This window comes from Roseospira navarrensis, assembly GCF_009601025.1.
Classification (GTDB): Bacteria; Pseudomonadota; Alphaproteobacteria; order Rhodospirillales; family Rhodospirillaceae; genus Rhodospira; species Rhodospira navarrensis.
Map to the genome: position 1 here is coordinate 57,328 of NZ_WIVE01000003.1, position 57,671 is coordinate 114,998.

49 protein-coding genes (2 of these 49 only partly in view) are annotated in these 57,671 nt (G+C 69.4%); 29 read left to right on the plus strand and 20 right to left on the minus strand.

Annotated elements, in window-relative coordinates; genetic code table 11:
• The 12 genes from GHC57_RS02345 to xrtD all read left to right on the plus strand — a co-directional run.
• Positions 1 to 71, plus strand: partial view of an ABC transporter ATP-binding protein gene (locus GHC57_RS02345; RefSeq protein WP_153340754.1) — the 3' end only. Its footprint begins 1,045 nt before the window's first position; only the last 71 of its 1,116 coding nucleotides appear in the window; its start codon lies off the left edge, out of view; the stop codon is at positions 69 to 71.
• On the plus strand, positions 68 to 931 hold the full coding sequence (locus tag GHC57_RS02350; RefSeq protein ID WP_153340756.1) for a carbohydrate ABC transporter permease: 864 nt from the start codon (positions 68 to 70) through the stop codon (positions 929 to 931). Before GHC57_RS02345 ends, GHC57_RS02350 begins: the two co-directional genes overlap by 4 nt.
• Positions 932 to 944: 13 nt before the next feature.
• Entirely contained in the window at positions 945 to 1,745 is an 801-nt protein-coding gene (locus GHC57_RS02355; RefSeq protein ID WP_153340758.1) for a carbohydrate ABC transporter permease, read from the plus strand.
• A gap of 31 nt (positions 1,746 to 1,776) precedes the next feature.
• On the plus strand, positions 1,777 to 2,058 hold the full coding sequence (locus tag GHC57_RS02360; RefSeq protein ID WP_153340761.1) for a DUF2160 domain-containing protein: 282 nt from the start codon (positions 1,777 to 1,779) through the stop codon (positions 2,056 to 2,058).
• An 87-nt stretch (positions 2,059 to 2,145) separates the two neighbouring features.
• On the plus strand, positions 2,146 to 3,570 hold the full coding sequence (gene gltX, locus GHC57_RS02365) for a glutamate--tRNA ligase (RefSeq protein ID WP_153340763.1): 1,425 nt from the start codon (positions 2,146 to 2,148) through the stop codon (positions 3,568 to 3,570).
• A 16-nt stretch (positions 3,571 to 3,586) separates the two neighbouring features.
• Positions 3,587 to 4,240 (plus strand): uracil phosphoribosyltransferase, encoded by a 654-nt coding sequence (gene upp / locus GHC57_RS02370; RefSeq protein ID WP_153340765.1) that lies wholly within the window; start codon positions 3,587 to 3,589, stop codon positions 4,238 to 4,240.
• A complete protein-coding gene (locus GHC57_RS02375; RefSeq protein ID WP_153340767.1) occupies positions 4,237 to 4,602 on the plus strand; it encodes a cupin domain-containing protein in 366 nt (121 codons plus the stop codon). The genes upp and GHC57_RS02375 overlap by 4 nt, the downstream gene beginning before the upstream one ends.
• 397 nt (positions 4,603 to 4,999) lie before the next feature.
• Entirely contained in the window at positions 5,000 to 5,239 is a 240-nt protein-coding gene (locus GHC57_RS02380) for a hypothetical protein (RefSeq protein ID WP_153340769.1), read from the plus strand.
• 148 nt (positions 5,240 to 5,387) lie between these two features.
• Positions 5,388 to 6,782 carry a cysteine--tRNA ligase gene (gene cysS / locus GHC57_RS02385; RefSeq protein WP_153340771.1) on the plus strand — a complete coding sequence of 465 codons (1,395 nt, stop codon included), beginning with the start codon at positions 5,388 to 5,390 and terminating at the stop codon, positions 6,780 to 6,782.
• Between the two features lie 227 nt (positions 6,783 to 7,009).
• Positions 7,010 to 7,624: an XrtA/PEP-CTERM system exopolysaccharide export protein gene (locus tag GHC57_RS02390; protein WP_153340773.1), complete on the plus strand. Its 615-nt coding sequence runs from the start codon at positions 7,010 to 7,012 to the stop codon at positions 7,622 to 7,624.
• Positions 7,625 to 7,727: 103 nt separating this feature from the next.
• Entirely contained in the window at positions 7,728 to 9,161 is a 1,434-nt protein-coding gene (locus GHC57_RS02395; protein ID WP_153340775.1) for a porin family protein, read from the plus strand.
• A gap of 169 nt (positions 9,162 to 9,330) precedes the next feature.
• Complete coding sequence (xrtD, locus tag GHC57_RS02400) at positions 9,331 to 10,923, plus strand: VPLPA-CTERM-specific exosortase XrtD (RefSeq protein ID WP_153340777.1); 1,593 nt, start codon at positions 9,331 to 9,333, stop codon at positions 10,921 to 10,923.
• A gap of 60 nt (positions 10,924 to 10,983) precedes the next feature.
• Here xrtD and GHC57_RS02405 read toward each other — a convergent pair whose 3' ends face one another.
• From GHC57_RS02405 to GHC57_RS02415, 3 genes are all read right to left on the minus strand, one after another.
• The gene (locus tag GHC57_RS02405; RefSeq protein WP_153340779.1) at positions 10,984 to 12,972 is read right to left on the minus strand and encodes a methyl-accepting chemotaxis protein; all 1,989 of its coding nucleotides are present in this window, start codon (positions 12,970 to 12,972) and stop codon (positions 10,984 to 10,986) included.
• Between the two features lie 250 nt (positions 12,973 to 13,222).
• Positions 13,223 to 15,496, minus strand: coding sequence for a DNA topoisomerase IV subunit A (gene parC, locus GHC57_RS02410; protein ID WP_153340781.1), 2,274 nt, complete (start codon positions 15,494 to 15,496; stop codon positions 13,223 to 13,225).
• Between the two features lie 110 nt (positions 15,497 to 15,606).
• The gene (locus tag GHC57_RS02415) at positions 15,607 to 16,095 is read right to left on the minus strand and encodes an Lrp/AsnC family transcriptional regulator (protein ID WP_153340783.1); all 489 of its coding nucleotides are present in this window, start codon (positions 16,093 to 16,095) and stop codon (positions 15,607 to 15,609) included.
• 197 nt (positions 16,096 to 16,292) lie between these two features.
• Between GHC57_RS02415 and GHC57_RS02420 the strand changes: the two genes are divergently transcribed.
• Positions 16,293 to 16,916 (plus strand): LysE family translocator, encoded by a 624-nt coding sequence (locus GHC57_RS02420; RefSeq protein WP_153340786.1) that lies wholly within the window; start codon positions 16,293 to 16,295, stop codon positions 16,914 to 16,916.
• A gap of 94 nt (positions 16,917 to 17,010) precedes the next feature.
• On the opposite strand, the gene glgX is transcribed toward GHC57_RS02420, so the two are convergent.
• The 3 genes from glgX to GHC57_RS02435 form a co-directional block, all read right to left on the minus strand.
• Positions 17,011 to 18,936 carry a glycogen debranching protein GlgX gene (gene glgX, locus GHC57_RS02425; protein WP_153340789.1) on the minus strand — a complete coding sequence of 642 codons (1,926 nt, stop codon included), beginning with the start codon at positions 18,934 to 18,936 and terminating at the stop codon, positions 17,011 to 17,013.
• A gap of 4 nt (positions 18,937 to 18,940) precedes the next feature.
• On the minus strand, positions 18,941 to 21,175 hold the full coding sequence (gene glgB, locus GHC57_RS02430) for a 1,4-alpha-glucan branching protein GlgB (RefSeq protein ID WP_153340791.1): 2,235 nt from the start codon (positions 21,173 to 21,175) through the stop codon (positions 18,941 to 18,943).
• Between the two features lie 459 nt (positions 21,176 to 21,634).
• On the minus strand, positions 21,635 to 21,979 hold the full coding sequence (locus tag GHC57_RS02435) for a DUF2934 domain-containing protein (RefSeq protein WP_153340793.1): 345 nt from the start codon (positions 21,977 to 21,979) through the stop codon (positions 21,635 to 21,637).
• A 553-nt stretch (positions 21,980 to 22,532) separates the two neighbouring features.
• Here GHC57_RS02435 and GHC57_RS02440 point away from each other — a divergent pair.
• The 9 genes from GHC57_RS02440 (at position 22,533) to GHC57_RS02475 (ending at position 31,402) form a co-directional block, all read left to right on the plus strand.
• A complete protein-coding gene (locus GHC57_RS02440; protein ID WP_153340795.1) occupies positions 22,533 to 23,030 on the plus strand; it encodes an SUF system Fe-S cluster assembly regulator in 498 nt (165 codons plus the stop codon).
• A 71-nt stretch (positions 23,031 to 23,101) separates the two neighbouring features.
• A complete protein-coding gene (gene sufB, locus GHC57_RS02445) occupies positions 23,102 to 24,556 on the plus strand; it encodes a Fe-S cluster assembly protein SufB (RefSeq protein WP_153340797.1) in 1,455 nt (484 codons plus the stop codon).
• A gap of 73 nt (positions 24,557 to 24,629) precedes the next feature.
• Entirely contained in the window at positions 24,630 to 25,400 is a 771-nt protein-coding gene (gene sufC, locus GHC57_RS02450) for a Fe-S cluster assembly ATPase SufC (RefSeq protein WP_153340799.1), read from the plus strand.
• A 35-nt stretch (positions 25,401 to 25,435) separates the two neighbouring features.
• Positions 25,436 to 26,767, plus strand: coding sequence for a Fe-S cluster assembly protein SufD (gene sufD / locus GHC57_RS19765; RefSeq protein WP_246152084.1), 1,332 nt, complete (start codon positions 25,436 to 25,438; stop codon positions 26,765 to 26,767).
• A gap of 2 nt (positions 26,768 to 26,769) precedes the next feature.
• Complete coding sequence (locus tag GHC57_RS19770) at positions 26,770 to 28,044, plus strand: aminotransferase class V-fold PLP-dependent enzyme (protein WP_246152090.1); 1,275 nt, start codon at positions 26,770 to 26,772, stop codon at positions 28,042 to 28,044.
• A gap of 68 nt (positions 28,045 to 28,112) precedes the next feature.
• Entirely contained in the window at positions 28,113 to 28,511 is a 399-nt protein-coding gene (locus GHC57_RS02460) for a DUF59 domain-containing protein (protein ID WP_153340801.1), read from the plus strand.
• Between the two features lie 281 nt (positions 28,512 to 28,792).
• On the plus strand, positions 28,793 to 29,167 hold the full coding sequence (locus GHC57_RS02465) for a HesB/IscA family protein (protein WP_153340803.1): 375 nt from the start codon (positions 28,793 to 28,795) through the stop codon (positions 29,165 to 29,167).
• Between the two features lie 44 nt (positions 29,168 to 29,211).
• Entirely contained in the window at positions 29,212 to 29,910 is a 699-nt protein-coding gene (locus GHC57_RS02470) for a hypothetical protein (RefSeq protein WP_153340805.1), read from the plus strand.
• Between the two features lie 34 nt (positions 29,911 to 29,944).
• Entirely contained in the window at positions 29,945 to 31,402 is a 1,458-nt protein-coding gene (locus GHC57_RS02475) for an amidase (protein ID WP_153340807.1), read from the plus strand.
• Here the strand turns inward: GHC57_RS02475 and GHC57_RS02480 are convergent.
• The 8 genes from GHC57_RS02480 to GHC57_RS02515 all read right to left on the minus strand — a co-directional run bounded on the left by GHC57_RS02480 (position 31,381) and on the right by GHC57_RS02515 (position 39,541).
• Positions 31,381 to 31,662, minus strand: coding sequence for a hypothetical protein (locus tag GHC57_RS02480; RefSeq protein WP_153340809.1), 282 nt, complete (start codon positions 31,660 to 31,662; stop codon positions 31,381 to 31,383). The genes GHC57_RS02475 and GHC57_RS02480 overlap by 22 nt on opposite strands.
• 173 nt (positions 31,663 to 31,835) lie before the next feature.
• Positions 31,836 to 32,519 (minus strand): polysaccharide deacetylase family protein, encoded by a 684-nt coding sequence (locus GHC57_RS02485; protein ID WP_153340811.1) that lies wholly within the window; start codon positions 32,517 to 32,519, stop codon positions 31,836 to 31,838.
• Positions 32,512 to 33,642: a glycosyltransferase gene (locus tag GHC57_RS02490; RefSeq protein ID WP_153340813.1), complete on the minus strand. Its 1,131-nt coding sequence runs from the start codon at positions 33,640 to 33,642 to the stop codon at positions 32,512 to 32,514. The genes GHC57_RS02485 and GHC57_RS02490 overlap by 8 nt, the downstream gene beginning before the upstream one ends.
• A 2-nt stretch (positions 33,643 to 33,644) precedes the next feature.
• Complete coding sequence (locus GHC57_RS02495; protein WP_170294635.1) at positions 33,645 to 34,784, minus strand: sulfotransferase; 1,140 nt, start codon at positions 34,782 to 34,784, stop codon at positions 33,645 to 33,647.
• 192 nt (positions 34,785 to 34,976) lie between these two features.
• Positions 34,977 to 36,278 (minus strand): Tol-Pal system beta propeller repeat protein TolB, encoded by a 1,302-nt coding sequence (tolB, locus tag GHC57_RS02500; RefSeq protein WP_153340861.1) that lies wholly within the window; start codon positions 36,276 to 36,278, stop codon positions 34,977 to 34,979.
• A gap of 195 nt (positions 36,279 to 36,473) precedes the next feature.
• On the minus strand, positions 36,474 to 37,304 hold the full coding sequence (locus tag GHC57_RS02505) for a carbohydrate ABC transporter permease (RefSeq protein WP_153340817.1): 831 nt from the start codon (positions 37,302 to 37,304) through the stop codon (positions 36,474 to 36,476).
• Positions 37,301 to 38,233, minus strand: a complete 933-nt coding sequence (locus tag GHC57_RS02510; RefSeq protein ID WP_153340819.1) for a carbohydrate ABC transporter permease — start codon at positions 38,231 to 38,233, stop codon at positions 37,301 to 37,303. The genes GHC57_RS02505 and GHC57_RS02510 overlap by 4 nt, the downstream gene beginning before the upstream one ends.
• Before the next feature lie 6 nt (positions 38,234 to 38,239).
• A complete protein-coding gene (locus tag GHC57_RS02515) occupies positions 38,240 to 39,541 on the minus strand; it encodes an ABC transporter substrate-binding protein (RefSeq protein WP_246152085.1) in 1,302 nt (433 codons plus the stop codon).
• A gap of 173 nt (positions 39,542 to 39,714) precedes the next feature.
• Here GHC57_RS02515 and GHC57_RS02520 point away from each other — a divergent pair, with 173 nt between their 5' ends.
• Complete coding sequence (locus tag GHC57_RS02520; protein ID WP_153340821.1) at positions 39,715 to 40,530, plus strand: NAD-dependent epimerase/dehydratase family protein; 816 nt, start codon at positions 39,715 to 39,717, stop codon at positions 40,528 to 40,530.
• A gap of 10 nt (positions 40,531 to 40,540) precedes the next feature.
• Here the strand turns inward: GHC57_RS02520 and GHC57_RS02525 are convergent, their stop codons facing one another.
• A complete protein-coding gene (locus GHC57_RS02525; protein WP_153340823.1) occupies positions 40,541 to 41,131 on the minus strand; it encodes a TetR/AcrR family transcriptional regulator in 591 nt (196 codons plus the stop codon).
• A 74-nt stretch (positions 41,132 to 41,205) separates the two neighbouring features.
• On the opposite strand from GHC57_RS02525, the gene GHC57_RS02530 reads away from it, so the two are divergent.
• The 4 genes from GHC57_RS02530 to ggt all read left to right on the plus strand — a co-directional run bounded on the left by GHC57_RS02530 (position 41,206) and on the right by ggt (position 48,682).
• Positions 41,206 to 41,673 (plus strand): PaaI family thioesterase, encoded by a 468-nt coding sequence (locus tag GHC57_RS02530; RefSeq protein ID WP_153340825.1) that lies wholly within the window; start codon positions 41,206 to 41,208, stop codon positions 41,671 to 41,673.
• A 270-nt stretch (positions 41,674 to 41,943) separates the two neighbouring features.
• Positions 41,944 to 44,259, plus strand: a complete 2,316-nt coding sequence (locus GHC57_RS02535; RefSeq protein ID WP_153340827.1) for a putative bifunctional diguanylate cyclase/phosphodiesterase — start codon at positions 41,944 to 41,946, stop codon at positions 44,257 to 44,259.
• Positions 44,260 to 44,652: 393 nt separating this feature from the next.
• Complete coding sequence (locus GHC57_RS02540; protein ID WP_246152086.1) at positions 44,653 to 46,572, plus strand: SLC13 family permease; 1,920 nt, start codon at positions 44,653 to 44,655, stop codon at positions 46,570 to 46,572.
• A 337-nt stretch (positions 46,573 to 46,909) separates the two neighbouring features.
• Entirely contained in the window at positions 46,910 to 48,682 is a 1,773-nt protein-coding gene (ggt, locus tag GHC57_RS02545) for a gamma-glutamyltransferase (RefSeq protein ID WP_153340829.1), read from the plus strand.
• A 1-nt stretch (position 48,683) separates the two neighbouring features.
• Here the strand turns inward: ggt and GHC57_RS02550 are convergent, their stop codons facing one another.
• The 5 genes from GHC57_RS02550 to flgF form a co-directional block, all read right to left on the minus strand.
• A complete protein-coding gene (locus GHC57_RS02550; RefSeq protein WP_170294636.1) occupies positions 48,684 to 51,407 on the minus strand; it encodes an ATP-binding protein in 2,724 nt (907 codons plus the stop codon).
• Positions 51,408 to 51,669: 262 nt separating this feature from the next.
• Complete coding sequence (gene flgH / locus GHC57_RS02555) at positions 51,670 to 52,434, minus strand: flagellar basal body L-ring protein FlgH (RefSeq protein ID WP_153340867.1); 765 nt, start codon at positions 52,432 to 52,434, stop codon at positions 51,670 to 51,672.
• 185 nt (positions 52,435 to 52,619) lie between these two features.
• Entirely contained in the window at positions 52,620 to 53,840 is a 1,221-nt protein-coding gene (flgA, locus tag GHC57_RS02560) for a flagellar basal body P-ring formation chaperone FlgA (RefSeq protein ID WP_153340833.1), read from the minus strand.
• Positions 53,841 to 53,909: 69 nt separating this feature from the next.
• Positions 53,910 to 54,695: a flagellar basal-body rod protein FlgG gene (gene flgG / locus GHC57_RS02565; RefSeq protein WP_153340835.1), complete on the minus strand. Its 786-nt coding sequence runs from the start codon at positions 54,693 to 54,695 to the stop codon at positions 53,910 to 53,912.
• Positions 54,696 to 54,714: 19 nt separating this feature from the next.
• Positions 54,715 to 55,458 (minus strand): flagellar basal-body rod protein FlgF, encoded by a 744-nt coding sequence (gene flgF, locus GHC57_RS02570; RefSeq protein ID WP_153340837.1) that lies wholly within the window; start codon positions 55,456 to 55,458, stop codon positions 54,715 to 54,717.
• Between the two features lie 417 nt (positions 55,459 to 55,875).
• Between flgF and GHC57_RS02575 the strand changes: the two genes are divergently transcribed.
• Together GHC57_RS02575 and fliM are read left to right on the plus strand one after the other, a co-directional pair.
• Positions 55,876 to 56,469 carry a flagellar basal body-associated FliL family protein gene (locus GHC57_RS02575; RefSeq protein ID WP_153340839.1) on the plus strand — a complete coding sequence of 198 codons (594 nt, stop codon included), beginning with the start codon at positions 55,876 to 55,878 and terminating at the stop codon, positions 56,467 to 56,469.
• A gap of 87 nt (positions 56,470 to 56,556) precedes the next feature.
• On the plus strand, positions 56,557 to 57,671 hold the 5' portion of the coding sequence (gene fliM, locus GHC57_RS02580; RefSeq protein WP_153340841.1) for a flagellar motor switch protein FliM. Its footprint extends 73 nt past the window's final position; 1,115 of the gene's 1,188 nt are visible here — the first part of the coding sequence; its start codon is at positions 56,557 to 56,559; its stop codon lies off the right edge, out of view.

The window sequence follows — 57,671 nt, forward strand, 5'->3', positions numbered from 1 at the left end:
CCGACGGCTGGATGATCGGCGCGGGCCGGGACGCCGGGCGGGGGGATGCCGGACAGGGAGACGTCGCATGAACAAGACCGTCAACCAGAAGGCCTGGTTCTTCGTGCTGCCGGTGCTTCTGCTGGTCGCCTTCAACGCCTTCATCCCGCTGATGACGGTGGTGAACTACTCGGTCCAGGAGACCTTCGGCGACAACACGTTCTTCTGGGCCGGGGTGATCTGGTTCCAGGACGTGCTGCATTCCGAGCGCTTCCACGCCGCCCTGGGCCGTCAGCTCACCTTCACATTCACCATCCTGGCCATCGAAATCCCGCTCGGCGTGGCCATCGCGCTGTGCATGCCCCGGCGCGGCATCTGGGTGCCGGTGTGTCTGGTGACCATGGCGCTGCCGCTGCTGATCCCCTGGAACGTGGTCGGCGCGATCTGGAACATCTTCGCGCTGCCGGACATCGGCCTTCTGGGCCGCACGCTGAACGGCCTGGGCTTCGACTACAACTTCACCCGCCAGCCCGGCGATGCGTGGTTTACCCTGATCGCCATGGACGTGTGGCACTGGACGTCGCTGGTGGTGCTGCTGGCCTATGCCGGACTGGTCTCGATCCCCGACGCCTTCTATCAGGCCGCCCGCATCGACGGGGCGAGCAGTTGGGCCATCTTCCGCTACATCCAGTTGCCCAAGATGAAGCGCGTGCTGACCATCGCCGTGCTGCTGCGCTTCATGGACAGCTTCAACATCTACACCGAGCCATCCGTGCTGACCGGGGGCGGGCCGGGCAACTCCACCACGCTGCTGTCCATCGATCTGGTGAAGGTGGCGCTGGGTCAGTTCGACCTGGGGCCGGCGGCGGCCATGTCGCTGATCTACTTCCTCATCATCCTGGCGATGAGTTGGCTCTTCTACACCCTGATGATGCGCAACGAAGACCAGTGAGGGAGCCCGGATCATGAAACGCCTGACGCCGTTGGTGCCCGCCCTCTACATTGTGTTCATGCTGCTGCCGATCTATTGGCTCTTGAACATGTCGTTCAAGACGACCAACGAGATCCTCGGCGACTTCACCCTGTGGCCCCGGGAATTCACCTTCGAGAACTATATCACCATCTTCACCGACCCGACGTGGTACATGGGCTACGTCAACTCGTTGATCTACGTCAGCCTGAACACCGTCATCTCGGTCACGGTGGCGCTGCCGGCGGCCTATGCGTTCTCGCGGTATCGCTTCCTGGGCGACAAGCACCTGTTCTTCTGGCTGCTGACCAACCGCATGGCGCCGGCCGCCGTGTTCGCGCTGCCGTTCTTCCAGCTCTATTCGGCCGTCAACCTGTTCGACACCCATCTGGCCGTCGCCCTGGCGCACACCCTGTTCAACATCCCGCTGGCGGTGTGGATCCTGGAAGGCTTCATGTCCGGGGTGCCGAAGCAGCTCGACGAGACGGCCTATGTGGACGGCTATTCGTTCCCCCGCTTCTTCATCCGCATCTTCCTGCCGACCATCGCGGCGGGCATCGGGGTGGCCTGCTTCTTCTGCTTCATGTTCTCGTGGGTCGAACTGCTGCTGGCGAAGACGCTGACCGCCGTCGAGGCCAAGCCGATCGCGGCCACCATGACGCGGACGGCCTCGGCCAGCGGCTACGAACTGGGGCTGCTGGCCGCCGCCGGGACGCTGACCATCGTGCCGGGAGCGTTCGTCATCTACTTCGTGCGCAACTACATCGCCAAGGGCTTCGCGCTGGGGCGGGTGTGAGCGGGACGATCATGCCAGGGGAGACACCGCAATGGGACTGAGCTGGATGGCCTGGACATGGCCGACCGCCGCCTTCTTTCTGTTCATCGCCGCCGCCATCGCGACCATGGGCATCTGGGAGGTATTCGAGCCGGGCGGCGGCCCCCGGCGCGGGGTGTTCGGCCTGGACACCACCCGGGGCGACCGCCTGTTCATCACCCTGGTGGGCAGCGCGTTCATCTTCCTGGGCTGGCTGGCGTTCTACGGCACGCCTCTGTGGGGCGGACTGGCCATCGCCATCACCTGGGCCGTGTTCGTGTTCTGGAAGGTGTAGGCGCCGCTCCACCCGCCTGCCTCTGGCCTCGCGCCGCCGGGCATGCGACAAAGCGGACCGTCGCGACCCGCCGCCCAGAGGACCCCCATGCCGCCCGCCAGTGTCCGCCCCGCCAGTGTCCGCCCCGCCCCTGTCCGCCCCGTCCGTGTCCGCTTCGCCCCCAGCCCCACCGGCCGCCTGCATGTCGGCAACGTGCGCACCGCCCTGGTCAACTGGCTGTTCGCCCGCGCCTACGGCGGCTCTTTCCTGCTGCGATTCGACGACACCGACGCCGAGCGCTCCCGCCCCGAGTACGTCGAGGCCATCCGCGCGGACCTGCGCTGGCTGGGTCTCGCCTGGGACGAGGAGGCGTTCCAGTCCGCCCGCGCGGCCCGCCATGCCGAGGTGGTCGCAAGCCTGAAGGCCGACGGACGGCTGTACGCCTGTTACGAGACCCCGGACGAGCTGGAATACAAGCGTCGCCGCCAGCGGGCGCGGGGGCTGCCACCGATCTACGACCGCGCCGGGCTGGCGCTCTCCGACGACGAGCGAGCGAGCCTGGAGGCCGAGGGCCGCCGCCCGCACTGGCGCCTGAAGCTGGACCATGCCGACATCCGCTGGGATGACCTGGTGCGCGGTCCCTGCCACTACGACGCCGCCCACCTGTCCGACCCCGTGCTGGTGCGCGAAGACGGCACCCTGCTCTACACCCTGCCCTCGGTCGTGGACGACATCGACATGGGCATTTCGCATGTCATCCGGGGCGAGGACCACGTGGTCAACACGGCGGTGCAGATCCAGCTTTGCCGGGTGCTGGGCGGCACGCCGCCCACCTTCGCCCACCTGTCGCTGATGACGGACGCGGGCGGCGGCGGGCTGTCCAAGCGGCTGGGCAGCCTGTCGGTCGGCGACCTGCGCGACGAGGGTCTGGAGCCGCTGGCCGTCTCCGCCCTGCTCGCGCGCCTGGGCACATCGGACGACATCCAGGCCGTGGAGTCCCTGGACGCCCTGGTTGCGGGCTTCGACCTGTCCCACTTCGGCCGGGCCGCGCCAAAGTTCGACCCCGCCGACCTGTCGCGCCTGAACGCGCGGGTGCTGCACGGCATGCCCTATGAGACCGCCCGGCCGCGCCTGACGGCGCTGAAGGCCGACGGCGGGGCCGCCTTCTGGGACGCCGTGCGCGGCAACCTGGAGCGCTTCGCCGATGCCGCCGAGTGGCACGCGGTGGCGTTCGGGGACATCGTGCCCCGGCTGGGCGCGCCGGAGGACGCAGGGTTTCTGCGCACGGCGCTGGAGGCCCTGCCCGAGGAGACGCCCGATGCGCCCTGGGACGGCCAGACCTGGGCCGCCTGGACCGGAGCCCTCAAGGCCGCCACGGGCCGCAAGGGCAAGGGGCTGTTCATGCCGCTGCGCCTCGCCCTGACCGGGCAGGCGAAAGGACCGGAGATGGCCGCCCTGCTGCCCCTGATGGGCCGGGCGCGCGCGGCCGACCGCTTGCGGCGCGCGGCGGCGGACCCATCGTCCCTCGCCTAGATCCGGGAGGCAGAGCATGAACACCGACCCCGCCTTTCCCAGCCTGTCGATCCTGGATCACCCCCTGATCCAGCACAAACTGACCCTGATGCGGCTTCGCGAGACGTCCACCCGCACGTTCCGCGATCTGCTGCGGGAGATCGCGCTCCTGATGGGCTACGAGATCACCCGCGATCTGCCGCTGGACCACATCGCCGTCGAAACGCCGGTCACCACCATGCCGGCCGCGCCGGTGATCGCGGGCAAGAAGGTCGCGGTGGTGCCCATCCTGCGGGCCGGCACCGGCATGGCCGACGGGCTGCTGGACCTGATGCCGTCGGCGCGGATCGGGCACATCGGCCTTTACCGTGACCCGGAGACCCACCGCCCGGTCGAGTACCTCGTCAAGCTGCCGCCGGTGGACGGTCGGCTGTTCCTGGTGACCGATCCCATGCTCGCGACCGGATATTCCACCGCCCATGCCCTGGATGTGCTGAACGCCCACGGCGTGCCCGATTCCCGGATCCGGGTGATGGTGCTGGTGGCGGCGCCGGAGGGCGTGCGCGTCGTGCAGGAGTCGCATCCCACCGTGCCGATCTACACCGCCGCCCTGGACGACGGCCTGAACGACCACGCCTATATCGTGCCGGGCCTGGGCGACGCGGGCGACCGCCTGTTCGGCACGAAATGAGCGCGGCGGACAAGAGGGACGGCGACTCCGCGCCCCCCGGCAACCTGTTCGCGGGCGCCGCTCCCCCGGCCGACGGCGAGGCGTTCGAGACCCTGCTGCGCCGGGGCGGCGTTCACATCGAGCGCATCGTCAGCAGCGACCGGCCCGACCCGGTGCTCTACGACCAGCCGCACGACGAGTGGGTCTGCCTTGTGCAGGGCGACGCGGACCTGTGGATCGCGGGCGAGACCGTGACCCTGCGCGCGGGCGACCACCGCCTGATCCCGGCCGGCACGCCGCATCGGGTGGTCCACACCTCGGCCGATCCGCCCTGCCTGTGGCTGGCGGTGCATCTTCCCCCGTCCAGGACCGGCCCGGCATGACGTCGGCGATGCTGGCACAGCCGGGTCCGGCACGCCACCAGGGCTCCGAACCCGGATGACCGTTCTGCGACACGGATGGGGTCGAACCCGCCTTACGAGGTCCTTCGGTCGCTTCAATCCCTCAGGATGAAACACTTTTAATAGAGAGTGTCATCCTGAGCGCCCTAAGGGCGCGAAGGATCTCGTGATGAGGCACGACCCATGACACCCCTGTTATCTGGATTCGGAGCCCTGGACACTACACCCTATGGGTTGACTCCCGGACGCCGCATGGCAGTGTTCCAGTCGGGGGGGTTGCTTGGCACTGTCATGATTGCGGCGACCGAGTCCACAGCACGATCCTGCGATCGGCAGCAAACCCTTGGCCAAGGTGGCAGCAACGAGGTCTGGACGCACAGTGAAACACGCGGACCCATCAAACCGTCCCGCAGCGTTCCGCGCCAGGACGCAGACCGCTGTCCTCGCCCGGGTCATCGGCTTCGCCAATGCCGTCGCCATGCCCTTCTGCGGCTACGCCATTTATCTGGACAGCCCCTATATTTCGGGTCTTGGCATCGTGGTCGCCCTGAGCCTTCTGGGCCTCGGCCTTGCCCTGGCGCTGTTCATGCTGGCGGACCTGTCCCGCCCCACCTCCTAGGGCGCGCCGGGCACGCGTGTGCGGCGCCCGGGTTCCTAACACGACGGCCTTTGCCACCGCCGCCGTGCCCCCCTGTTGCGACCGGGCGCGTGGGCGGGTATGACCGGAGCATTCCGCTCCCCTCCTCGCGCCTGACGAGCCCGCCATCATGTCCGCCACGCCGACCCTGCACATCCAGGACACCCTGACCCGCGCCAAGACGCCCTTCGTGCCCATCGACCCGGCGCACGTGCGGATGTACGTCTGCGGACCGACGGTCTACGACCGCGCCCATATCGGCAACGCGCGGCCGGTGCTGGTGTTCGACGTGCTGTTCCGTCTGCTGCAGCGGCTGTACCCGCGCGTCACCTACGCCCGCAACATCACGGACGTGGACGACAAGATCAACGCCCGCGCGAAGGACAGCGGGCGCACCATCGGCGAGATCACGGCCGAGACCACCCGGCAGTTCCACGCCGACATGGCGGCCCTGGGCGCCCTGCCCCCCACGGTCGAGCCGCGCGCGACCCAGCATATCGGCCAGATGATCGCCATGATCGAACGGCTGATCGCCGCCGGCCATGCCTACGAGGCCGAGGGCCACGTGCTGTTCGCCGTGGGCTCGATGAGCGACTACGGCCGCCTGTCCGGCCGCAGCCGCGACGAGATGATCTCCGGCGCCAGGGTCGAGGTCGCGCCCTTCAAGCGCGACCCGGCCGACTTCGTGCTCTGGAAGCCCTCCACCGACGATCTGCCCGGCTGGGACAGTCCCTGGGGACGCGGCCGGCCCGGCTGGCACATCGAGTGCTCAGCCATGAGCGCGGAGCACCTCGGCCCCAGCTTCGACATTCACGGCGGCGGCCTGGACCTGATCTTCCCGCATCATGAAAACGAGATCGCGCAAAGCACCTGCTGCCACGGCACGGGCACCTTCGCGCGCTACTGGATGCACAACGGCTTCCTGATGGTCGAAGGCCAGAAGATGGCCAAGTCGCTGGGCAACTTCATCACGGTGCACGACCTGCTGGACCGCGCGCCTGGCGAGGCCGTCCGCCTGTGCATGCTGTCCACGCACTATCACCAGCCGCTGGACTGGACCGAAGCCGGGCTGAAGCAGGCCAGGACGGCGCTGGATCGGCTCTACACCGCCTTGCGCGGCGCGGCCGATGTGGCCCTGAAGGGTGCCCCAGCGCCCTCGGACGCCATGCTGGCCACGCTGTGCGACGACCTGAACACGCCCCGCGCCATCGCCCTGCTGCACGAGACGGCGGGGGCGCTCAACAAGGCCACCGATGCGGCCGAACGGGCGCGGTTGAAGGGCGAACTGCTGGGCGGCGGCGCGCTGCTGGGCCTGCTGGCGACGGACCCGGAGGCGTGGTTCCAGGGTCCCGCCGAAGGCACCAACGGGCCGACCGCCGACGCCATCGACTCGCTGATCGCCGAGCGCAAGGCCGCCCGCAAGGCCAGGGACTTCGCCCGGGCCGACGCCATCCGCGACGACCTGGCCGCGCAGGGCATCATCCTGGAGGACGGCCCGCAGGGCACCACCTGGAAGCGGGGGTGAGGCCGGCGCGCAACGCCCCTGTCCCCCGGGCCACACTCGTGACGAAACCGTGGCGCGGGAGGGTGGCGAGCCGGCGGTGATCGTGTATAAGGGTTTCGAAGTCAGGGGCTTTGCGTCCCGGCTCCGGTGCTCGTGCGGGACCCGGCGAGAGGGGCCGACCGTCTCCGGGGTCCGGCCCTGCGTCTTGCTTGCGGTGTTCTGCGTCTATGCCTGAAGAGGACAAACGGATGTCTATCGCTCGAACCCTCTGGCGGAACTGTGTTGTTGCCGTCATGGGCCTGGCCATGGTGGCGTGCACGACCTACCCCGATGCGCCGGCCGAGCCCGCCGGCGGGGACGACATCTACATCATCGGTCCCCTCGACCAGCTTGAGATTTTCGTCTGGGGCGATACCGAACTGTCCCGTCAGGTGATCGTGCGGCCGGACGGGCGCCTGTCCACACCGCTGATCCAGGACATGCTGGCCGCCGGCAAGACGCCGTCCGAACTGTCCGACGATCTCGCGGACGCGCTGACCCCCTACATCCAGGAACCCCTGGTCACGGTGATCGTGAACGGGTTCAGCGGCCCGGTGGACCGTCAGGTCCGCATCGTCGGCGCGGTCAACGCCCCCACCGACCTGCCCTATCGCCGCGACCTGACCGTGCTGGATGTGATGCTGGACGTGGGCGGCCTGACCGAGTTCGCCGACGGCAACGCCGCCATCCTGATCCGCGGCGAGGGCGAGGCCCGCAAGACCTACCGCGTGCGGCTCGACGATCTGCTGAAGGACAGCGATATCGACGCCAACGTTGCCGTCCTGCCGGGCGACATCATCATGGTGCCGGAGGCGCTCCTCTGAGGCGCCTGCCGGCCCGTCCGGGATCAGGCGGCGCCCCCGCGCCGCCGCCTGGGCGTTCGCATCGCGTTCCCCTTTGCGGCCCTTGCCAGAGACCGTCCACGTCATGAAGAGAACGCTGACCGCAGTCGGAGTGAGTCTTGGGGGCGCGATGGCCCTGGCGCTCGGCCCGGCGTCGGCGGCGGACCTGCGTCTGGACTCGACCGCCGGCACGTCGGTGATCTTCACCGACAACGTGGACCGCGCGCCGGACGATCAGGCCGAGGCGGCCATCATCAACCGCGCCGACTGGAGCAGCGTCTACACGCTGACCGGGCCGCGCCTGAATGCCTCGCTGGTCTCGGATGTCGGTGTCGAGCTGACCAACGGCACCGATCCGACCCTGGACCAGAACGTGCGGGCCAACGGCTCGCTGGAGATCATCGACCACTACATCTTTCTGGATGCGGCCGCGTCCAGCACCCGGGCCCTGATCGACGCCACCGCCGATACCTCCACGGGGCGGGCCAACACGGATGACGAGACCGCCACCGTCAACGTCTTCGAGGTCAGCCCGCTGTTTCGCTACGTGTTCAGCGACGACACCGAGGCGGTGTTCCGGGCCACCCACCGCGAGACCTTCATCACGGACGACCCCTCGCCGGGCAGCACGACCCGCGAGACCGACACCGAACAGACCCTGTCCATCGACACCCGACGCGAGTTCCGCCGCATCGGATTCGGAGTCGATCTGGAGCGCCGCACCACCGACGAGGACCGCCGGGACGAGGACGGCTCGTGGTTCGAGGAACGATCCGCCGGCGTGACGGCCCGCTACGCGGTCAACCGCTGGGTCACCACGCTTGTCCGGGGCGGCTACTCTTACGTTGACCTGAACGGCTCCACCGACCTGAGCGGCCCGTTCTGGGACGTGGGCGTCCAGTTGACCGGCGTGCGGGGGTCGCTGCTGCTGACCTACGGCAACCGCTACGACGATCCGGTGATCGGGGCCAGTCTGGAGTACGCCCTCACGCCGCGCCTGCGGGTCGAGGGCGAGTTGAGCCGCAACCTGGACACCCCCCTGCTGCGCTTCACGCGGGCGCTGGGCGAAGAGCGCGGCACCGGCAGCAGCATCCTGCCCGACATCACCCAGGTGGGCACCGACATCGACCAGGGGCCGTCCCTGACCTACCAGGGCCGCCTGGGCCTCACGGGGCTCTACGGCCGCAACACGTTCAGCCTGGGCGCCACCTATCTGGACGAGGAACCGCTTGAAGATGACGGGCGCACGGGCGAATCCACCACCATCGCGGCCAACGCCAGTTGGGCCCGGGCGCTGACGCCGGAATTGTCCTCGACCCTGTCCATGCAGATCAGCCACACGGAAGGCGATCAGGAGCCGTCCTCGGTCACGCTATCCATGAGTGGCCGGCTCAACTACAGCCTGACCAATGACGTGACCGTGTTCGGCACCGTTTCGCGCGTCGAGAAGATGAGTGACAGCGCCGCGGACGAGTATACCGAGAACTCCCTGCTCATCGGCGGGAACATCACGTTCTGACGCCTTGCTGGAACGCGCGTTGCCCTTGAGCGCGTGGGTGAGCCGTGGGCAGGATGCCGCAACCATCCCCATATCAGGGGGCGAGAGTCGGTCGGGGCCGGTTGCCGAGTGGCAGACCGACCGTCAGCAAGGGGCGCCTGGAGCGCCAGACAGGAACCGGAGGGCTTGAATGTCCGTTCAACAGACCGTCACCGGCGGCCAGGCCGGGATGTCGCACAGCCGCGATGTGCCCATGCTGGGGGTCGCCCTGGTGTGCACCGGCCTGATCGCGCTGTTCTTCTGGAATGGGTTGGCGCACGCGGCGGTCCAGTGGGAGCGCGAGGAATTCAGCTACGGCTACATCGTGCCGCCGCTGACCGTCCTCATGGTCTGGCACGCCCTGCGGACCATGACCCCCAAGCCGTCCGGTGGGGTGTGGGCCGGCGCCGCGGTCATCATTCTCGCCGTCCTCTCCGGGGTCCTGGCCAAGGTGGGCGGCATGCCCGTCTTCAGCTACTACGGGTTCATCCTGGCGCTGATGGGGCTGGCGATGGTGCTGTACGGCTGGCACGGTCTGCGGCACCTGTTCTTCCCGTTGTTCTACCTGTTCTTCGCCCTGCCCCTGCCGAACACACTGTACATCAAGGTCTCGACGACCATGCAGTACATCTCGTCGGTGCTGGGGACCGAGATCCTGAAGGCGATGAACTATTCCGTCTATCTGAGCGGCAATATCATCGATCTGGGACCCTATCAGCTTCAGGTCGCCGAGGCCTGCAACGGCCTGCGCTACCTGTTCCCGCTCGCCAGCTTCGCCTTTCTTATCGGCTATCTCTACAAGGGACCGACGTGGCACAAGGTGGTGCTGTTTCTGTTCACGGTGCCGATCACCATCGTCATCAACAGCGCCCGCATCGCCTTTACAGGCATCCTGGTCAACAGCAACGGCGTCTCGGCGGCCGAAGGGTTCATGCACGCCTTCGAGGGCTGGGTCATCTTCGTGATCGGCCTGGTGCTGCTGTTCCTGGTGCAGCAAGGGCTGATCCTGGTTTCGGGCAGCCGCGAACTGCTGACCAACCGCATCGACCTGGACATGATCATGCCCGCCCGGGGCCGTCCGGCCGCGCCGACGTCGCGCGCCACATGGCCGCTGGGGGTGGCGTCGGCGGTCCTCCTGGCCGGTGTGGTCGCCTTGGTGGCCCTTCCGGAAGGCGCCCGCTCCGTGCCGCCGCGCAAGCCCCTGGCGACCTTCCCGCTGCAGATCGACCAGTGGACGGGGGTCGAGCAGAGTATCCTGCCGTCACAGATCGATATCCTGCAGGTGGACGATTATCTCGTGGCCGATTACGCGAGCCCCGCGGCGCCGCGCGACGTCAACCTGTACATCGCCTGGTACGATGCCCAGGACCGGCGGGCGGCGATCCATTCCCCGGCGGTCTGCATCCCCGCCGGTGGCTGGGAGGTCACCAACTTCACCACGACGACGGTGCAGCCCACGGGCTTGGACGACAGTCTGGAGGTCAACCGGAGCGTCATTGCCCAGGGGACCAGCCGTCAGCTCGTGTATTACTGGTTCGAGCTGCGGCACCGGCGCATGACCCACGAATACAGCATCAAGCTGGCCAATGTGTGGGATGCGCTGACCCTGGGCCGGACGGACGGCGCCCTGATCCGCCTCGTCACCCCCGTCGCGGCCAACGAGTCCCTTGAAGACGCGGAGCAGCGCCTCAGCGTGTTCATGGGCGAGATGCTGCCGCACCTGGATGATTACGTCCCGAACTGAACGCCCGACGGCCGGCCCGTCTGACAGAATCCCCTGTCGGACAGGGCCGGTCCGAGGCGATCAGGAGACGGCCCGAAGCGACTGCCGACGCAGTTGGGCCAAGTCGATATCGTACTCCCGGTCGAACTGCACATGAACACCGGCCGGCGAAATGTCCACGACACGACCCTCCCACGCCGCGTTCGCCGACTGCGCCATGATCGACAGCCGTGCGCCCACCCGGATGGAGTCGATGGCCCTGAGGCGGGCACCGCCGGCGGAGATGTCCAGCAACTCGGTATCATAGGCATTGCCGGTTTCGCGCACCGTCACCCGGGCGGAAACCTCGAAGCGTTCGTGCATGCGCCGATTGGTTTCCTCGGTGGATGTCCGGACGGCCTGCACCACGGCCTTCTTCAGGCTGGCCACCGCGTCCGCCACATCCGCGGACGCCGCCATCAGGTGACGGGACTTTTCCTCCGTTGAGCGCGCTTCGCCCGACACCATCTCGATCTGCCGGGCCACCTCCTGAGCGGCATCCGATGTCTCGATGACGCTGCGGCTGATCTCGCCGGTGGCCTCCGCCTGGCTGTGCATGGCGTCGGCGATCGAGGCGGCGACCGTATCGATCTCGCCCACCTTCTCGACCATCTGACGCACGGCCTCGACGGCCTGTCCCGTCACGCTGCTGACCGACTGGATCTGCTGCGTGATCCGCTGGGTCGAGGCCGCCGTCTGATTGGCGAGGCCCTTGACCTCTTCCGCCACCACCGCGAACCCCTTGCCGGCATCGCCGGCCCGGGCGGCCTCGATGCTGGCGTTCAGGGCCAGCAGGTTGGTCTTGGACGCGATCTCCTGGATCAGGTCGGCGATCTCGCCGATCTGGGCCACCTCGCTGGTCATGGACTCCAGGATGGTGCTGGTCTGGCCGCCCTGGTCCACCGCGGTCCGGGTGACATCGGCCGCGCGCGTCACCTGTGAGGTGATCTCCGCGATCGAGGCGTTCAGTTCCTCGCCGGCGGCGGCCACCGTCTGGGCGCTGGCAAGGGCTTGGTTGGACGCCGCCGCGACGTTGGCCGCGTTCTCGGACACGGTCTGCGCCCCGGCCGCCATGGCCTCGGCATCGCCCCGCATGGAGTCGGTATGCCGGGCCACGTTGTCCACGGCCGCCCGTGACTCGGATTCCACGCTTTCCGCCATCCCCCGCAGCGCGTCCTCGCGCTGGCGCCGGGCCAGAAGCTGCAACTCCTCCTGCTCTTGCCGGGCAAACGCCAGGTGCGCCCGCACCGCATTCAACAGAAAGGTGATGCGCGTGAATTCCTTGATCGACGACGGCCGCACCACGGTGTCGAAGTCCTGCACCGCGAAGCGGTCCAGATCCGCTTCGATATCCGACAGGGGCCGGCGCATCCCGATGGACACCCCCGTGACTGCGACCACCGCCACGGCGATCGTGGCGGCGAGCAGCAGCACCGACACCAGCGGCAGGGCGCCCCCCGCGCCGGCCAACAGCACCGCCACAAGCTGGCCGATCATCAGGGCCACGACCACGGCGAAGCCGGCAATGGCCCGGTTCTGCACGCTGCGAGTCAGACGGACGACGCGGCCGCGCAGCGAGTCGTCAATGACCTGACCTTCGCGGATCGTGGTGTGCCCCGCCGTCCCGGCGTTCATCGCCCGATAGAGCGCGGCCGTGCCGTCGATGTCGGCGCGGCTGGGCTTGGTGCGGACCGAAATGTAGCCGATGGCCTTGCCGTCTTCCATTTCGGGCGTGACGTTCGCCCGAACCCAGTAGTGATCACCGTTCTTGGCCCGGTTCTTCACCAAACCTTCCCACGGCAGACCCTGTTTGATGGTCGCCCACATGTCCTTGAAGGCCGCCGGCGGCATGTCCGGATGCCGGATCATGTTGTGCGGCTTGCCCATGAGTTCGTCACGGGTGAATCCGGACACCGTGATGAAATCATCGTTCAGAAACCGGATTTTTCCCTTCAGATCGGTGCGGGAGACCAGGCATCGATCGGCAGGATAATCGATTTCCTTTTGCGTCACGGGTTCATTGACACGCATCGGTTCTTCCTCCGCCTGCGGCGCAAGTGATCTGGCGTGCAGGACAGCGCGCCGCCCCGCAGTCTAGCAAAAAAACACAATGGAAACAGGGAATTTCATGGCCCCGAAACGACCCTGGAGAAAGATATATCCATCGCCGTCAACGGAGCGTCACCCGGAAAACATGTCGAAGGTAGACAGGCATCCGGTTCATCCACCGGATACCCTTGCCGGGCGTTCGTTTTGTTTACGCGCGTCCCCTGGGGCCCGATCACGCCCCGCCTGTAAACGTGTTGTCGCGCGGGAACCCACGCGGCGGCAGCCGGCCCGCCGTGGCGCGGTTGCCCAGCCAGGGGGTGAGGTCTTTCTCGGTGCGGGTGCGCCCGCCGCTGGGCCAGTTCAGGCCGTCGGCGAGCCGGATCACGATCAGATCGGACAGCGCCGCGTCCTTCAGCCGCATCAGGGTCACGCCGCGCCCCTTGGTCAGGGTCGCCACCTGATCCAGCGGGAACACCAGCAGCTTGCGGTTGGCCCCCACACAGGCGACGTGGTCGCCCTCCACACCGCCCGGATCGAGCGGACGGCTGGCCAGGGCCACCGCCCCCTTGCCCGGGGTGAGCACCTGTTTGCCGGCCTTGGTCTGGCCGACGCACTCGCCCTCCTCCACCACGAAGCCGCGCCCGTCGGAGGCCGCCAGCAGGCGCTTCGCCCCCGGCCGGTGGACATGCAGGTCCACCAGGGCGGCATCGTTGGGCACATCCACGATCAGCCGCACCGGCTCGCCGAAGCCGCGCCCGCGCGGCACCCGGTCGCCGGCGATGGTGTAGTACCGCCCGTTGGAGGCGAACAGCAGCAGCTTGTCCGTGGTCTGGGCGCGCACCACGGTGTGCAGGCTGTCGCCGTCCTTGAAGCGCGGATCGCCGATGTCCTCGGGGTGGCCCTTCAGAGCCCGGATCCAGCCCATGCGGGACAGGATCACGGTGATCGGCTCACGCTCCACCATGGCCTCGATGGGCACGTCCACGACGTTGGGCGCCGATCCCAGCTCGGTGCGACGCCGGCCCAGGTCGGTGTGGGGCCCGAAGTCCTCGCGGATCTTAGCCACCTGCTCGCCGATGCGCGCCCAGCGGCGGCCGGAATCGCCCAACAGATCCTGCAGGTCCGCCTGCTCCGCCGAGAGCGCGTCGTGCTCCTTGCGGATCTCCATCTCCTCCAGCTTGCGCAGGGACCGCAGCCGCATGTTCAGGATGGCCTCGGCCTGCACGTCGGTCAGGTCGAAGGTGTCGATCAGCACCGGCTTGGGGTGATCCTCCTCGCGGATGATGCGGATCACCTCGTCCAGGTTGAGGTAGGCGATCAGATAGCCGCCCAGCACCTCCAGCCGATGCGCGATCTTGTCCAGCCGGTGGCGGGTGCGCCGGACAAGCACGTCATGGCGGTGATCCAGGAACGCCAGCAGCACCTCGCGCAGATCCATGACCCGGGGCACGCCCTCGGCGTCCAGCACGTTCATGTTCAGGCTGGCGCGGGTTTCCAGCTCCGTCTGCCGGAAGAGCTGTTCCATCAGGGTGTCGGGGTCCACGGTGCGGGCGCGCGGCTCCAGCACGATGCGCACGTCCTCGGCCGATTCGTCGCGCACGTCGCCCAGCAGGGGAAGCTTGCGGTCGGTCAGCAGGGCGGCGATGCGCTCGATCAGCTTGGCCTTCTGGACCTGATAGGGGATCTCGGTCACGACGATCTGGAACAGGCCGTGGCCCAGCTTCTCGACCGTCCAGCGCGCCCGCAGGCGGAACGCCCCCCGCCCCGTCTCATAGGCCTCGCGGATGGCCGCCGGGGTCTCCACCAGCACGCCGCCGGTGGGAAAGTCCGGGCCGGGCATCCGGGCCACAAGATCGGGGATCGGCGTTTCGCGGGAGTCGATGAGCAGGGCCAGCGCATCGCAGATCTCGCCCACATTGTGCGGCGGGATGCTGGTGGCCATGCCCACCGCGATGCCCTGGGCCCCGTTGGCCAGCAGATTCGGGAAGGCCGCGGGCATCACCCGGGGCTCGTCCTCCTCGCCGTCGTAGGTGGGGCCGAAATCCACGGTGTTCTCGTCCAGGCCCTCCATCATGGCCTGGGCGACGGCGGTCAGGCGCGCTTCCGTGTAGCGCATGGCGGCCGCGTTATCGCCGTCGATGTTGCCGAAGTTGCCCTGCCCCTCGACCAGCGGCCAGCGCACGGCAAAGTCCTGCGCCAGGCGCACCATGGCGTCATAGACCGCCGTGTCGCCGTGCGGGTGGTACTTACCGATGACGTCGCCGACCACGCGGGCGCACTTCTTGAAGCCGCCGGTCGGATCCAGCTTCAACTGCCGCATGGCAAAGAGCAGACGACGGTGGACGGGCTTCAGGCCGTCGCGCACATCGGGCAGCGAACGCGCCACGATGGTGGACAGGGCATAGGCCAAGTAGCGCTCGCCGAGGGCGTCGGCCAGCGCGGTCTCGCGGATTTCCTCACCGCCGGAGGGCGGCGGCGGAGGCGGGGTCTTGGTGCCGGTGGTCATGGCCGCGACAATGCGCCGGACGGGGTTCGGGAATCAAGGGTTTGGGGGCGGCGGCGCAAGGGGTCGCCGATCTGGGCGTCCGGTCAAGTCCCGGGCCGGCCGCGCCGGAATCACACCTCGACCGGGTCGCGCTCCACCGGCACACCCGGTTCCATCTTGGCCGAGCGGATGGCCAGCGCCGACTTGACGTGCGCCACGTTGGGCGCGGCCGTCAGCTTGGTCGTCAGGAACTGCTGATAATGGTCCCAGTCGTGGGCCACGATCTTGAGCAGGAAATCCGTTTCACCGGCCAGCATGTGGCACTCGCGCACCTCCGGCCAGTCGTTGACCAGGGCCTCGAAGGCCTTGAGGTCCACCTCCGCCTGGCTGTTCAGGCCCACCTGGGCGAACACCGTCACGTGATAGCCGAGCGCCAGCGCATCGACCTCCGCGTGATAGCCCTTGATGAAGCCGGCATCCTCCAGCGCGCGCACACGGCGCAGGCAGGGGGGCGCGGAGATGCCGGCCCGCTTGGCCAACTCGACGTTGGTCATGCGGCCATCGGCCTGGAGATCGGCGAGAATGGACCGATCGACATGGTCCAGTTTGACACGTTGCATGCGCTGGCAGAACCCACTCAGGACACACGAAAATTGCGCAATGAAATTACAAGCGACGGCGGACGCGCGCAACGGAAATCCGCCGTGTCACGAAAGAGACTCTCGCATGTGCGAAATAGGTGACACCCCGCCGCCCGCCGGGCAAGTAGGAACTGACGCGACCCCGCCATGTTCCCTCCACAGCCGGAGAGTTCCTCATGTTCGACCTCACCACTTGGTTCGCCTACCTAGCCGCCTGCACGCTGCTGGTGATCGTGCCCGGCCCAACGGTCACGGTCATCATCGCCAACAGCCTGCGCGCCGGACCGTCCGCCGGCCTGATGAACGTCGCCGGCACCCAGGTCGGCCTGTTGCTGATGGTCGGCGTGCTGGCTCTGGGGCTGGACACCATCGTGACGCAGGCCGGGGCGGTGTTCGATGTCCTGCGCCTGCTGGGCGCGGCCTATCTGATCTGGCTGGGGGTGAAGATGTGGCGCTCCGACGGCCGCCTCGGTCAGGCTGCGGCGGGCGCGCGCCGCTCGCATGGGCACTATGCCTGGCAGGGGTTCCTGGTGATCTGGTCGAATCCCAAGGCGCTGCTGTTCTTCGGCGCGCTGATCCCGCAGTTCGTCGATCCGTCGGGCAACGCCGCCCTGCAGGTGGTGCTGCTGGGGCTCACCTTCATGGCCGTGGCGCTGGTCCTGGACGGCGCCTACGCGTTGGCGGCGGGCACCACCGGGGCGCTGCTGTCGCGCCACAACGTGCGGATCCTGGAGCGCGTCTCGGGCTCCTTCCTGATCGGCGGTGGCCTCTGGCTGGCGCTGAGCCGCCGCGCGGCGTGAGGATCGCTGGTGCCGATCTGATCGGCGATGAAGCGGACGCGCCCCGATCATCCCCGCCGCCTGCGGCGGATTGCGCCGTCGGCGCGAACCCGCCCTACTGGTCGCGACGGGGCGCGCGGAACAGCAGCGGCGGGGCGTCGGCGGGGGCCTCGCCCAGCGCGACTCCGAGCACATCACGGTCCCGGTCCCAGTCCTCGCCGCTGAGGCGCGGCCGACCGGCGCCGTCCAGCCAGGTGACGTCCCGCCGTCCCGTCTCGGGGTCCTCTGCGCCGGTGAAGAAGGCGGTCCGGCGCACGGCGGGCGTGGCCTTGCGCCACGCGATCAGGTCCCTGACCACGGCGAGGAACGCCCGGTCAGCCTTGCCCCAGTCGATCCAGGACAGCGGCCCGTCCTGGCAATAGGCGTTGTTGTTGCCGCGCTGGGTGTGGCCCAGTTCGTCGCCGGCCAGGATCATCGGCACACCCAGCGCAGCCATGAGCGCGGTCATCATGCCGGTGCGGCGGGCGTCGCGGCCCGCCACGATGGCCGGGTCGTCGCTGTCACCCTCGACACCCTCGTTCCACGACAGATTGTGTCCCGTGCCGTCGCGGTTGCCCTCGGCGTTGGCCTCGTTGTGCTTTCTGTCGTAGCTCACCAGGTCGCGCAGCGTGAAGCCGTCGTGGGCGGTCACGAAATTGACGCTGGCCTGGGGTGGGCGGCCCGAGGCCGCGAACGCCGCGCTGGACCCCGCCAGCACTCCCGCCAGATCGCCGGCGGAGCCGGTGCCGGCGAAAAACGACCGCACGGCATCGCGGAAATGATCGTTCCACTCGACCCAGGGCGCGGGGAAGGCGCCGGTCTGGTGGCCGTCATCACCGATGTCCCAGGGTTCGGCGATCAGCTTGACGCCCGACAGGACCGGGTCCTGGGCGATGGCCGCCAGGAACGGCCCGGTGGGATCGAACGGGCCGTGGTGCCGCGCCGGCGTGGGCGCCAGATCGAAGCGGAAGCCGTCCACCCCCATCTCGGTGACCCAGTGGCGCAGGCTGTCCATGACCAGCCGCAGGCAGAGCGGGTCCTCCAGCCGCAGCGTGTTGCCGCAGCCGCTGTCGTTGACGTAGCGCCGGCCGCCGTCCCGGGTGCGATAGAAGGTGCGGTTGCCCAGCCCGCGCAGGCTGAGCGTCTGGCCTTCCTCGTCGCTCTCGGCGGTGTGGTTGTAGACCACGTCCAGGATCACCTCGATCCCGGCGTCATGCAGGGCGGCGACCATGGCGCGGAAGTCGTCGGGCGTGCCGTAGCGCGGGTCCAGGGCCAGGAAGGCATACGGGTTGTAGCCCCAGTAGTTCGTCAGCCCGAGCGGCGGCAGGTGGCGCTCGTCCGAGAACGCGAACACCGGCAGCAGCTCCAGCGCCGTCACACCCAGGTCTTTCAGGTGGTCGATGATGGCGGGATGCGCCACGCCGCGCACCTTGCCCCGGTCGTCGGGCGGGATATCCGGATGCAGCATGGTCAGGCCCTTGACGTGGGCCTCGTACAGGATGGTCTCGGTCCAGGGCGTGCCCGGCCCGGGCGGGGGCGCCTTCGCCGGCTTCCGGGCCACGGCCTTGGGGACGAACGGCGCGCTGTCCCGCTCATCAAAGGTCATGTCGGCCCCCGGCGCGCCGCGCCGGAAGCCGAAGGTGGCGTCGTCCAGGGCGACGGCCCCGACCACCTCCCGCGCCCAGGGATCGACCAGCAGCTTGTGGGGGTTGTGGCGGTGACCCCGCGCCGGCTCATAGGGGCCGTGGACGCGCACCCCATACAGTTGCCCGTCCTTCAGCCCGGCCACGTGGCCGTGCCAGATGCCGCGCGGATCCCGCGCCGGCAGGGGAATGCGGGCCACCTCGGCCCCGTCCGGCGCGTCGAACAGGCACACCTCGACGGCGGTGGCGTCCGGGGCGGGGACCGCGAAGGCGATGCCCGCGCGGTCCACCGTCGCCCCCAGGGCGCCGGGCCGCCACGGCGTGACCGACCCGACCGTGCGGCGGCGCCGGGCGGCCATCCGCTCAGCCCTCCCCGGTCGGCTTCAGGATCACGGTCGCCAGCGGCGGCAGAGTCAGCAGCAGGCTCTGGGGGAACCCGTGCGCTTCCTGCGGCAGGGCCACCGCGCGATCGTTGGTCACGCCGGAGCCGCCGAAGCGGGCATCGTCGGAGTTCAGAATCTCCTCGTACCAGCCGGGCTGGGGCGCGCCGATGCGGTAGTCCTCGCGCACCATGGGCGTCAGGTTGCAGACCACCAGCACGAAGTCCGCATCCGGCTCCGCACTCTCCCGCCGGACATAGGCCACGACGCTGTTCTGGTAGTCGGTGCAGTCGATCCAGTAGAAGCCATCGCTCTCGCAGTCGTGACGGTGCAGCGCCGGCGCGTCCTGATACAGGGCGTTGAGGGCGGCAACCAGGTCCTGCATCTGCCGGTGATAGTCGATGTCGAGCAGGTGCCAGTCCAGGCTTGTCTGATAGTTCCACTCCCGCCCCTGGGCGAACTCGGTGCCCATGAACATCAGCTTCTTGCCGGGGTGGGTCCACATGTAGGTCAGATAGGCCCGCATGTTGGCGAACTGCTGCCAGCAGTCGCCCGGCATCCGGCCCAGGACGGAGCGCTTGCCGTGCACCACCTCGTCATGGGACAGCGGCAGCACGAAGTTCTCGTTGAAGGCATAGATCAGGCTGAACGTCAGTTCGTTGTGATGGTACTGACGATGAATCGGGTCCTCGCCGATGTAGCGCAGGGTGTCGTTCATCCAGCCCATGTTCCACTTGTAGCCGAATCCCAGCCCGCCCAGATACGTGGGCCGCGAGACCATCGGCCAGGCCGTGCTTTCCTCCGCCATGGTGATGGCGCCGGGGAAGTGGCCGTAGACCAGTTCGTTCATGCGGCGCAGGAAGTCGATGGCCTCCAGGTTCTCGCGCCCGCCGAACTTGTTGGGGATCCAGTCGTCGGCCTCGCGGCTGTAGTCCAGGTAGAGCATGGACGCCACGGCATCGACGCGCAGCCCGTCGATGTGGAACTTGTCCAGCCAGAACAGGGCGTTGGCCAGCAGGAAGTTGCGCACCTCGGTGCGGCCGTAGTTGTAGATCAGCGTGCCCCAGTCCTGGTGGCGGCCCTGGCGCGGGTCGGCGTGCTCGTACAGGTGCGTGCCGTCGAACCAGACCAGACCGTGCGCGTCCTCCGGGAAGTGGCCGGCGACCCAGTCCACGATGATACCGATGCCCTGCGCGTGGCAGCGGTCCACGAAATGGCGGAAGTCGTCCGGCGTGCCGAACCGGCTGGTGGGCGCGAACAGGCCGATGGGCTGATAGCCCCACGAGCCGTCGAACGGGTGTTCGTTGACCGGCAGCAGCTCGATGTGGGTGAAGCCCATGCGCTTGACGTAGGCCGGCAGAACCTCGGCCAGTTCGCGGTAGGTCATGGGGCGGGATTGGCCGGTCTCGGCGTCGATGACGTGCTTCCACGAGCCGATGTGGACCTCGTAGACCGAGATCGGCGCCTGACGGTCCACGGCCTGGGCGCGGCGGTCCATCCAGTCCTGGTCGGTCCAGGCGTAGTCACCCAGGTCCCAGACCACCGACGCCGTGGCCGGCGGCACCTCGGCATAGAAGGCATAGGGGTCCGCCTTCAGCGGCATCAGATTGCCGTCCGCACCCAGGATCTCGTACTTGTAGCGCGTGCCCTCCGGCACCTCCGGCAGGAAGATTTCCCACACGCCGCAGTTGGGATGCTTGCGCATGGTGTGCTGGCGGCCGTCCCAGCCGTTGAAGTCGCCCACCACGCTCACCCGGCGCGCGTTCGGGGCCCAGACCGTGAAGGCGACGCCGCGCACGCCGTCGTGGGTCGCCATGTGCGCGCCCATCTTCTCGTACAGCTTCAGGTGGGTGCCTTCGCCGATGAAGTAGGTGTCCAGTTCGCCCAGCACCGGCGGGAAGCTGTACGGGTCCCACAGGTCGACGGTCTGGTCCGCGCCGGTGACGCGCAGCTTGTACGGGAACGGCTCGGTGGCCTTGGGAAAGTCCGCGACGAACAGACCGGCTTCGTGGATGCGCGACGCGTCCGCAAGCACCGAGCCGCTGTTAGGATCGATGACGGAGACGGCCGTCGCCCAGGGCAACAGCGCGCGCACGCACCGCCCCTTGGCCTCGGCGCCGTCGGCGCACCCCGCGTGTTGGCCGAGGAACGCGAACGGGTCCCCGTGACGCGCCTCGACGATGGCACGGACGGGCTCGGCAATGGGACTGGTCAGCATGGGAACACGGTCTCCTGGTTGTTCGAGCCGGATGGGGGCGGCGTGCGGCCCCGGATCAGGTCGGGCCAGCGAACGACGTCAGACCTCGGGATGGCCCCCGGGGACGGGGAGACAAAACCGCGCGGGACGACGCGAGACTGACATGGTGGCCTGTCCGTCAGGCCTTTGCAAAAAGTGCGGGGCTGGCAGGGCGGGGCGCGACCGTCCAGGCGCCATCACCTGACCGGCCAACGCATGAGGCGCGGACGCGATCCCGGCCCGCCGTCCCGGCGGACATCGGGCCCGGCAGTCTGCGGCGGGCGCGGCGCCCCAACCCACAGCCACGGAGCCACGACAACGGGGCGCCCCCCATCCGTTTGAGGGTGGGGCGTTCCAGGACATCCGTCAAGGGACGCGGCGCGCGCACCATCGGGGAACCGGAGGTCGCCCAGCCGGCGGCCCCGACGCACCGGCGCGCCGTCAGACGTCTTCGGTCTTTTTGCGCCGGGTCGTGCGTTTGGGCTTGGGGGCGTCGCCCCCCTCCGCCGCCGCGGCGGCCTTGGTGGTCCGCTTGCGGGGCGCCTTGGCGGGCGCGGCCTCGCCGTCGGCCGATGTCTCCACCTTCTTGCGGGTGGTGCGGCGCTTCGGCTTTTCCTCGGCGACCTCGACCGGATCCATGGCCGCCGGGGCCGGCGCGCCGGTGTCCGCCGTCACCTCGGCCTGCGCGCGCGCCCAATGTTCGGCGTCGCGGCCGTGCGGCTTGCCTTCTTCCAGCCAGATCAGATACGCGCGGTGCCGGATCCGTTCCTCGACATCATGCTGCATGGACTTGCCTCGTGGCTCTTCGGGGGGACGAAGGGATGCGTCCGACGGGGGGACGTTGGACGCACCGGGACTGGGTTCAATTGGCGACGGAGATGGCCCCATCCGCCAAGGGCGCCTCGCGGGCACCCGCGATCCAACACGATCAAGATGAGGCACCGGGACACGATGCCAGGGCGGCACCGGCCTGGACAGGCCGACGTGCGGCGTTCCGGACCAAAGAGTGCAGTCCGCCGCCCCGTGGCATGCACTTCATCGATACGGGGAGTCTTATCCCGTCACGGCGTGGTCAATGCAACGCCAGAATGCGGAGCGCTCGCGCCTCGGTTTCGGGGCCGGCCCGGTATGGCGTTTCGGTCACAGTGGCGCGCGCCGCGCGACCGCCGGCGGCCCGGGGGCGAACCGCGACGAAACCGCATCGCCCCCGCCATTGATCCCTTGAAATCACCGGAAGCGTTGATTATTAAATCGGGACTGATTTGGTCCCGATTGATGGCCGGACGGCCGCGGCGTCGGGTTTGGTCAGATCGGCTTTCTCGGCAGGTAAGGCAGGTTCATGTTCCGGATCAACAAACTGACCGATTACGCCGTGGTGCTGCTGGTGGACATGGCGCGCACCAGCCGGGTCCGCGCGGCCCACGACATCGCGGCCGAGACCGGCGTCCCCGCCCCGACCGTGGCCAAGGTCATGAAGGCGCTGGTGAGGGGTGGCCTGGTGCGCTCCACGCGCGGGGCGAGCGGCGGTTACGGCCTGGCCCGCCCGGCGGAGCGGATCGCGGTCTCGGACATGATCGAAGCCCTGGAAGGCCCGATCGCCATGACCGCCTGCGTGGACAGCGCCGAGGACTGCTGCGAGCGCGAGGCCTATTGCCCCATGGCGGGGCACTGGAACCGGGTCAACGTGGCGGTGCGCACGGCCCTGGACGGCATCACCCTGGCCGACATGGCCAAGGATGCCATGCCGCCCGCTTGGATGACCCCGGTGGTCCCCCGACGGTCCGGCGCCGGCACGGGCGCGCAGACGGCCCCGGCGCCGATGGAACCCAACGTGTAAGACGGCTCCCCTGGGCGCGCTCCCCGGACCGCGCCCGGACCAGTGGACCGAGACAGCGGAGTGAAAGAACGATGGCGGCCACACAGGACACGATCGACCGGATCGCGGAAGCCTCGGGCACGTACAAGTACGGCTTCGTGACCGACATCGAATCGGACAAGGCGCCGAAAGGCCTGAACGAGGACACCATCCGCTTCATCTCGGCCAAGAAGGACGAGCCCGCGTGGATGCTGGATTGGCGCCTGAAGGCCTATCGGCACTGGCTGACCATGAAGGAGCCGGACTGGCAGAAGGTGGGCTATCCGCCCATCGACTACCAGGACGCCTACTATTACGCCGCGCCCAAAAGCAAGGACGACGCCCCCAAGAGCCTGGACGAGGTCGATCCCGAGTTGCTGCGCACCTACGAGAAGCTGGGCATCCCCCTGAAGGAACAGGAGATGCTCGCCGGTGTGGCCGTGGACGCGGTGTTCGACAGCGTGTCGGTCGCCACGACCTACAAGAAGAAGCTGGAGGAGATGGGCGTCATCTTCTGCCCGATCTCGGAGGCGGTCCACCGCTTCCCCGAGCTGGTGCAGAAGTATCTGGGTTCGGTCGTGCCCTACTCCGACAACTTCTTCGCCACGCTGAACTGCGCCGTGTTCACCGACGGCTCGTTCGTCTACGTGCCCAAGGGGCTGCGCTGCCCCATGGAGCTGTCCACGTACTTCCGCATCAACGAGCAGAACACGGGCCAGTTCGAGCGTACGCTCATCATCGCCGACGAGGGCAGCTACGTCAGCTATCTGGAGGGCTGCACCGCTCCCCAGCGCGACGATAACCAGTTGCATGCCGCCGTCGTCGAGTTGATCACGATGGACGACGCCGAGATCAAGTACTCGACGGTGCAGAACTGGTACCCGGGCGATTCGGAGGGCAAGGGCGGCATCTACAACTTCGTCACCAAGCGCGGCGCCTGCCGGGGCAAGAACTCCAAGATCTCCTGGACGCAGGTGGAGACCGGCTCGGCCGTGACCTGGAAGTACCCGTCGTGCATCCTGCAGGGCGACAACTCGGTGGGCGAGTTCTATTCCGTCGCCATCACCAACAACGCCCAGCAGGCCGACACCGGCACCAAGATGATCCACATCGGCAAGAACACGCGCTCGCGGATCATCTCCAAGGGCATCTCGGCCGGCCGCGCCGACCAGACCTATCGGGGCTTGGTGCGCATGCTGCCGAAGGCCGAGGGGGCGCGGAACCACACCCAGTGCGACAGCCTGCTGATCGGCGATCAGTGCGGCGCGCACACCGTACCCTATATCGAGAGCCGCAACCCCACCGCCCAGGTGGAGCACGAGGCGACCACCAGCCGCATCAGCGACGACCAGCTTTTCTACTGCCTCCAGCGGGGCATCCCGGAAGAAGACGCGGTCGCGCTCATCGTCAACGGCTTCTGCAAGGAGGTCTTGCAGACGCTGCCCATGGAATTCGCGGTCGAGGCCCAGAAGCTCGTCGGCATCAGTCTGGAGGGCAGCGTGGGCTGATCCGTCGCCCCGCGCCTTCCCTCGCGCCGAACGGCATTCGACCCGCACCCGCATGACAAGAACGGATCCGACCATGGCCCTGCTTGAAATCAAGGACCTGCACGCCACCGTCGAGGATGACGACGGCAATCCCAAGCCGATCCTCAAGGGGATCAGCCTGACCATCAACCCGGGCGAGATTCACGCCGTCATGGGGCCGAACGGCGCCGGCAAAAGCACGCTGTCGAACGTGATTTCCGGCCGCCCCGGCTACACCGTGACCGGCGGCACCGTCACCTACGATGGGCAGGACCTGCTGGAGATGGAAGCCGACGAGCGCGCCCGCGCCGGCATCTTCCTGGCCTTCCAGTACCCGGTGGAGATCCCGGGCGTGGCCACCGGCACGTTCCTGAAGACCGCCATCAACGCACGGCGCAAGGCCAACGGCGAACCCGAGATCGAGGCCGTGGACTTCCTCAAGATGATGAAGGCCAACGCGAAGAAGCTGGGTGTGGCCGACAGCATGCTGAAGCGGCCGGTCAACGTGGGCTTCTCGGGCGGCGAGAAGAAGCGCGCCGAGGTGCTCCAGATGGCCATGCTGGAACCGCGCCTGTGCGTGCTGGACGAGACCGATTCGGGCCTGGATATCGACGCCCTGCGCGTGGTCGCCGACGGCGTGAACGCGCTGCGGACGCCGGAGCGGGGCATGCTGGTCATCACGCACTACCAGCGGCTTCTCGACTACATCGTGCCGGACGTGGTCCACGTCCTCGCCGACGGCCGCATCGTGAAGAGCGGCGACAAGTCGCTGGCGCTGGAACTGGAAGCGAAGGGCTACGCCGAGTTCACCGGCGCGGCCGCCTGAGCGGGCGACACACTGCGAAAGAGGACAGCCCGAGCATGACGGACCTTGCCCCGACGATCCCCCTGATCTCCGACGGCATCGCGCCCGGCGCGGCCGACGAACCGGCATGGCTGGCCGATCTGCGCCGCGCCGGCCTGTCGGTCTACACCGAACGGGGCCTGCCCACGGTGAAGGTGGAGGCGTGGAAGTACACCAGCCTTGCGGGCCTGAAGAAGATCCCCTTCGTCCTGGACGACGGCCGCGCCCGCCTGCCCGACGGCGGCGACTCCGATGCGCTGGCCCTGGGGCCGGACGATGCGCTGCGCGTGACCCTGGTCAACGGCCGCCTCGCGGGTGTGCCGGCCGACCTGCCGGCCGGGGTGCGCATCGCCAGCCTCGCCCACCTGCTGGCCACCGAACCGTCCGTGGTGGAACCCCATCTGGGCCGGATCGCCGATCTGGCCGACGCCCCCATGGGCGCCCTGAACGCGGCGCTGATGGCGGACGGGCTGGTGGTGCTGGTGGCGCCGGGCACGGTGCTGGAGCGCCCGCTTCATGTGGTCTCCGTCAGCAACACACCGGACGGTCAGGCGCGTCACGGCCATCCGCGCCACCTGATCGTGCTGGGCGACGGGGCCCGGGCGACGCTGGTGGAAAGCCGCGTCTCCGCGCCGGGCGCGGCGGACAGCCTGTGCAACGCGGTCACCGAGATCGCGCTGGGCCGGGAGGCCCGCCTGTCGCACCTGCGCCACGTGGAGCGGGCGGATACCGCCGTGGACCTGGACCTGACCGAAGCCACGCTTGGCGAGGGGGCGACCTACGACACCTTCACGCTGACGCTCGGCGGGCGGCTGGTGCGCAACGAGGCCCGCGTGCGCCTGCGCGGCGGCGGCGCCTCGACCGCGCTCAAGGGTGCCTACGGCGCACGCGCGGGCCAGCACTTCGACACCACGCTGGTGGTGGATCACGCGGTGCCCGACGCCACCTCGGATCAGGTGTTCAAGGGCGTGGTGGACGCGGGCGGCAAGGCCGTGTTCCAGGGCAAGATCATCGTGCGCAAGGATGCCCAGCGCACCGACGGCAACCAGTTGCACAAGGCTATGTTGCTCGCGCGGGATGCCGAGGTCTACACCAAGCCCGAACTGGAGATTTACGCCGACGACGTCACGTGCTCCCACGGCGCCACGGTGGGCGAACTGGACCTGAACCAGCTCTTCTACCTGATGGCGCGCGGCATCCCCGAGGCGGACGCCCGGGCGCTGCTGGTGGAAGCCTTCCTGGACGACGTGGTGGAAGCGGTGCCCGAGGGTCCGCTGCGCGAGGCGTTCCTCGGCCGCGTGCGGGCGTGGCAGGCGCGCCGCCACGCGACCACCTGGGAGACATCATGACCATGGACACCGCGACCCTGACGCCCGACACGGCGCCGCCCCCGACCGCCCCGCCGGCCCCCTACGACGTGGAGGCGGTGCGCCGCGACTTCCCCATTCTGGGGGAGACGGTTCACGGCAAGCCGGTGGTCTATCTGGACACCGGCGCTTCGGCCCAGAAGCCCCGGCAGGTGCTGGACGCCATGGAGCGCCTGCAGACTCAGGCCTACGCCAACGTCCACCGGGGCACCTATCTGTTCTCGGCCGAAAGCACGCGCCTGTACGAGGCCGCGCGCGAAACCGTGCAGGCGTTCATCAACGCCGGCAGCGAGCGCGAGGTGGTGTTCACCGCCAACGCGACGGACGGGATCAATCTGGTGGCGCAGACCTGGGCGCGGGCCAACATCGGCGCCGGGGATGCCGTGCTCATCACCGAACTGGAGCACCACGCCAACATCGTGCCCTGGCAGATGCTGCGCGACGCCGTCGGCTGCGAGCTGCGCGTGGTGCCCGTCACCGAAGACGGCGCGCTCGACATGGCCGCCTTCGACCGGCTGCTGGATGAGACGGTCAAGCTGGTCGCGGTCTCGCACTGCTCCAACGTGCTGGGCACCATCCAGCCGGTGGCGGAGATCACCCGGCGCGCCCACGCCGTCGGCGCGCGCGTGCTGATCGACGGCAGCCAGGCCGTGGTGCACGGGCCGGTGGACGTGCGCGACATCGACTGCGACTTCTACGCCTTCACCGGCCACAAGCTCTATGGCCCGACCGGGATCGGCGTGCTGTACGGCAAGCTGGACCTGCTGGAGGCCATGCCGCCCTGGAAGGGCGGCGGCGACATGATCGAGTCGGTCAGCTTCGACAAGACCGTCTATGCCGCCCCGCCGGCCCGGTTCGAGGCCGGCACGCCCCCGATCGTCGAGGCGATCGGGCTGGCCGCCGCCATCGCGTACATGCGCGGCCTGGGCATGGACGCCATCGCGGCGCACGAGGGCGACCTGCTGCGCTACGCCATGCAGCGGCTGTCCTCGGTGGAGGGCCTGACCATCCACGGCACCGCGACACCGAAGGCCGCCGTGATCTCCTTCAGCATGGCGGGCATCCACCCGCAGGACCTGTCCATGCTGCTGGACCGCTCCGGCCTGTGCCTGCGCGCCGGCCATCACTGCGCCCAACCCCTGATGGAGATCCTGGGCGTGACCGGGACCACCCGGGCGTCGTTCGGGCTCTACAACACCCGCGCCGACGTGGATGCGCTGGTGTCCGCGCTGGACCGGGCGCGGGAGATCCTGGCGTAACCCTGCCGTCATGCGGGACCTGTCCTGACCATGACCAGTCCGATGTCTTGTTGAGGGAATGCAGAACCATGATGCCGCCCTATTCCATGCCCGCCTCCACCGAGCCGCCGCCCGAGGAAGGGTTCTCGGCGACGGCCGGATCGCCGCTGGCGGACGACGTCACGTCGGCCGACGAGGACGCGGTGATTGTCGCCCTGCGCTCCGTCTACGACCCGGAAATCCCGGTCAACATCTATGACCTGGGACTGATCTACGAGGTCGAGCCGAAAGGGCGCGGCAACTGGGACATCGTCATGACCCTGACCGCGCCGGCCTGTCCGGTGGCCGGCGAGTTGCCGGGCCAGGTGGCCGAGACCGTCGCCGCCACCGAGGGCGTGGGCGAAGTCACCGTCACCCTGACCTGGGACCCGCCGTGGACCCCGGCCAACATGTCGGAAATCGCCCAGGTCCAACTGGACATGTACTAGCAGCCTCCCCAAACACTCACCGGCCGGCTGCATTGACGGATCCAAGATGCCCAACCGCCCGAGATCCCTCGGCTCGCTTCGCTCGCTCGGGATGACGCACTGTTTTCAAGAAAACAAAAAACAAACGTCATCCTGAGCCGCCAGAGGCGGCGAAGGATCTCGAGAGAAGACATCCGATGGTTCGCCGCCACATCTGACGCGAGGCAAGGATCCAGCCGTTTTCCGCACCCTGATCGTGCGTCGTCTCCGTTTTCCGCCGAATCTTCTCTGGAGGTCCCGCCATGACCACCGCCACCGCCGAACCGACCGACGCCCGCCCCGCGCCGCCGCCGCCGATCTCGCTGACCGACGCGGCCGCCCGGCGGGTGAAGGACCTGATGGCGCGCGCCGGCAAGCCCGTGCTGGGCATCCGCGTGGGCGTCAAGAAAGCCGGCTGCTCCGGCATGCAGTACCAGGTTGAGTACGTCGAGGAAGCCCGCCCGTTTGAAGACGTGTTGGAGTCCAAGGGCGTTCGGGTCTACATTGACCCGATGGCGGTGATGTACCTGCTGGGCTCCGAAATGGACTACGAGGAGACGAAGATGCAAAGCGGCTTCGTCTTCCGCAATCCGAACGAGAAGAACCGCTGCGGCTGCGGCGAGAGCTTCTCGGTCTAGGAGGAGACCGCAGCACCTCCCGCCGGTTTGCATGGAGGGGGGCCATGACGCCGGTTGACCAGTACAGGCAGTTCGGCCTGCGCGAGCCCATCCGCATCCGGCCGGGCTGCATGTTCCATCTCATGCTGTGGGGCGGTCATGCCTTCCTGCTGACCGGCTCCCTGCTGGCCCTGGAAGAGGGCGGCGACTTCGAGGCCTTCATCGGCCTGTTCGGGCTGCTGTTCTTCGGCACCACCTTCGTCATCATGCTGGTGGCCCTGCTGCGCGGCGCGCGGCGTGGGACCGTGGAGATTTCACGGGACGGCATCTTCATGTCCCACATTGGCGTCGTGCTGCCCTGGTCCGACATCGGCCCGGCCTGGAGCCATCCCGTGCGCGTGCGCGGGATGGCGCTCACCGACGTCTGCTTCGTGGTCCGCAACGCCCGCGACCACATGACACGGATGGACGGCATCGGCCGCTTCCTGTTCACGATCTCCATGAAGCTCTCGCACTCCCGCAAGGGCGGCGCCATGCAGTGGGGCCTGCACGGGCTGCTGGCGCTGATGGATGCCGGCACCGGCATGCAGCGCCAGATGGGCGAGGCCCTGGAGCGCATGCGCGCCGCCGTGCTTGAGGATCCGGGCGCGATGGTGTTCAACGTGCCCATCGCGCTGCGCTTCGAACTGAAGGCCGACGATCTGGTCGCGCTGATGAACGCCGAGGTCGTCGCCCGCAATCCGGACCGGATGCCGACCGGATGACCCTCCGAGTCCCCCCTTTGCCGCGCCTGATCCCATGACCGAAGACCTGATCCGCCTGCCCGCCCGCGACGTGGTCCGCCTGCTGCGCCGGGGTACGGTCTCTCCGCTCGACCTGATCGACGCCGCGCTGGCCCGGCACGCCGCCGTCGATGGCGCGGTCAACGCCGTGCCCACCCTGTGCCCGGAGCGCGCCCGCGCCGCCGCCCGCCGCCTGATGGACGATCCGGGCGGCCTGGATGTCTCCGCGCCCGGCTGGCTGGCCGGGCTGCCCGTGCTCATCAAGGATCTGGTGGACGTGGCCGGGGTGCGCTCCACCCAGGGCTCGCCGCTGTTCGCCGATCATGTGCCGGACCGCTCGGACCTGTCGGTGGAGACCCTGGAGCGGCGCGGCGCCATCGTGCTCGGCAAGACCAACACACCGGAGTTCGGCGCCGGCGCCAACACCTTCAACCCCGTGTTCGGCGCCACCCGCAATCCGCACGACACCCGCCTGACCTGCGGCGGCTCGTCCGGCGGGGCCGCCGTGGCGCTGGCGACCGGCATGGCGTGGCTGGCGACGGGCTCGGATATGGGCGGGTCGCTGCGCATTCCGGCGGCGTTCTGCGGGGTGGTGGGCCTGCGCCCCAGCCCCGGACGGGTGGCGCGCGGGCCGGTGCCCGACCCCTGGTGTCCGCTGTCGGTGGAAGGCCCCATGGCCCGCGACGTGGCGGACTGCGCCCTGTTGCTGGACGCCCAGACCGGGGCGGCCGCCGGCGATCCGCTGGCGCTGGAGGGCCCCGCCCTGCCCTTCCTCGCCGCCGCCGAGCGCCCGCAGGCGCCCGCGCGGGTGGGCTGGAGCCCGGACCTGGGGCTATGGCCCGTCGATCCCGAAATCCGCGCCGTGTGCGAGGCCGCCGTGCGCCGGTTCGAGGACGCCGGCACGGTCGTCGAGGCCGCCGGCCCCGATTTCACCGGCGCGCTCGACGTGTTCCACGCCCTGCGCGCGGGCGCGTTCGTGGCCAGACTGGGGCCGCTGCTGGAGACGGTCCGCGACCAACTCAAGCCCGACGTGATCTGGAACATCGAACGGGGCATGGCCCAGACCCAGGCGGATCTGGCGGCGGCGTGGCGCGGCCGCGCGGCGCTGACGGCCCGGGTCGCCGCGTTCTTCGAGACCTACGACCTGCTCGCCTGCCCCACCACCAGCGTGCCGCCGTTCCCCGTCGAACAGCGTTTCGTGGAGGCTGTGGGCGATAATCGGTTCGCCAACTACGTGGACTGGCTGGGGATCACCTACACCCTGACCCTGACCGGCTGCCCGGTGCTGTCGATCCCGGTCGGGACCACGGCCGTCGGATTGCCGGTGGGCCTGCAACTGATGGCCCGCCCCCGGGCCGAGGCGGCCCTGATCTCCGCCGCGGCCCTGCTTGAGGGCCTGCTGAACCGCCCCAGCGTCCCGATCACGCCTCGGGGCGAACAGGCCATCCGCGATCACTCACACGGCAGCGCGTAACCCTGCTCGGACAGGGCCTCGCGAATGCGCGCGAAGATCTCGCCGGTCGGCATGTCCTGATCCCACGCCTCCGACGGCCGCTTGCCTTCCGTTCCGACGATCACGGCCAGCACGTGCGGCGGGCATCCGCTGTAGACGGTGTCAGCCTCCTCACGCCGAATGGCCCCTCGGCCGAGCTGTGCGCAGTATTCCGCGGCGCGGCCGGTCCGTTCCACCGCGCGCACCGCATCGCCCACTGAAATCCTGATGACTGAAGACATGGCCCCTTGCCCTGATCCATCCTGGTGTCCGCCCGATCCCTCGACATATCCTGGATGCTACCATAACGACGGCAGACACGGAGGCGCGCATCGGCAATAGCCCCCCCCTTGCCGAAAGGCATAGACGAAAGAGACATCCTGCGCGTTCGATACACGCAAATCGAGACCAAGGATCACACGACTCCCGTCTCGATCAGGCGGCGGAGAGTCCCGCCCAGCCGGTAGGACAGGTCGTGCGGGTGGATGGCCACACGCAGCGGCGTCCTACAGAACCGGGCGTGCTCCCGGTTCAGCGTGTTCCAGACCCGCACGGGGCCCGCGCGCCAGACGGTGTCGGCCTCGAACCCGATCATGGGGACCGGATGCCAGCGGCCCGAGCGGCCATCGATGAAACCCGTGAACACCTCGTAGCGGGCGAACGGCAGCGCCGCCAGATCCCGGCGGGGAATCGCGCCCAGCGCCCAGGCGGGCGGCACGTAGAGGTCCGACACCGGCAGGTCGTGCGCCCCGAACCACGCATGGCAGCGGTCGATCAGGTCCGCGATCCCGTCCGCGTCCAGCGCCAGATGCTCGGCCACGTCGCGCGAGAGCAGCAGGCTGTGCAGGCGGTGCTTCAGCCCCCGCACGCGATCCACGCGATGGCGCCAGCCGTGCCCGGCCAAGCGATGGCCGGCGTCCGCCCAGCCCTGGAGCGTGCGGATCTGGTCCGGCCGCCAGTCCAGCCCCGGCACGACCAGCAGATCCACCGGCCCCGCCCCATGGCGATCCAGCACCGCCAGCAGGTCGCCCACGGGCTCCAGGGTGCCCGGCATGACGTCGTGAATGGACAGGATCGGAAAAGCGGCCCGCTCAGCCATGGCGGGTCGCGGGCGTGGGCGCACCCAGCACATCCAGCCAGCCCCGCAGGGCGGAGGCGTTCATCTCGCGGGCCCCTTCGGCGCCCAGGACCGCCTTGCGGTGGCGGATGGCGCTGTCCAGGCTCGCCACCCGGGCCAGGGCCTCGGCCACCGTCTCGCCGTCGCCGATGCGGAACAGCGCCCGGTCGAGCAGCGGCCATTCCGTGATCCCGCAATGGGTGGAGACCAGAACGGTCCGGCCCCGGGCCAGGGCCTCCAGCGCGATCGTGCCGAGCGATTCCACGTGCGATGGCAGTACCAGGACATCATGGGCGTCCATCACCCCCGGCAGGTCGCCGCGCGGCGCCCAGCCCGGCAGGGTGACGTTGGGCAGCCCCGCCGCCTGGGCCTCCAGCCGCGCCCGCTCCGGGCCGTCGCCGACGATGGTGAAGGCGATGTCCGGCAGCGCGCGGGCGGCGTCCATGACCGCGTCCACGTTCTTCTCGGGCGCGAGGCGACCCGCGAACAGCACCCGGCAGATCGGCCCCGAAACCGGGGTTACGGGTGGATCGATGAACACCCGAGGGATCGGGGTCCCCATCAGCCCCACGGTCGCCGCGCCCATATCCTTCGCCGCATCCGCCATCGCGTGCGAGTTGGCCAGGATCACGTCGCCCCGCTCGAACAGGAAGCGGTTGGCCATGCGCATGTAGGAGCGCGGAATCACGCCCAGCGCCGTGCGCCAGTACAGATCGGCGAGCCGCTCGTAGTGGGTATGGAACCCGACCACCAGCCGCGCCCCCAGCCCCCCGGCGAGGCGAGCGCCGAGCAGGCCCCACGGTCCCGGCGTCGGCACGATGATGGCGTGGGGCCGCAGGTCCTGAATCCGGCGCCGCACGGTGAGCGGGTTGGGAAGCTGCAGGGTCTGGGTGGAATCGCCGGGCAGCGGGAACGTGCCCCCCCGCAGGGTGTGTCCCTTGCCGGGTCCCAGCACTTCCAGCGCGGCCACATGGTCGCGCAGGTGCTCCGCGAGGTCGGCATAGTACGCGCCGACCCCGTTGCGCTCAGGCTCGGCGTCGGACACGATCGCGACGCGGAGCCTGTCCGCCGGCCAGGGCCCCAGGGGACCAGAGATGTCGGGCATGGTCAGGCGCTCCCGTATCCGTCGGCGACCGCCGCCACGGTCTTGGCGTCCAGGCCGAAATCGCGCGCATCATAGCGGTGCCCGGAACGATAGGCCCGGGCCTCCCGGGCCGCCGCCTCAAGACCCCGCGCGAACTCAGGGGCCAGCGGCAGACCCAGCGTCCGATAGGCGGTCTCCACCGAGCCTTGCAGATCGGTCTTGAGGGCCCGCATGTCCAGCACCACGTGGTCCGGGCCGCCCGGGGCCGGCAGAACGCGGTCCAGATTGGCGTAGTAGAACGCCAGCACATCGGTCATGCGGGCCGGGAAGACCCGGCCGTCCGGATCGCTGTCGAACAGCCGCACACCGCCCTGGATCGAGGACAGTTGCGAGGGCACGACCTGCTCGGGCGCCCTGTGACAGCGGATGAACCGGGCGTCGGGGAAGGTCTCCCGCAGCGCGCCGGCCAGACCGGCGAAGGCCGCGTTCTTGGAGAGCAGACGGCGGTCCAGCCCATGCACGTACAGGTGACGTTGCAGCAGGGCGCGATACGCCGCCATCAGACGGCGGCGCCGCGCCGGCGGCATGTCACGGTCGGCCGTTGCAAGCTGCCAGATCGGTTCGGCCCCCGGAACCGGCACCACCAGGATGAAGCAGGCCATCACCGGCAGGAGGGCAAGGTAGTCCTCTTCCGGGGCGTCCAGCGCAGTGGCGTGGACGGCATCAAGCGCCCCGAACAGCCGGCGCTCGACCACGCCCAGCAGGCGGCCCAGGGGGCGCCCGATGCGCCGGTCCGCCGCCGCCAGTCCGCGCACGATCCGGCGTTGCAGGATCGACGGGGCCAGCAGGCATTCCCAGGTCGAAAAGGTGGTCAGCGCCGGGTCCCGGGCCAGGGTGCGATGCGCCAGGGTGGTGCCGCTGCGCGGCACGCCCAGGATGAACACGGGGGCCCGCACGGGCACGCGCCGGAACCGCGGGAACAGCAGATGATCGAGGGCGAGGCAGAGGCCGTGCACCGCCTGGACGGCGGTGAACAGGGGCAGCAGCGCCAGCAGCACCGCGACGCGACGCACGGAGGGCGCCCGGCGCCCGGGGGGCGGCCGCCAAGCCGCGCCGATCAGGCTGCCATACCGGGTCAGACTGTCCCAAAGCAGCGCGATCACCTCAGGCTCCTCAACAGGCTCTCGATGATGGGTGGTCACGGGCGTCGACCCCGGGCCCGACCGGCCCCGACGCCGTCCGCCGACACCGCCCGTCGGCCCGGTGAGACGTCCCGATCCTCTCATCTACCTAAGGGCCCGATCCCCGGACCGCAAATGACGGTTTGACGACAGCGCGCGCCCTGCGGCTCCGGACTACGGCAGCAGCGGCGACCACGCCGGGTCCGAGGCCGCCGTGGGGGTCTGCACGGCCCGCTCGTTGAAGCCCGTCAGGTCCACGCTGTACAGCCGGGCCCCGCCGCCCCCGGGCTGCTCGCGGAAGAACATGAGCACGCGGCCGTTGGGCGCCCAGGTCGGCCCCTCCACCAGATAGCCCTCGGCCAGAATCCGTTCCCCGTTGCCGTCCGGCTTCATGACGCCGATGAAGAACCGCCCGCCCTTCATCTTGGTGAAGGCGATCAGGTCGCCGCGCGGCGACCACACCGGCGTTGCATATCGGCCGTCGCCGAAGCTGATCCGGTTGGCGGGACCACCGGAAGCGCTCATCACATAGATCTGCTGCGCGCCGCCCCGGTCGCTGTTGAACGTGATCTGGGAGCCGTCGGGCGAGAACGACGGCGACGTGTCGATGGCCGGGTTTGCGGTCAACTGCTGGGACTGCCGGGTGCGCAGGTCCATGATGTACAGGTCGGTGTTGCCGCCGTCGGCCATGCTCATGACCACCCGGTTGCCGTCGGGCGAGAAGCGCGGCGCGAAGGTCATGCCGGGGAAGTCGCCGAGCAGCTCGCGCCGGCCGGTGTCGATGTTGAACAGGTACACCCGGGGCACGCCCTGATAGTAGGACATGTAGGTGATTTCCTGCGCCGTGGGCGAGAAGCGCGGCGTCAGGACCAGCGCCTGCCCGTCGGTCAGGTAGCGGTTGTTGGCCCCGTCCTGGTCCATGATGGCCAGACGCTTGGTGCGGTCCGTGGCCGGCCCGGTCTCGGCGATGTAGACGATGCGGGTGTCGAAGTACCCTTCCTCGCCGGTCAGCGCCTTGTAGATCTCGTCGGCCACCATGTGGGCCGCGCGGCGCCAGTTGGCGGGCTCGGTGACGATCTGCGAGCCCACGAGCTGCTGGCCCGCGAACACGTCCCACAGCCGGAAGCCGACCTGAAGCCGGCCGTCCGGCAGGACCTGCGTCTGCCCCTGCACCAGCGCCTGGGCGTTCAGGGCGCGCCAGTCCTCGAACCGGGGCCGGGTGTCCAGCGTCGGCAGGCTCTGGATGAAGGCCGCCGGATCGAGCGGGCGGAACAGCCCGGAGCCGCGCAGGTCGTTGGTGATGACCGCCGCCACCTCCCGGCCGCGCTGGGCGCCTGCGGGGTCGCGTCCCGGGAAGTCGGGGATGGCGATGGGCAACGGGTCCTGGCGGCCGCCGGTGATGTCGATCCGCACCTGGGCCGCCGCCGGCCCGTGGGGCAGCAGCAGGGCCAGGGCCACCAGGACCGTGGCGACCATCGTCAGCGCGGCGGCAAGACGCGGGGAAACCGGACGAAGACGGGGGCGAACGGAACGCATGGCTTGGACCTCGTGTCCCTGAAAGATGGCACCGGGGCGGGTCATCCCGGCCGGGAGTGTAGTCGATCCTTGATGCCCAAGGAATGGGGCATCACTGGGGCGCGGGGGGGGGGGACTTGCGCGTGGGCGCGCGCCTCATCCCTTCACCGCGCCCGCCGTCAGGCCCGAGACGATCCAGCGCTGGAACGCCAGCACCAGCACGATCATGGGCACGGTCACGATCACCGAGGCCGCCATGATCCGCCCCCAGGGCAACTCGTGCTGGCTGGCGCCCGAGATCAGCGCGATGGCCACCGGCACGGTGCGCGTCTCGGCCGTCAGGGTGAATGTGAGGGCGAACAGGAACTCGTTCCAGGCCACAATGAACGCAAGCAGGCCCGTGCTCACCAGGGCCGGCCACAACAGCGGCAGGAACACCCGGCCGATGACGGTCAGGGGGCCGCAGCCGTCCATCAGGGCGGCCTCTTCCAGCTCCTTCGGGATCTGGCGCAGGAAGGTGGTCAGCATCCACACCGTGAACGGCAGCGTGAGCATCAGATAGCTCAGCCCCAGCCCGGCGAGCGAGTTGTAAAGGCCCAGGGAGCGGATCAGCAGGAACATGCCCGACAGGACGGCCACCTGCGGGAACATGGAGACCGACAGCACCGTCCCAAGCAGCAGGCCCCGGCCTCGGAACGACACGCGGGCGAGCGCGAACGCGGCCGTGACCGCCAGCGCCAGCGAGACGGCGACCACGGCCCCGGCGACGGCGATGGAATTCGCGATGTTGCGGGCGAAGGGCTGGTCCCGGAACACGGCCGCGTAATTCGCAAGGGCCGCTTCGTCGGGCCACAGGCCGGGCGTGAACAGGCCGCCGCCACCCTCCAGGCTGGTCATGACCGCGTACAGCAGCGGCCCGACCGAGACCGCCACGATCAGGGCCACCACCGCAGCAAATCCCACCGATCCCGGTCGCGGGGCGGTCATGGCCGGGCCTCCGCCATACGGGCGCGCCCGGCGGTCAGCACCATGACCGCCACCAGGGCGATCACCAGCACCACCAGCGTCGCCGCCGCCGAGCCGGTGCCGGCGGACTGGAAGTCGATCAACTCCCGCCGGGCATAGACCGACATGGTCATGGTTGCGGGGCTGTTGGCGGTCAGCACATAGACCAGATCGAACACGCGCAGCGCATCCAGCGTCCGGAACACCACCGCCACCACCAGCGCCGGCCGGATCAGCGGCAGCGTGACCCGGACAAACACCCGCACGGGGTGGATGCCGTCCACGCGGGCGGCTTCGTAGATGTCGCGGGGCAGCATCTCCAGCGCGGCCAGCACCAGAAGGGCCATGAACGGCGTGGTCTTCCAGACGTCCACCAGGATCACCGAGACCATGGACAGCACCGGATCGGCGGTCCAGGCCAGCGGTTGGGCGATCAGGCCCAGGTCCAGCAGCACCGCGTTCACGACGCCGAACTGGTCGTTGAGCATCCAGGCCCACATCTTGGCCGAAACCACGGTGGGGATGGCCCAGGGCACCAGCACGGAGGCGCGCACCCAGGCGCGGCCGGGAAAGCGTCGGTGCAGGACCAGCGCGACCATCACCCCCAGCACGGTCTCCAGGCTGACGGAGACGCCCGCGAAGACCAGCGTATTGCCGACCGAGCGCCACCACTGGGGATCGACCAGCACGCCGAAGGCCTGCCCGCCGAAGACGGCGTAGTAGTTCTCCCAGCCGACGAAGTCGGCCCCCGCGCCCGCCCCGGCCAGCGAGGCGTCGGTGAACCCCAGCCAGATGGTGCGGCCCAGCGGCCAGGCGGCGACGCACAGCAGCACCAGGGCCATGGGCGCGATCAGCGCCCAGGCCTCCCGCACCCGCCGGGCGTGCAGGGGCGCCCTGCCGGCCCCGGCCATCACGGCCTACCAGCCGCCGCGCTTGATGCGCCGAATCCGATCGGCCATGTCCGAGACAGCCGCCGACGGCTCGGCCTGGCCGCTCAGCACACCATGCACGCCATTGAAGAACGCCGTGCTAACCTGATTGTAGCGGTCGGCGGTCACCGTGGACGGCCGGGCCACGAGGCCGTCGATGACCTCCGCCATGTCGGCGATGAAGGGGGTGGCCTCCAGGATCGCCGGATCGCTGTAGAGGTCCGGACGCGAGGGGTTGAACGATCCCTCGATGGCGCGGCGCGTCTGCTCGGCCGCCCCGGTCAGATGGCGCACCAGCTCGATGGCCGCATCCGGGTTCTCGGAATAGCGGGAGACCGCCAGATGCGCCCCGCCCAGGGTGGCGGCCGACTGCCCCTCCGGCCCGGCCGGCAGCGGGGCCACACCCACCTTGCCCGCCACCGGGCTGTCCTCGCCCTGGGCCAGCGACCAGGCGTAGGGCCAGTTGCGCATGAACACGGCCCGGCCGGACTGGAACAGGCCGCGCGCCTCCTCCTCGGCGTGGTTCAGCACCCCCGGCGGCGAGATGGTGCCGACCCAGCCGGCCGCGCGGTCGAGGGCGGCGGCGGCCTCGGGGGTGTCGATGGAGATCGTGCCGTTGGGCGCGACCACGGTACCGCCGCCGTGGCTGGCGACCCACTCCAGCGCGTTGCAGGTCAGGCCCTCGTAGGCGCGGCCCTGCCAGACATAGCCCCACAGGTCCTCGGCCCCGGCGGCGCGCTCGGCCGCCTGGATGGCCTCGGCCGCCTCGGTCAGCGCCGCCCAGGTCTCGGGCACCGCGACTCCGTGCGTCTCCAGCAGGTCCGTGCGGTAGTACAGCAACCCTGCGTCGATGAACCACGGCATGGCGACCATGCGGCCGTCCACGGTGTTGTTCTCGATCAGGACGGGCAGGTGCTCGCGGGCATCCTCGCCCATGGCCGGCCCCAGGTCCACCAGATGGTCCGCCAGCAGGCCGGGCCAGACCACGTCGATCTGCAGCACGTCGATGTCGCCTGCCCCGGCCGCAAGGAGCTGCTGGTAGAGCCCCAGCCGCTCCGTCGCCGAGTTGGGGATGGCGACCAGATCCACGGTGTGGCCGGTTTCCTCCGCCCAGGCCTGCGCGCCCTGCTCGCACAGGGTGCGTTCCTGGCCCAGCGCCGAGCAGGCGATGCGCAGGGTCTCCGCGCGGGCGGGCACGGCAGCCGCGAGCGCCGCGCCGAGCGCGCCCAGCGCCACCAGCATCCGACGTCCCGGGCGGCGATGGAGTCGAGGGATTCGGGGTCCGGTCATGGCGATCCTCCCTGTCTGTCGATCTGGCGCTTCGGCTTGTTGGTTGCGACCGATGATAGGGCGAGGCCCGCCGCAGGGGAACCGCCCGAGGCCGTCCGGGTCCGCGCGGGGTGGAAACCGGGGGGCGGGACGGCCTACCCTGCGGCCCATCGCCCACAGCAGAGGACCGCCCCATGCGCCCCATCAACCGGATTCTCCTGGCCGGCGCCGCCGGCGCCCTGGGCCGCCAGTTGCGCCCGTTCCTCGCCGGCCACTGCGCCCACCTGCGGGTCACCGACATCGCGGACATGGATCCGCCGGGCGCGGACGAGGAGGTCATCCAGGCCGATCTCGCCGACCCGGTGCCCGTGCTGGCCATGACGCGGGACGTGGACGCCGTGGTCTACGTCGCCGGCAAGGGCATGGAAGCGCCCTTCGACGAGATCCTGCGCGGCCACATGCTGGGCCTGTACAACGTGTTCGAGGGCGCGCGGAAGAACGGTGTGCGCCGGGTGATCTGGGCCAGTTCCATTCACGCCGTCGGGTTCTATCCGTTCAGCCAGGTGCTCGACAGCCGCACGCCGCCGCGCCCGGACACCAACTACGGCACCGCCAAGGCCTACGGCGAGGGGCTGGCGCAGTACTACTGGGACAAGTACGGCATCGAATCGGTGTCCATGCGCATCTGCTCATGCTTCCCCGAGCCGGCGGACCGGCGCATGCTGTCCACATGGCTGAGCTATGCCGACCTGAAGCGGCTGGTGGCCGCCGCGCTGACCTGCACACGCCCGGACCACACGATCATCTACGGGGTCTCCGCCAACACGCATGCGCCCTATGACAACCGCTACGCCGCGCATATCGGCTTCCGGCCGGAAGACAACGCCGAGGCCTGGCGGGCGAAGGTGGAAGCCGAAAAACCGCCCTTCGCCCCCGGCGCGCCGGAGATCGCCACCCACGGCGGCGCCTTCGCCACGTTCGGGCACTTCGATGATCCTCAGCAGGACTAGCCGGGACGGGTTACCCGCCGCCCGCGCCGATCAGGATCGCCGCGATGCGGTCCTGTTGGCCCGCGGCCTCGGCCGGATCGACGGTGGGCGCCAGCAGGTTCTGCCCGAACACGTAGGCATAGAACAGCCGCGCCCGCGCGGCCGCCTCGTCGGGCGGCAGGCCCAGCGCCTCGAACAGCGGGGCCACATGGGCGAGACGCGCCGCGTCCACGGTGGCCACCGCCTCGGCCACCCGCGCGTCGTGGCGCGCCCAGTCCCGCACCGCCATCTCGATGGCCATGCCGCGCGGGTTCGGCTGGTCCAGATAGCGCGACAGCAATCGGCGCAGCACACCCTCGGCGGTCTCGTCCCCATCAGGGGTCACATGGCGCGCGATCACGGTCACGCGGCCGTCGCGCCAGCGCTCCAGCATGGCCGCCAGCAGATCGGCGCGGTCCTTGAAATGCCAGTAGAACCCGCCCTTGGTCACCGACAGGCGCCGGGCCAGGGGCTCGATCCGCACGTTCTCCGCGCCGCCCTCGGCGAGCATCGCGAACCCGGTCTCAAGCCAGGCATCCCGTTGAGTCTTGGCTTCCCGCAGCGGTCCCTCTCCCCTGGCCATCGCGCGCCTTGACGGGGCCGCCCCGCCTCCATACGCTAGCGTATAAATCAAACCACACCCGGACCCCGCCCGCAATGACCGAAGCCCTGCCGGCCCATCCCCCGACCTTCTCGCCCGGATGCCCCGAGTATGTCCAGCGGGTCCACGACAGCTTCCGCGAACAGGCGTTCATGCGCACCCTGGGGGCGAGCGTCGCGGAGGTCGCGCCGGGCACGGTCACGCTGGTCATGCCCTACCGCGAGGACCTGACCCAGCAGAACGGATTCCTCCACGCCGGCGTTACGGCGGCGCTGGCGGACAGCGCGGCCGGCTATGCGGCCTATACGGTCATGGCGCCGGACAGCAACGTGCTGAGCATCGAGTTCAAGCACAACCTGCTGTCCCCCGCCATCGGCGCCCGGTTCCACGCCCGGGGTCAGGTGCTGCGCGCCGGCAAACAGATCGTGGTCGTGCAGGCGACGGTGACGGCCGAGCAGCCGGACGGGCGCGAGAAATCCGTCGCCCTGATGCAGGCGACCATGATGCAGGTGCGGCCCGCTTAGCGACGCAGGTGTCGCCGGCGGCCCTCCGTTTCGCGGGACCCGGAAAAAATCAGCTACTTTCAGGTGCATTTCCTGAGGGCTTGGGCACCCATAAGAAGGGTGACCCCCTCCGATTTCCCCGCTACCCTGCGCTCTGCGGGACGCGCCCCCTCGTTCGGGTAGTGTTCCCGGAACCACCGCCCCCCCCCGGCCGGCCCTGGACACGTCACGGGCAGGACGCCCCCCGAGCCGCCGCGGCCGCGCGGGTCGTTCCGGAGACAGGCAAGAGCCATGCGCCTTCTGGCATCCGTCCGTTTCAAGGTCCTTGCCGTCTCCGCCCTTCTGCTCGGTGCGTTGCTGGCGCTGGCCCTGGGCGTGATGCTGGGGGTCATCCGCCCCAGTTTCCTGGCGCTGGAGGAGGCGCACGCCCGCGGTCACGCCCAACGCATCACCACCACGCTGAACCGGGAGATCGAATCGCTCGACCTGCTGGTCCATGACTGGTCGGCCTGGGACGACACCTACGCCTATGCCGCCACGCGGTCACCGGCCTTTGAAGCGAGCAACCTGCTCGCCGAGACCTTCTCCGGCGCCCATCTCACTCTGATCGCCATCCTCGACACGGCGGGGCGCGAACTGTGGAACCGGGCCTACGACCTGGAGGGCGATGACTTCATGACGCTGCCCTCGATGCAGGGCGGCGGTCTGAACATCCGACAGATCCATCAGTTGGCCCGGGTCCGCCCCGGCGGGGTTCGGGGCCTCGTCGAAACCGACGCGGGCATCATGCTGGTGGCCGCCCGCCCCATCCTGACCAGCCAGGACGAAGGACCGCCGCGCGGCACCATGGTGATGGGTCGGCTGCTGGGCGGATCCCTGCTCGGCGGCCTGGAGGCGGCGGTGGGCGAGCCCCTGACGCTCTGGTCGGCCGATGACCGGGACATGCCGGAGGGGGCCCGCGAAGCCCTGACCCGCGGCGGCGCCGGGCCGCCGGTGATCCGGATCGCCGGAGCGGAGACCATCGCGCTTTACCTGGGCTTCCAGAACGTGTTCGGCGAGCCCGTCATGGTCGCCGGCGCGCGCCTGGAGCGGCGCATCGTCGCCGCCGGGCACACCGCCCTGTCCACCGCCGTCGCCCTGGTCGCCATCGCGGGCCTGGTGTTGATCGGCGCCGTGCTGTGGAGCCAGCAGCATCTGGTTCTCGGTCCGTTGAAGCGACTGACGCACCACATCCAGACCGTGGCCGAGACCGGCGATCTGACCCGAACGATGACCCTCGCCCGGCGCGACGAGTTGGGTACGCTGGCCAATGCCTTCAATCACATGCAGGCCCGCATCGCCCAACTCGCCTATTTCGACACCGTCACCGGGCTGCCCAACCGGCGCCTGTTCACGGACCGGGCGGACCAGATCCTCCGGTTCGCGCGACGGGCGAACCAGCGCGCGGCGATCCTTTTCCTGGACCTGGACGACTTCAAGAGCATCAACGACACGCGCGGCCATTCCGTCGGTGATGCGCTGCTGCGCTCGGTCGCCACCGAACTGCACGCCATGGTGCGCGACTCGGACACCGTGGCCCGGTTCGGCGGCGACGAGTTCGTGATCGTGCTGCATGACCTGCCCACCGAACAGACCCTCTCGGATCTGGCGGACCGCATCCTGGCCCGCATGGCCCTGCCCTTCCAGGTTGGAGAGGCCGGCGTGTTTACCGCCGCCAGCATCGGAATCGCCACCTATCCGGACGACGGAGACACCCTGGAAGCGCTTGTCGCGCGGGCCGACTCCGCCATGTACGCGGCCAAGAGCGAGGGCGGACACCGCGCGCGGCTGCACACCGCCGAACGCCAGCACGACACCGCCCACCTGCTCGACCTGGATCAGACCCTGCGCGAGGCGATGGCCAGCGATCAGTTGTTCCTGGTGTTCCAGCCGGTGGTGGACCTGAAAGACGGACCCATCGTGTCCCACGAAGCCCTGGTCCGTTGGCACCACCCGGAGCAAGGCGACCTGCGGGCCGATGCCTTCATCCACATGCTGGACCGGGGCGGCCTGTACGCGCTGCTCGACGCCTGGGTGCTGCGCACCGCCTGCCGTGCGCTGGCCCAGAGCCGGGCGCAGGCCGAGGCGGGTCTCGGCGGCGGCCCCCGCCCGGAACAGGTCTCCATCAACATCTGCGCCCGCCACGTGGAAGCGGACGGGCTGCTGGGCCTGGTGTTCGGAATCCTGCAGGAGACCGGCGCGCAACCGGAGCAGATCGTTCTGGAAGTGACCGAAGCCGTCATGCGCACCCGCCCGGAGGCGGCCCACCGCGTGCTCACCCAGTTGCGCGACCTGGGCATCCGCATCGCCATCGACGACTTCGGCACCGGCTATGCCTCGTTGACCGCCCTGCACCGGCTGCCCGCCGACATTCTGAAGATCGACCGCAGTTTCGTCGCCGGCCTGCCGGACGACCCGGTGGCCGTGGCCATCGTGCGCTCGATCCTGACGCTGGCGGAAACCCTGGACCTCCAGGTGGTGGCCGAGGGTATCGAGACCGCCGCCCAGCGCGACTTCCTGAAGGCGGAAGGATGCCCGCTCGGCCAGGGGTATCTGTTCGGCGGCTGAGTCGCCGTTCCACGGCAACGGGTTCAGGTTAACATGACGGCCTGTTCCGCGCCGCCTGAGCAGGCCTCTCGAGATCCCTCGTCTCGCTTCGCTCACTCGGGATGACAGACTAAAACGATAGGATGTGATCCTGAAGCCGCGAAGCGGCTGAAGGACCTCGAGCGCAGGTCTCCGACCCCCTGCAAAGACCTGGAAGAGCGATCCCGTTAACCTGAGCCCGTCGCCCCGGCCGCCGTTCACCGGCCCTTGGCAGAGCATGGCCATGCTGCCTATCATCGGCGGCCCGAGCGGCCCGGGTCTCCCGAACCCACCCGGTGTGCCCGCCAACGCATGACGGCCCGCCGTGTCGCCGGCCCGCCTGCCGCGTTCCCCCGAGAGAAGGACCGCTGACACTTGGCGCTTCCCCTTGACGTTCTCATGTGGGTGTCGCTCGCCCTGACCGCTGTCGCTGTCACGTTCTACGTGACGGAGTGGGTGTCGCTGGAACTGACGTCGCTGGGCACGCTGGCGCTGCTTCTGGTCGTTTTCACCGTGTTCCCCGCCATCGGTCCGGACGGCGCCCGCGTGCTCACGCCGCAGGACCTGCTGTCCGGGTTCTCGAACCCGGCGCTGCTGACCGTGATGGCGCTGCTGGTGGTGGGCGAAGGGCTGATCCGCACCGGCGCGCTGGACAGCGTGGCCCACTGGGCCTTCAGCTACAAGCTGTCGGCGGCCACATCGCTGATCCTGATGCTGGTCATCGTGCTGGGCCTGTCCGCCTTTCTGAACAACACGCCGGTGGTCGTGATCTTCATCCCGATCCTGCAGGCCATGGCCAACCGGCTGAAGGTCAACCCCAGCCGGGTCATGATGCCGCTCAGCTATGTGGCGATCCTGGGGGGCATGACCACGCTGATCGGCTCCTCGACCAACCTGCTGGTGGCCAGCACCCTGATGGACATGGGGCAGCCCGGGCTGGGCTTTTTCGAGATCACCGGCCTGGGCCTGGTGCTGGCGGCGGTCGGATTCGGCTATGTTGCGCTAGTGATGCCGCGCCTGCTGCCAGAGCGCGCCGGCATGGCCAGCCAGATGACCCGGCACGGCAAGCAGTTCATCTCGCAGATCGTGGTGCCCTCCGACTCCCATCTGGTGGGCCAGAAGGCGGTCGCCGGCGCCTTCAAGTCCCTGCCCAACGTCACGGTCCGGGTGATCCAGCGGGGCGAGCATGCTGAACTGCCGCCGTTCGACGACTACGCCATCCGACCCGGCGACACCCTGGTGATCGCGGCGACGCGCGACGCCCTCACCGAACTCGCCGCGCGTCACCCCGGCCTGCTGCACCCGCCGCGCCGCCCGGGCGAGGAGGACCGCACCCGCGACCGTCTGCGCGACGGCGGCGAGGAGGAGACCGACACCATCCGCCGCGACGGCGGCGGGTCCAACGGCAACGGGGTGGAAAAGGACCGGCCGGAGCAGACCGAGCAGGTCATGGTGGAGGCCATGATTACGCCCTCGTCCCGTCTGATCGGGCCCAACCTTCAGCAGCTTGCCTTCCGCCAGCGCTATCGGTGTCTGGTCATCGGCATTCAGCGGCGCGCCCGCATGATCCGCACCAGCATGACCCAGATCCGGCTGGAGGCCGGCGACACCCTGCTCATCATGGGGCGCCAGGCCGACATCGAAGCCCTCAGCCGCGAACGCGACCTGGTGGTGTTGTCCGGCACCACGGGCACCCTGCCCCGCCGCCATCATGCCGGGCTGGCCGCCGGCATCTTCGCCGCCGCGGTGGGGCTGGCGGCGGTCGGGCTGGTCCCCATCGTGGTCGCCGCCATCGTCGCCGCGACGCTGATGATCGCCATCCAGGCCGTGAATCTGCGGCAGGCGACCCGCGCGCTGGACCGCAAGATCCTGATGGTCGTGGTCGCGGCGCTGGCGCTGGGGCAGGCCCTGGAGGCGACCGGCGCCGCGACCTTCGTCGCCACCTCGGTGGTCGGCGTGTTCGCGGACCTTGGGCCGGCGGCCATCCTGTCCATGTTCTTCCTGATCGTGGCCGGGTTCACCAACGTCCTGACGAACAACGCCACCGCCGTGCTGTTCACCCCGGTCGGCATCGGGCTGGCGACCCAGTTGGGCGTGGACCCGCACATCTTCGCGATCACCACCCTGCTGGCCTCGAACTGCTCATTCGCCTCGCCCGTGGGCTACCAGACGAACCTGCTCATCATGGGCCCGGGCCACTACACGTTCAGCGACTACACCCGGGCCGGGCTGCCGCTGCTGCTGCTGCTGTGGGTCACCTACAGTCTGGTCGCGCCCTGGTATTTCGGGCTCTAGCCGGGTCGCCTTCGATCCGGACTGGCATGACGGCGCGACCCGCGATACCGTGAGAGGAACGGTGGGTGAATGGGCGTCACCCGCCTTCTCGGCTTCAGCCGGCCACGCACTCCAACGGCCCTCGTCAGCGGCCGTCGGACCCACGTCAGGATTGCCCTGGTCAGGAGGCGCATCGCCATGGATACCATGACCCCCTTCGGTTACATCGTGCTCGGCACCGCCCTGGTGGCCAAGATCCTGATGGCTGTCACGAGCGGCGGCCTGCCGATCTGAGAGGGGCCGTCGCCCCGCGCCCCCGCGTCCCCGCACATGGGGCTGCGTGCCCCGAGGAGCCCGCATGACCCCTGGCAATCGCGCCCCGATTCTGGTTCTCGCCGTCCTGATCGTGCTCGGGGCGCTGGTGTTCACGCAGGCGGGCGGTGACCGGACCCCGCCGCCGGCGCCGAGCGTGGCGGAGGACCCCACCCGCACCGAGGGCGGCAGCGTCATCGCCCGCGACTTCATGGTCGCGGCGGCCAATCCGCTCGCCGCCGAGGCCGGGCGTTCCGTGCTCGCCGCCGGCGGCACGGCGGCCGATGCGGCGGTCGCGGTGCAGGCCATGCTCAATCTGGTCGAGCCGCAGTCCAGCGGCATCGGCGGCGGCGCCTTCGTGCTCTATTGGGACGCCGCCCAGCAGGAACTGGTGACGCTGGACGGTCGGGAGACGGCCCCGATGGCGGCGGACGAAACCTACTGGCTGGGCCCGGACGGCGAACCCGTGGGCTGGTGGGAGGCCGTGGTCGGCGGCCGGTCCGTGGGCGTGCCCGGCACGCTGAAGCTGCTGGAGACCCTGCACGGCCGGTTCGGGTCGCTGCCGTGGCCCGACCTGTGGCAACCCGCCATCGACACCGCCGAAGCGGGCTTTGCGATCTCGCCGCGTCTGGCCGCGTCCATCGCCGCCGCGCAGGACCGGGAGCTGGCCCGCTTCGAAACCACCCGGGCCTACTTCTTCAACCCTGACGGCAGCCCGAAGACCGCCGGCACCATCCTGAAGAACCCGGCGTTCGCCGACACCCTGCAGCGGATCGCGGCCGAGGGCTCCGCGCCCTTCTATACCGGCGACATCGCCGCCGACATCTTCGGGGCCGTGCGCACGGACATCAACCCGGGGATTCTCACGCGGGAGGACCTTGCGGCCTATGAGGTCAAGGAGCGTGATCCGGTCTGCGTGGACTATCGGGGCGACCGGGTGTGCGGCATGGGACCGCCCACCTCGGGCGGGCTGACCGTCGGGCAGATCCTGGGCCTGCTGGAGACATTCGACCTGCCGGCCATGGGTCCGTCCGCCGAGGCTTGGCACCTGTATGTCGAGGCCGCCAAGCTGGCCTACGCCGACCGGGGCCTGTACATGGCCGACTCCGACTATGTGCCCATGCCCACGGCGGGCCTGATCGACCCCGACTACCTGACCGACCGCGCGGCCCTCATCGACCCCGATCGGGCCATGGACACCGCCGAACCCGGCGAACCGCCGCGCGACGAGGCCGCGCTGTGGGCCCCCGACACCCAGCCGGAGCGCCCCGGCACCAGCCATTTCGTCATCGTGGATCAGGCCGGCAACATGCTGTCGATGACCACCACCATCGAGACCGGCTTCGGCAGCCGGGTGATGACCCGGGGCTTCCTGCTCAACAACGAACTGACCGACTTCTCCCGGGCCCCCGCGGCCGAGGACGGCCGGCCCATCGCCAACCGGGTCGAGGGCGGCAAACGCCCCCGGTCCTCCATGTCGCCCACCATCGTGCTGCGGGACGGCGCGCCGGTGCTGCTGATCGGCTCCCCCGGGGGATCACGGATCATCAATTACGTGGCCAACGCCGTGGTCGGCATCCTGGACTGGGACATGGACCCGCAGGTGGCCGTCTCCATGGGCCATGTGGTGAACCGAAACGGCCCGACCGAGGTGGAACAGGGCACGCCGGCGCAGGCATATGCCGACCAGTTGCTTGCGCTGGGCCACGAGGTGACCGCGCGGCCGCTCGAATCCGGGCTGCACGCCATTCTGATCCGCGACGGCCAACTGATCGGCGCGGCCGATCCCCGCCGCGAGGGGGTGGCCGTCGGAGAATAGGTCAGTCCGGGTGCGTGCCCGCCGGATAGACCCGGCCGGCCGGCAGCACCATGCGGAAGGTGCTGCCCTGGCCCGGCGTGCTGAGCACATCCACGCGGCCGCCATGGGATTCCACCGTGGCCCGGACCATGGCCAGGCCAAGCCCGGCCCCGTCGCGCGATGCAATGCTGGGGGAGCGCCCGCGCCGGAACGGCAGGAAGATGTCCCCCAGTTCCTCCTGCGGGATGCCCAGGCCGGAATCGGTCACCGAAACCGCCACCGCGCCATCGTCAAGGCGCGTCAGTTCCAGATGCACCGCGCCGTCCGGGGGCGTGAACTTGAGCGCGTTGCCGAGCAGGTTGAGAATGGCGCGCTTCAGGGCCATGCGCTCGCCCCGGATCCACACCGGCGGGTCCGGCACGTCGAAGGACCACGCCAGCCGATCCGCCTTGGGCTGCACGGTGATCCAGGCCCCGCACTCGCGCAGGATGGTCGCCAGGTCCAGCACCTCGTCGCGCGGCGGGTTGCGGCCCGAATCGAACCGGGACAGATCCAGCAGATCCTCGATCAGCTTCATCAGGTGCTGACCGGCGCCGCCGATGATCCCCGCGTATTCGCGGACCTTGTCGTCCGCCGGCCCCGCCACCCCGGACCCGATCATGTCCGCGAAGCCGACGATGGCGTTGAGCGGCGTCTTCAGATCGTGGCTGATTTTGGCCAGGAACTCGGTCTTGAGATCGGACGCCGCCTCGGCCCGCTGGCGGGCGATCGTCATGGCTTCGTGGCTGCGGTGAGCCCCCGTGATGTCGCGCAGAGAGATCATGTCCCAGCGCCGGGTGCCGCCCGGGTCGTCCAGCGTCAGCAGGGTCCTTGCGACGACCTCGATCATGCGGCGCCCGCGCGCCCGCGACCAGAACTCGCAGGCCACCGGCGCGCCGAAGGCCCGGTCCAGAATTCTGTCGAGCAACTGGGAACTGTTCACGGCCGCCTGATGGTCCGCCATCAGGCTTTCCCCGTCATCGCCGGTGCTGACGACATCGAACAGGTCCCGGAAGCCATGGGTGATGCTCGCCAGACGCCGCGTGCCGTCCCGCTCGCGCACCACCAGGCCGCCGGACTCGCCCCCGATGCTCATCAGACCGCCGGACACCTCCGCCATGGCCTCCAGACGGCTGCCGAGGGCATCCGTCGCTTCCGGCAAGGATGGCGAGAGGTTCCGCGGGTCCAGCACCCGGCGCAACACCTCGCCGCACCGCACCAGGGCGTCGCGGACCCAGGGTTCCCAGTCCCGCGCCAGGTCCTCGTGCGTCTCTTTCCACGCCGCGAAGGATTCGCGCGGGCTGATCGTGTCGCCGGTGCGGACGGCCGGACGGGCCGGGTCGCCGGCCCAGAAGACCTCCCGCACCTCGGCGACGCGGAACGCGCCCAGGACGATCAGCGGCGCGCGCGACAGGATCATGGCCGCGAACCCGGACGGAACGGGCGCACCGCGCGGCTCCGGATCATCGCCGGTCGCGGTGACCCGACGAAGGTCCGGCACGAAGACAACGCCCGAGCCATCATCGTCGGCGGCCAGGGCGGCGGCCAGGGCGCGCCGCGTGGCCGCCGGGGACGGCGCCACCCCGCCCGTGGCCAGGGCATCACCCATGGCCAGCACGGCCCCATCGGACTCCAGGATGTCCTGCAGGCGCTCGGACCCGGTCATCAGCACGGCGACAGGGTCCTCGCCCGCCGCCAGACGGCTTTCCAAGTGGGCGACCCCATGATCCACGATCTGGTTGCGGCGGGTCTCGATATAGAGCCGGTGGGCGCGCACCCGATCCGCGAACGCCTCCGCGGCCTGGATCACGGCCTGCCGGACCGAGGGGCTCACCCAGCGCGGCTGCCGGTGATGGCACGCGATCATGCCCCACAGCACGCCGTCCACCATGACCGAGGCGACCAGGGTGGCCCGCACCCCCATGTTGCGCAGATAGACGATATGGTAGTTTGAGACACTTCTCAGCACGGACAGGCTGAGATCGAGCGGCTCCGCGCCCGGGTCCGTCTCCGCCCCGGCCGCCAGCACCGGCACCGGGTCGGCGGCCACGTCCGCGATGACGCGCAGAAGGTTGAGGGTGTACAGCGCGCGGGCCTGGGAGGGGATGTCGGACGCCGGATAGCGCAGTCCCACGTAAGGCTCCATGCCCTCCTGACGCAGCTCCGCGATCACCTCGCCGCTCCAGTCTGGATGGAACCTGTACATCATGACGCGGTCATAGCCGGTCAGGTCGGCGACCATGCGCGCGGTCTCGTCGGCGATCCGGTGCAGCGCGCCCACGTCAGGCGAGCCGGGACCGGCCTGCTCGGTCACGCGCGTGCGTGGATCGGGAGAGGCGCGCGGCACGGGCGTCCCGTCCGGCTCGATCTCGACGATCACCCGTCCGGCGTAGCGATGCACGGTGACATGGCAGGCCCGCCCATCCGGGGCCTGCTCCGGCGGGCAATGCGCCGAGCGCGTCTCCGGATCCCGGGCCGCCCGGACCGCCGCGATCAGCGGCTGGACAAGGGCCAGCAGGCCGGGCGGCAGGCTCTCGGCCAGCGGCGCGCCGAGCACCGCATCGGGAGGCCGGCCCAGCACCGTCTTGACGTTGGCGCTCGCATGGGTGACCCGGTCCGCTTCTCCACCGATCACCAGAAGGCAGCCGTGCGGCTGAATCCGATCGATCAGGTGGATCGGCTCCGCCTCGCATTCGGACAGGTCCATCGGCTCCGCCCCCCTCCCTCCGGGAAGCATCGGGTCCCTCTCGCGCGCGCTCATCCCTGTCGGTTCCTGACGAAATCCGTGGTCCGCAAGAGAACGGTACAGGATCGCCGCCGGAATGCAAAACCCCGGATGGGGGATCGCCGGATCAATCTCCGGTTGCGGCGTCTGCCCCTGAATATACAAAAGCCCGGCCGACCCGCCCCCCGTGGGAGCGGCCGACCGGGTCTGCCGTCAGCGTCTGTGTCAGCGCAACCGCACCGGCTCAGAACGGGAACAGGATGTCGTAAATCTGCCGGCCGTAGCGCGGTTCGGTCAGATCGGTGACCGTGCCGCGGCCGCCGTAGGAGATGCGCGCCTCGGCGATCTTGTCCCAGTCCACCGTGTTGTCGGAGGCGACATCCATCGACCGGATCACGCCCGACACCGTCAGTTCGCGCAACTCTCCGTTGACCCGCACTTCCTGGCGGCCGGAGATCACAAGGTTGCCGTTGGGCAGCACCTGCAGCACCACGGCGGCGAGACGGATGTTGATGGTCTCGGCGCGGGTCATGGCCCCGGTGCCGTCGTGGTCGCTGGTGGAGCCGAAGTCCACCAGGTCGGGCGGACTGATCGCTTCCGGGAAGAAACTGGCCAGCCCGGCCTCGTAGCCCAGGAAGCTGTTGAGCCCGGCGGTCTCGCCGCCGCCGCGCGCCTGGGTCAGGGAGTTGGCGAGCGTGGCCTGCTCGTTCTCGATATCCACGACCACGGTCAGGATGTCGCCCACCTCGCTGGCCCGCTGGTCCTTGAAGAAGGCGCGCGCCCCCGGCCGCCACAGGCTGTTCGGGTTGGGGGTGGCGACCTCCGGCGTCGGCATGGGCATGGAGACCGGCTTGTAGTCCCGCCGCAGGGTGGGATTCTCCACCTCGCTCATGCCGGGGGCGTCACCGACCTCGGCCAGGCGCTGCAGCGTCTTGCACCCGCCCAGCGAGCCGCCCAGCAGGCCGACGGCGAGCAGGATGCACAGGCCCCGGGCCGCGCGACGGCCCATGGGCGCGAAGGGAGCGAAACGGGGCTGGCGAAGCGGAACGGAGGTCATCGGATCTCTCCCACGAAACGGGCTTGATGTCCCTGGCGGGACGGCGGGGCCGCAACCGGACCGGCCCCATGACATTCGGCGCCACGGACCGGAGGCCGGCCACGGGCTCCAACGGTCCTCGGCAGAGGCCCACGGCCTCAATTCGACACGGTCACCATGTTCGGCGCGACGCGGACGGTGTTCTGCCCGGTCACCACGGCCAGGATCTCCTTGCCCGAGGCCATGTTGGCCACCCGCACGGTCTCGCCCTTGGCGCCGGCTTCCAGAGCGCGGCCGCGCGCGGTCAGGGTCATGAAGGGCGTTTCCAGGACCATCGTGACCAAGCCGTTGCGCTGGACCAGCTCCGGCATGCGGACCTGATTGACGCGCACCGGCTGGCCCGCCTGGATGCCCTGGCGCGCGGCCTGACCGATCAGGTCGTCGATCTCAAGCAGCGTGTTCGGCCCGACATCGCCGCCGCGCAGGGTTTCCCAGCGCACGTCGGCTTCGGTGATGACCATGCCGCGCCGGATCGGACGCACCAGCACGGGCACGTCGATCGCCTGATGGACCGAGCCGGCCAGCCGGATCAGTCGGGCCGACGGCCCCTCCGCCGGCACCTGGACCATGGCGTTGAAGCGGCCGGTGCGGTCGTCGTAGTACAGGTCGCGCACCGCCACCCGCATCTCATCCGGCGACCCCACGGCGGCGCGGATGTTGTGGGCGGTGATGTCCACCTCGGCATCGAAGGGGATTCCCTCCGCCAGCAGGCGCTCGCGCAGGGCGTCAATGATGTGGTCGCGGCCGATGGTGTAGCTGCGCCGGTTCACCACCGTCTGGACGTAGCGGCTGGCCGGCGACCAGTCCACGCCGTACTCGACCGCAAGGTTGTTGAGGTAGTCGGCCCCCAGCACCAGCCGCTCGCCCGGCTGCGGGGCATGGCCGATGGGGATGGCCGCCACCTCCGGCGGCAGCCCGCCGAATACGTCGCCAAGCTGGATGAGCGCGCGCTCGATGGTCACTTCAGGGCGCAGCGCGGCCCGCAGGGAATAGGCGTCGCCCCGCGCCGGGGTCGGCGGCGCATCCAGCACGGCGCGCCGGGTGGACTCGTCCGACAGGGCATCGGCCAGCGCCACGATATCCGGGTGCCAGCGGGACGGCGGCGGCGTCTGCCCGCCGGTGGCGTGCGAGGACAGCCCCGTGACCGCGCCCGCCGTGGTCCCCTGCGGGGCCTGAGGCACCACCACCTCGTTGGCCGCGGCGACACCGGGCGTCCCCGCGCCCAGCCCGAGGGCCAGGACGACGGCGCACAGGCCGGGGCCGACCCGGCGGGCCGGAGCGGCGGAGCGAAGCCGTGCGATGCGGGGTGTGGTGGTCATCGGAAGCCTCCGTCAGGGGCTGGCGTCAGGGGCTGGCGTCAGGGGGTGGGCGGTCGCGGCGCGGCCCGGTTACTTCATCCGCGAGACGGTGGACATCATCTCGTCCGAGGTCGTGATGGTCTTCGAGTTCATCTCGTAGGCCCGCTGGGCGCTGATGAGTTCGGTGATCTCGGCGACCACGTTGACATTCGAGGACTCAAGGAAGCCCTGCAGCACGGTCCCGTACCCCGGCTGACCCGGGTTGTTGGAACTTGGGTTGCCCGAGGCCTCGGTCTGGGTAAACAGGTTGTCGCCCTCGGGGTTCAGGCCGGCCTCGTTGGGGAAGATGGCAAGCTGAATCTGGCCGGCGCTCTGCATCGCGTTCTGGCCGTCCAGCTTGTAGAGCACTTCGCCGGACTGGTTGACGGTGATGCTGACCGCCTCGTTCGGGACGGCCTGCACGCCCTGCACCTTGAACCCGTCGTGGGTGACCACCTCGCCGTCGGGGCTGAGCTGGAACGAGCCGTCGCGGGTGTAGCCGGTCTCGCCCGAGGGCAGATCGATCTGGAAATAGCCCTTGCCCTCGATCGCCAGGTCCAGGCTGTTGTTGGTGCTGAGCATGCTGCCCTGTTCGGTGATGCGGTAGACGGCGGCCGTCTTCACACCCAGACCGAGTTGCACCCCCGCCGGCACGATGTTGCCCGTGTCCGCCGAGGCCGAGCCCGCGCGCCGCAGGCTCTGATACAGCAGGTCGTGGAATTCCGTGCGCCGGCGCGTATACGCCGTCGTGTTCATGTTGGCGATGTTGTTCGAAATCACTTCCACGTTCTGCTGCTGGGCCAGCATGCCCGTGGCCCCGATGTTCAGCGAGCGCATGGTATCCTCCGCCCCTCGGTCACACGTCCTGGGCGCCGGACAGGACCTTGATGGCCCGGCCCTGACGCTCGGATTCATCCTCGATCATCTTCTGCACCTGCTCGTAGGCCCGCTGGACCTGAATGAGCTTGGTGATCTGCGCGGTCGCCTCGACGTTCGACCCTTCCAGCATGCCCTGTTCCAGGGCCATGCCCGTGGCCTCCTCCGGCTCCTGCTCGCCGGCGTCGTACAACCCGGCCTGGACCCGCAACAGGGCCTGCTCGTCCTCGAACGAGACGATGTTCATGCGCCCGATGTTGCCGTTCTCGGTCGAGACGGTGCCGTCCTTGGCGACCGTGATGCGGCTTTCGTTGGGCGCGATGAAGAACGGCGTGCCGTCGGTGCTCAGCACCGGGTGGCCGCTGCCGGTCACCATCATGCCGTCGGCGTCGAGCATGAACCGGCCGTTGCGGGTGTAGAAGCGGCCGAAGTCGGTCTCGACCTCGAAATAGCCGGGGCCGTTGATGGCCACGTCCAGCGGATTGCCGGTCTGGGACAGCGGACCCAGGCCCACGTCGCGCTTGGTCCCGAAGTCATAGGTATAGGACAGCATGTCCGGAAAGGCGCTGTCGGCGCCTTTCGACGGGGCCAGATACTCCGAGAACATGAGATCCTGGCTCTTGAAGCCGGGCGTGTTCATGTTGGCGATGTTGTTCGCCACCACGTCCATCTGCCGCCACAGGGCGGTCTGCCGGGACAGGGCGATGTAGGATGGCGTCTGCATGGTCGGTCGGGCCTGTGTCTGTCCTGTGGGGGCCGGCCTGGGTCGGCGGCCGCAAGGGTCGCGCTCTGCCAAGCAGACTTCATGCCAGTTTTCCCGAGCCGCCCGGACCGGCCCCTCCGGCGGCCCTCGGGCGCGCGGAGCCGCCCCGCCGCCCAAGCCGGAAGCGTCCCCCGGCGCGGGTTGCCGGGCAGTTCTTGCCGCCCCGGCCCGGGCGCTGAACCCTTTCTTAAGGTCTGACGCCTACCCTTCTCCCACCGGCACGATGCGGCGTCGGACAGGTGCGCCCGTGCGCGGCGCCCCTTTTCCGGACTGGGGATCGGCCGGGTGCTCGGGCCCCGGGGATCCGGGTCGCTTCGCCGCCCGCCCCCGCCCGCTCGCACGGTCACCCCGCAACCACCCCAGGGATTGCCAGGACCCATGGCCGACGATCTGGAAGAAGACTACGACGACTCCGACGGCGACGATTTCGAGGAGGACGGAAAACGATCCGGCGGCAAGAAGAAGCTGCTGCTGATCCTGCTGCCCGTGCTCCTGCTCATCCTGGCGGGTGGCGCCGGCGCGTTCTTCACCGGCATGCTGGACCCGCTGCTCGGCGGCGGCGGTGACGACGCCGCGCACGGCAGCCCCAGCGCGGGGGATGACGGTCACGGCGGTGGTGGCGGCCAGGGCGACGACGACGGCCACGGCGGCGGCGGCACGCTGGGCGGCACCGTGTTCTACGACCTGCCGGAAATGGTCGTGGACCTAAACACGGGATCGCGCAAGCCCCACTTCCTGAAGGTGCGGGTCAGCCTGGAACTGGCCAACCCGAACGACGTGGCCCGCGTCGAGGAGGTCATGCCGCGCGTGATCGACAACTTCCAGGTCTTCCTGCGCGAGCTGCGGGTGGAGGATCTGCAGGGCGCCGCCGGCATCTATCGGGTGCGCGAGGAGTTGCTCCGCCGGGTCGGCAACGCGGTGCGGCCGGCCCGCGTGAACGCCGTCCTGTTCAAGGAAATGCTGGTGCAGTAGAGACGGCGCGCCGCTCCCCGGCGGCCACCCCCGAGACGGGATCCCCGAGACAGGATTCCCGAGACAAGATCGAGGACAGGGCCAGAGATGACGCCAGCCGACGAACCCGGCCGCGAGGTCAGCAAGGAAGACGAGGAAGCCATGATGGCCGAATGGGCCGCCATGGTGGACGACGACGAGGGCGAGGCTGGCGCGGCCGGCGGCGGCGAGGGCGAGGGCGATGCCGATTCCATCGCCGCCGAATGGGAAGCCATGCTCGGCGAGGAAGAGGGCGGCGACGACGACGGCGGCGGCGGCGGCCGGGAGAGCACCCGCGTCCTGAACCAGGACGAAATCGACAGCCTGCTCGGCTTCGACGAGACCGAGGAGATCAACACCGACAAGTCCGGCATTCAGGCCATCCTGAACAGCGCGCTGGTGTCCTATGAACGCCTGCCCATGCTGGAGGTGGTGTTCGACCGGCTGGTGCGCATGATGTCCACGTCCCTGCGCAACTTCACGTCGGACAACGTCGAGGTCTCACTGGACAACATTCTGTCGCTGCGCTTCGGCGACTACCTGAACTCGATTCCGCTGCCCGCCATGCTGTCGGTGTTCAAGGCGGAGGAGTGGGACAACTCCGGCCTGCTGACCATCGATTCCTCGATGATCTATTCCATCGTGGACGTGCTGCTGGGCGGCCGTCGCGGCACGGCGGCCATGCGGATCGAAGGCCGGCCCTATACGACCATCGAACGCAATCTGGTCGAACGCCTGGTGCATGTGGTGCTGGCCGACCTGTCGGCCGCGTTCGATCCGCTGTCGCCGGTGACGTTCCGGTTCGAGCGCCTGGAGACCAACCCGCGCTTCGCCACCATCTCGCGGCCCGCCAACGCCGCCATCGTGGCCAAGCTGCGCATCGACATGGAGGATCGCGGCGGCCGCCTGGAGCTGCTGATTCCCTACGCCACCCTGGAGCCGGTCCGCGAGCTGCTGCTCCAGATGTTCATGGGCGAAAAGTTCGGCCGCGATTCCATCTGGGAAACCCACCTGGCCGAGGAGATGTGGTTCACCGAAGTGGAGATGGAAGCGATCCTGGACGAGGTGGACATGCCGCTGCGCCACATTCTCAACCTGGAGGTCGGCTCGCAGATCATGTTCAACGCCACCCCGGACTCGACCGTGATGCTGCGCTGCGGCGACGTCCCCATGTTCGCCGGCCG

Coding starts and splice junctions, on each gene's coding strand:
- GHC57_RS02535 (WP_153340827.1), top strand. CDS start 41,944: ATGCGCCTTCTGGCATCCGTCCGTTTCAAGGTCCTTGCCGTCTCCGCC.
- GHC57_RS02375 (WP_153340767.1), top strand. CDS start 4,237: ATGAGCGCGGCGGACAAGAGGGACGGCGACTCCGCGCCCCCCGGCAAC.
- glgB (WP_153340791.1), bottom strand. CDS start 21,175: ATGCTGACCAGTCCCATTGCCGAGCCCGTCCGTGCCATCGTCGAGGCG.
- GHC57_RS02475 (WP_153340807.1), top strand. CDS start 29,945: ATGACCGAAGACCTGATCCGCCTGCCCGCCCGCGACGTGGTCCGCCTG.
- sufB (WP_153340797.1), top strand. CDS start 23,102: ATGGCGGCCACACAGGACACGATCGACCGGATCGCGGAAGCCTCGGGC.
- gltX (WP_153340763.1), top strand. CDS start 2,146: ATGCCGCCCGCCAGTGTCCGCCCCGCCAGTGTCCGCCCCGCCCCTGTC.
- GHC57_RS02520 (WP_153340821.1), top strand. CDS start 39,715: ATGCGCCCCATCAACCGGATTCTCCTGGCCGGCGCCGCCGGCGCCCTG.
- GHC57_RS02440 (WP_153340795.1), top strand. CDS start 22,533: ATGTTCCGGATCAACAAACTGACCGATTACGCCGTGGTGCTGCTGGTG.
- GHC57_RS02460 (WP_153340801.1), top strand. CDS start 28,113: ATGATGCCGCCCTATTCCATGCCCGCCTCCACCGAGCCGCCGCCCGAG.
- GHC57_RS02510 (WP_153340819.1), bottom strand. CDS start 38,233: ATGGCCGGGGCCGGCAGGGCGCCCCTGCACGCCCGGCGGGTGCGGGAG.
- flgF (WP_153340837.1), bottom strand. CDS start 55,458: ATGCAGACGCCATCCTACATCGCCCTGTCCCGGCAGACCGCCCTGTGG.
- GHC57_RS02525 (WP_153340823.1), bottom strand. CDS start 41,131: ATGGCCAGGGGAGAGGGACCGCTGCGGGAAGCCAAGACTCAACGGGAT.
- xrtD (WP_153340777.1), top strand. CDS start 9,331: ATGTCCGTTCAACAGACCGTCACCGGCGGCCAGGCCGGGATGTCGCAC.
- GHC57_RS02390 (WP_153340773.1), top strand. CDS start 7,010: ATGTCTATCGCTCGAACCCTCTGGCGGAACTGTGTTGTTGCCGTCATG.
- GHC57_RS02480 (WP_153340809.1), bottom strand. CDS start 31,662: ATGTCTTCAGTCATCAGGATTTCAGTGGGCGATGCGGTGCGCGCGGTG.
- GHC57_RS02575 (WP_153340839.1), top strand. CDS start 55,876: ATGGCCGACGATCTGGAAGAAGACTACGACGACTCCGACGGCGACGAT.
- GHC57_RS02405 (WP_153340779.1), bottom strand. CDS start 12,972: ATGCGTGTCAATGAACCCGTGACGCAAAAGGAAATCGATTATCCTGCC.
- sufC (WP_153340799.1), top strand. CDS start 24,630: ATGGCCCTGCTTGAAATCAAGGACCTGCACGCCACCGTCGAGGATGAC.
- GHC57_RS02435 (WP_153340793.1), bottom strand. CDS start 21,979: ATGCAGCATGATGTCGAGGAACGGATCCGGCACCGCGCGTATCTGATC.
- GHC57_RS02355 (WP_153340758.1), top strand. CDS start 945: ATGAAACGCCTGACGCCGTTGGTGCCCGCCCTCTACATTGTGTTCATG.
- GHC57_RS02415 (WP_153340783.1), bottom strand. CDS start 16,095: ATGCAACGTGTCAAACTGGACCATGTCGATCGGTCCATTCTCGCCGAT.
- ggt (WP_153340829.1), top strand. CDS start 46,910: ATGACCCCTGGCAATCGCGCCCCGATTCTGGTTCTCGCCGTCCTGATC.
- GHC57_RS02530 (WP_153340825.1), top strand. CDS start 41,206: ATGACCGAAGCCCTGCCGGCCCATCCCCCGACCTTCTCGCCCGGATGC.
- tolB (WP_153340861.1), bottom strand. CDS start 36,278: ATGGTCGCCACGGTCCTGGTGGCCCTGGCCCTGCTGCTGCCCCACGGG.
- upp (WP_153340765.1), top strand. CDS start 3,587: ATGAACACCGACCCCGCCTTTCCCAGCCTGTCGATCCTGGATCACCCC.
- parC (WP_153340781.1), bottom strand. CDS start 15,496: ATGACCACCGGCACCAAGACCCCGCCTCCGCCGCCGCCCTCCGGCGGT.
- GHC57_RS02490 (WP_153340813.1), bottom strand. CDS start 33,642: ATGCCCGACATCTCTGGTCCCCTGGGGCCCTGGCCGGCGGACAGGCTC.
- sufD (WP_246152084.1), top strand. CDS start 25,436: ATGACGGACCTTGCCCCGACGATCCCCCTGATCTCCGACGGCATCGCG.
- cysS (WP_153340771.1), top strand. CDS start 5,388: ATGTCCGCCACGCCGACCCTGCACATCCAGGACACCCTGACCCGCGCC.
- flgG (WP_153340835.1), bottom strand. CDS start 54,695: ATGCGCTCGCTGAACATCGGGGCCACGGGCATGCTGGCCCAGCAGCAG.
- GHC57_RS02485 (WP_153340811.1), bottom strand. CDS start 32,519: ATGGCTGAGCGGGCCGCTTTTCCGATCCTGTCCATTCACGACGTCATG.
- GHC57_RS19770 (WP_246152090.1), top strand. CDS start 26,770: ATGGACACCGCGACCCTGACGCCCGACACGGCGCCGCCCCCGACCGCC.
- GHC57_RS02395 (WP_153340775.1), top strand. CDS start 7,728: ATGAAGAGAACGCTGACCGCAGTCGGAGTGAGTCTTGGGGGCGCGATG.
- GHC57_RS02470 (WP_153340805.1), top strand. CDS start 29,212: ATGACGCCGGTTGACCAGTACAGGCAGTTCGGCCTGCGCGAGCCCATC.
- GHC57_RS02350 (WP_153340756.1), top strand. CDS start 68: ATGAACAAGACCGTCAACCAGAAGGCCTGGTTCTTCGTGCTGCCGGTG.
- GHC57_RS02420 (WP_153340786.1), top strand. CDS start 16,293: ATGTTCGACCTCACCACTTGGTTCGCCTACCTAGCCGCCTGCACGCTG.
- GHC57_RS02360 (WP_153340761.1), top strand. CDS start 1,777: ATGGGACTGAGCTGGATGGCCTGGACATGGCCGACCGCCGCCTTCTTT.
- GHC57_RS02465 (WP_153340803.1), top strand. CDS start 28,793: ATGACCACCGCCACCGCCGAACCGACCGACGCCCGCCCCGCGCCGCCG.
- flgH (WP_153340867.1), bottom strand. CDS start 52,434: ATGGGCCGTCGCGCGGCCCGGGGCCTGTGCATCCTGCTCGCCGTCGGC.
- GHC57_RS02550 (WP_170294636.1), bottom strand. CDS start 51,407: ATGGACCTGTCCGAATGCGAGGCGGAGCCGATCCACCTGATCGATCGG.
- GHC57_RS02505 (WP_153340817.1), bottom strand. CDS start 37,304: ATGACCGCCCCGCGACCGGGATCGGTGGGATTTGCTGCGGTGGTGGCC.
- glgX (WP_153340789.1), bottom strand. CDS start 18,936: ATGGCCGCCCGGCGCCGCCGCACGGTCGGGTCGGTCACGCCGTGGCGG.
- GHC57_RS02515 (WP_246152085.1), bottom strand. CDS start 39,541: ATGACCGGACCCCGAATCCCTCGACTCCATCGCCGCCCGGGACGTCGG.
- flgA (WP_153340833.1), bottom strand. CDS start 53,840: ATGACCACCACACCCCGCATCGCACGGCTTCGCTCCGCCGCTCCGGCC.